Genomic DNA, 57,671 nt, shown 5'->3' on the forward strand with positions numbered 1-57,671 from the left:
GCCCCGAACCCACCCTCGCCACGGATGGATCAGAGCCCTTCCATGTCGCCTTCGACCGGGAACTGGCCCGACACCATGAGCGCACCATGGCGCTTTGCCGGGAGCTGGCGGCGGCCGGCCTCCCCGTCGAGGCGTCGACGCTGCGCATGTGGCGCATCGGCCAGAAGGCGCCGGTGTACGCCGACAGTCTCGCCGTGTTGGCCTTCCTCGAGCGCCGATGGGGACTCGAGCCCGGATACTTCCGCCGCCGCCTGCCGCACCCGGCCCGGGCGACAAAGGGCCAAGCGATGCCGGGGATCAGCTCGGCCGAGCGCCGTCGCCTGGCCTGGCACCTGCCCGACGACTTCGACCGGCTCCCACCAAAGGACCAGGAGGAGATCCTGGAGTGGGTCCGACGGGTCGTCGTGACCGGCGCGACCGACTATCGCCGCTACCAGGCCAACGCCGCCCAGCACCGCTTCGCCGTCCGGTTCCCGGACCTGCAGGGCGTGAGGAAGGCCTCGGACGAGGGCGGCCTCACGGAGCGTCGATCCGGCGGAACGATCGTCGCCCCGCCCCGGCTGGCGCAGGAAATGGCGGACCTGCTGGCCTTCAAGACGGCGACCCTGAGCCCCGCCGGCTACCGGCGCAGGGGCACCTGGGGCGCCGAAACCGCCTCGCAGAAGGTCGAGCACTTCGGCCTGCTCTTCGGCGCCTTGGCTGCGCCGGCGGACGGTCCCGTCCGCGGCTTCGGCGCGCCGGTATCCTCGCTCACCTTCGGGCTCCTGACGGCCCCCGCGGTCTGGGACTGGTACCTGCAATGGCGCGAACGGCGGCGCGGCTTCTACACGGCCTGGGAGGTCGACATGCTCTCGATCGCCGTCGCCCTGACAGGCGAGGAGGCTGGCTGGATCGCCCAGACGCCGGCGCTCGCCGACCGCCTCACGACCATCCCCGGGCTCGTCTCGGAGGAGGACGTCCGGCGCATCCAGGGCGACTGGGCGACCGCCTGTGCGAACCTGCACCGCTTCGCCCTGGCGCGCGCCAAGGAGATCGCACGGGTCGCGCAGGTGCACCACGATCCGTTCGAACCCATCCTCGCCGTGCTCGAGGCGGACAGCCCGGTCGGGGAGTACCGCAAGATCGCCGACGAGATTCTCGCGCTGCGTCCCTGCCCTCGCCGCTACCCGCTGGCCGCCGCGGAGAGCGCCCGCGCCTTCCTGGTGATCCGGCTGGGCCTGCACCTGGGCTTCCGCCAGAAGAACCTGCGCCAGCTTCTCGTCTGCCCGCGGGCGCAGGCGCCGCGAACGGAGCGGCGCCTCCGCGACCACGCGCGCGGCGAACTGCGCTGGAGCGATCGCGACGGCGGCTGGGAGGTGTTCGTGCCGGCCAGCGCCTTCAAGAACGCGACCTCGTCGTTCTTCAACGGCCGCCCCTTCCGCCTGCTCCTGCCGGACATCGGCGGCCTCTACCGCGAGATCGACGACTACGTCGGAGTCCACCGCGCGCGCCTACTCGGCCGCGCGCCTGACCCCGGGACGTTCTTCGTGAAGACCGTGAAGGCCAGCCGGTCCGAGGCGGCCTACGACCAGAACACCTTCTACGAGGCCTGGCGTTGGATCATCCGGCGCTACGGGATCTACAATCCCTACACGGGGCGAGGCGCCATCGCGGGTCTACTTCCGCACGGCCCGCACAGCATCCGCGACGTGCTCGCCACCCACATCCTCAAGCAGACCGGCTCGTACGAGCAGGCGAGCTACGCGATCCAGGACACGCCGGAAACCGTCGCCCAGCACTACGGCCGCTTTCTGCCGCAGGACAAGGCGGCGATCGCGGCCGAGGTGCTCAACCGCGCGTGGGCGGCGGAATGACCGGAGACGAACCCCAAGGCCCCTATGCCTTTTCGGGCGTGCCGTACGACGAGGGCCTGCGGCTGGCGGCCCTGCGCCTGCAGCATGATCGCCTGGTCGAGGCGCAGGAGGAGTTCCTGGAGGACGCCGCGCGGCGGTGGCGGCGGGTGCAGCGGCTGCGTGAATTTCTCGACGCCGTCGACGAACGCTGCGCTGGATGCGATGTCACGGCCGAGCTGCAGAGCTGGTTGGCCTGGGCGCACAGGCGCTGCGACCGCCTCGATCCACTGTCGCCGATGGCGATGGCCGAGCTTCGGGCCTACGCCGCGGCGCTTCGATCGCCACCCGATCTGCCGCCGCAACACCCGGAGGAGGAGATCTGGCGCGATATGGGTCTGCTCGACGACCTGCTCGTTGAGGAGGCCGTCGAACCATAGGCAAGGGTTTGACCATCTCGAAATCTGCACAGTCTGGCTGAGCAATATCGGCCAGTTTCAAACCGCCTACTCATTCGGGGCGCTGGCCGGCTCCCGGGCGCCATCCGGCGCCCGCGCAGGTCTTGGTTATGGTTGGGGCAACGTGCTTCAAGGAAGTTACAGTCTTATGTTTTGAACTTTAATCCCCATAAGGTTCATTATATAAGACCTTATCATGCGTTCCACCGTCCAAGACACCCTGCCACCTAAGGTCCGCCGCGCCCTCGCCAAGCTGGGACGCGACCTGGCGCTTGCGCGCCGTCGTCGGCGGCTCACGACCGCGATGATGGCCGAACGACTCGGCGTCGCGAAAGGCACCTACATCAAGGTGGAGAAGGGCGACCCCTCTGTCTCCATGGGGGTCTACGCCATGGCCCTCTTCGTCCTGGGCTTCCCGGAGGCCCTGGGCGACATCGCCGACGCCCGTCGTGATGACCAGGGCCTCCTGCTCGAGGCCGAGCAGCTTCCGCAACGAGTTCGCCCGCGCACGGCGCCGAGGCCGCTATGAACCGCAGCATCGGCATCTTCCTGGGCGACAACGCCCGCCCCGTCGGCGTGCTGCGCTACGACCAGCAAGGCGCCCGGGAGAGCGCCGCGTTCGAATATACCGCCGAGTGGCTCCAGGCCGTTGACGGCTTCGACCTGGAGCCCGGCTTGCGCCGGGTCACGGGTCCGCAATTCCATCGCAAGGCGAAGGATGGGTCTGTCTTCCACGGCGCGCTCGCCGACACCGAACCGGACGGCTGGGGCAAGCGCGTCATCCGCCGAGATCACGCCAAGCGCCGTCAGGCGCAGATCGACGCAGGCGAGAAGGTCGAGCCTCGGCCGCTCAACAGCCTCGACTTCCTCCTGGCCGTCGACGACGTGAGCCGCGTCGGCGCTTTGCGCCTGCGGGACGAGAATGGGACCTTCCAGCGCGCGCCCGAGGACGGGAAGCGCACGACCCCGCCCTTAATCGAGCTGGCACAGTTGCTCGCCGCCACCCGCGCTGTCGAGACCAACCAGGACACCGTCGCGGATCTGGCCTACCTGCGCGGGCGCGGAACCTCGCTCGGCGGCCTGCGCCCTAAGTGCACCGTACGCGACGCCGACGGCACGCTATGCATCGGCAAGTTTCCGAGCGTCCAGGACGGCCATACCGTCACCAAGGGCGAGGTGCTGGCGCTCCACCTGGCCCGACGCGCGGGCATCGACGCCGCCGACGCGCGCATCGTCATGAGCGACGATGCGCCTGTGGCGCTGATCCGCCGCTTCGACCGTCCTCCCGGCGGCGGCCGTCTGATGTACGTCTCGGCGGCAACGATGTTGGGGGCCGAGACGGCGGACGATCACGCCTACACCGAGATCGTCGACGCCCTGCGCCAGCATGGCGCTAGGCCCGAGGCCGACGCCGAGGAGCTTTGGCGCCGGATCGTGTTCTCGGTTCTGATCTCGAACGTCGACGATCATTTGATGAACCACGGCTTCCTGCACGAGGACCAGGGCCGCTGGCGGCTCTCACCCGCCTTCGACATCAACCCCTTCCCGGATCGCGCGCGAGAGCTGAAGACCTGGGTCTCGGAGGATACCGGACCTGAGGCCACCGTCCGCGCGGCCATGAGCGTCCTGCCCTACTTCCGCATCCCCGCCGAGCGGGGACGCACCATCCTCGGCGAGGTCGAGGCCGCCGTCGCCGGCTGGCGGGAGACGGCTCGCAACCTCGGCCTCACCAAGGACGAGCTCGACGGTCTCGCGGCCGCCTTCGAGCACGAAGAGCGCGAGGCTGCCCGCCAGGCGCTCTAAGACGACCGCCGGCGCGCGGGCCACAGCTCCCATCCGCAATCACATCCAGCGCCGGCGCTTGCGGAGATTAGAGGCATCATTCTCCGCATGATTTGCGGAGAATATCCGTGCCGCTGAGCGCGCGCGATCCTGAGGTGATCGTACCCAGTTTTCGACACGCATTTCCCAGTCGGTCCAGTTCTGGAACTACCGACTGAGTGCGAACAAACCCGAAATTCTACGCGAACGTTCGCGAACGAGAGTGTGCAAATTTTGCACTCTTCATGTTGTAAGTTACTGATTTTACATAATAATCAGTCCAGTCCATCATAGGCGCCACGGACAATCTATGAGCTTGAGACTGCTGCATCTTCTTCATTCTCAAAAGCGGTGGATCGCGGCGCACGCGCTCGATCCTACAACGCTCCAGGATCCGCCTCCCCGAACGTTTGCTGCGCCCGTCGATAAATGGCCTCCGCCTGCCAGCAAAAGTCCGGCCAGCGGCAGGCGTGGGTTCACCGGTAGCGCAGATCCCCGACGAAGGCCTTAGTCAACCGCGACGACGCCGAGAACTGGGATCTCCAGGCCGAAAAGCAAGGACATCGGCTTCGCCGGGCGCGTTGCGCCTCGCCGGCGACCACTCCGAGCGTCAGCCGTTCGGAGTTCAGCCCACATCAGGACGGCCGTCTTCCCGGAACGGTCAGCAGCTGACCTTAGCTTCGGTCCGCCGAGCAGGTTTGAACGGCGGCTATCGGTCGGGCCTCGTCATCGTCGCGCGGCTGTATTCGGAATTGAGCCGGCAGATGTTGGGCGGCGGCTGTGAGAGCGGTCTCGCCACATGGATCCGCCATTCGTCCGCCCACAGGGTCTTCATGCGCTGCAGGACCTCCGGCCGCGCGCCCGCGAGGTCATGCGCCTCGGTGAAGTCCTGGGCGGTGTTGAAGAGCTGCCAGGTGTCCTGCTCGTAGCTTTTGTCGCAGTCATGGATGGCCACGGCCCGCCAGGGTCCGTCGGTGATGGCCCGGTGACCGCGCACCTCGAGGTACTGACGCGAGCGGGTTTCCGCATGGCGATCCGACAGCGCCGCCAGGAATGACCGCCCGGCCACCGGCAACTGCGCGACGCCGTTCACCGTGGACTCGAAACGCAGGCCGGCCGCGTCGAGCAGCGTCGGCCCGACATCGACCACGTCGACATACTGCCCCCGCACGGCGCCGCCGTCCTTAATCCGCGCCGGCCAGGAGACGATCAGCGGGGTCCGCACGCCGCCCAGGTAGGGCCACAGCTTGTAGCGCCGGAACGGCGCCGAGCCGGCGATCGCCCAGGGCCGCGGGTACTCCGCCTGGGTCAAGCCGGTCCCAAGCTCCGCCAGGCGCCGGCGCTGTTCGGACACGGGGATGGTATTGGGCCGGTAGAGCTCGGCGAAGAAGCCGGCTTGGCCCGCCTCGGAAGCGGCGCCGTTGTCCGACAGGACCACGATCAATGTGTTGTCGAGGAGCTTTGCGGCCTCAAGCTTGGCCAGCAACCGGCCGATCTGCTCATCGGCGTGCTCGATGAAGCCCGCATAGACCTCCATGTAGCGCGCGAAGACGGCGCGCTCGTCATCGCTGAGGTCCGACCACGCGCGGTCGTCGTCGGTGCGGTCGGGCAGTGCGCAGTCGGCGGGGATCACGCCGAGCTGTTTCATGCGCTGGAAGCGCGCCTGGCGGATGGCGTCCCAGCCGCCGTCGTAGGCGCCCTTGTACCGGTCGGAATAGGATGCCGGGACCTGGATAGGCGAATGGGCGACGCCTAGGCCGAGATGCAGAAAGAAGGGCCGCCCGCCGCCCTCCCCGCGATGGGTCTCGATCAGCGAGATCGACCGATCGATCAGGTCCGCGGAGAGATGATAGCCCTCGGGGAGCTTGGGCTGGATATAGCCGTCGTTCTCGACCAGCGTCGGGCGGTACTGGTCGGTCCAGCCGCGCGGGAACCCATAGAAGTAGTCGAAGCCCCGCTGAAGCGGCCAGTTCTCCTTTGAGGCCTCCGCATCGAGCTGGCCCATCGGGATCAGATGCCACTTGCCTACGATCCAGGTGGCGTAGCCGGCGCCCCGCAGCACCTGGGCCGTGGTCTGCACGTTGGCGGGCATGTGGAACGAGCCGGGGGGCCAGTTCGCCGCCCCCGCGCCCGCCGCGGCGTCCGGCACGTCGGGCATGTTGACGGTGTGGCTGTTGCGGCCGGTCAGCAAGGCCGCGCGCGTCGGAGAGCATACGGCCTTCGTGTCGAAACGGTTGAACCGCAGACCCGCCGCCGCGAGTCGGTCGAGGTTGGGCGTGCGGATCTCGGCGCCGAAACAGCCGAGATCCGAGAAGCCCACGTCGTCCAGGACGATCGTGATGATGTTGGGGCGCGCGGTGTGCGCTGCAGCCGGCAAAGCGGCGGCGAGCGCGGTGGACGACAACAGCGCGGCCGCGAAGCGGCGTCTCGAAAGCATCAGTGCGCTCCTGAAGATGCGAGGCGACCGCGGTTCATAACGCGACCCGGACGCCGAGCAGGAGCTGGCGGCCCGGATCGAAGTAGTCCTGCGGCAGGTTCCCCAGGTTGGTCCGCGTCTTGTCGACGTCGTCGAGCATGTTGACACCCTCCGCCACGATCGAGATCCGGTGGTCGAAATTGTAGGTCAGGTTCACCGACAGATCGCCGCGCGACTGGGTCACGATACCCAGGCCGTTGTTGCCGTCCGGTAGCCCCGACGAGACGAACTTGTCGCGCCAGGTATAGGACAGGCGCGCCCCGAACTTCTCGGTCTCGTAGAAAGCGCTGACGTTGAAATTGTGCTTCGACGCCGCCGTCAGCACGTTGCTGTCGGAGTTCGAGATGAAGGTGTAGTTCGCCTGCAGGCCGAGGTTCTCGAGCAGCCCCGGGAGGAAGGTGAAGACCTGCTGGTAGCCGATCTCGAAGCCCTTGAGCGTCACGCCCTTCTGGTTGGTCGGTCGCGTCCGATTGACGTTGGTCTGGCGCACCTCGGTGGTGTTGGTCGAGGCGGTGAAGAAGGTCACCGGCAGCTGGACGATGTCCTGCTGCGGCCGCACCAGCGTCTGCAGATCCTTCGCGAACACGGCGACCGTGACCGAGGTGTCCGGGTCCGGGTACCACTCGACGCTGGCGTCGAAATTGTTCGAGATGAAGGGCTTCAAGTCGGGGTTGTTGGCGGTGAGGTTACAGGTCCCGCCGAAGCAGTTGATCGTCGTCGAAGGCGAGAGCTGGACGAGCGCGGGCCGCGCCATGGTGCGCGAGGCGGCGACGCGCAGTTGCAGATCGTCGGTAAGCTCCAGGCGGACGTTCGCGGACGGCAGCACTTCGGTATAGGTGTTCCTCGCCGCGATCGGCGCGGCAGGCGGCACGGTCGTGGTGCCGCCGGCGTCCACCAGCACCCGGATGCCCGTCAGGTCCGGCGACACGCCCCGGCTCGAGAGCTCGGTCCGGACCACCCGCACGCCGAAATTCCCGGACACGCGGTCGTCTTCCGTGGCGAAGTTCGCCTGGACGTAGAACGCCGCGATCTCCTCCTTCACGTCGATGACCGTGTTGAGGTTCTCCTGGACGGCGCCGGGCACGGCGGCCAGGCGCTCCAGGCCCAGGGTTTCGATCAGCTTCAGCGTGTCGGAGGCGACCCACTGGGTCGGGAACGGCTGGTCGCCGTTGTACGTCCCGAGGAAGCTCCCGTTTCCGGCCTGCACCAGCTGCGTGAATTGCGAGAGATTGAAGCCGTTGGGGTTCACGGTCGAGCGCGACAGCCCGGCCAGAGGCGCCAGCTGCGCCGCTTGGACCACGAGCGTGCGCCCGTCGGCGTTGGTCTTGCGGCGCGAGACCACCGCCCCCGCAGAGACCCGCGTAAGCAGGAAGGCGTCGAACTCGCGGCTGAGATCGGCGCGAAGCTCGTCGACGCGGTCGCTGGTCTTGCGCTTGTAGGCGCCGTTCAGGCTGGCCACGATGCCCTGGTTGGGATCGAGGTAGGCCGTCTGCGACCCGGGCGCGATCGCGATGCCGCAGATCGTCTCCGTGGGCAGGCAGCTGGTGGTCACGCCGAAGCGCGCCGTCTGCGCCAGGTTGAGGTTGTTGCCCACCTGGCGGGAGTCGGAGTGGGCGAGCGAGACAGCGCCGCGCCAGTCCTCGCCTTCATATTCCGCGCCGACCTTGACGTAGCCCGTGCGCGAGACGGAGTCGTTGACCCGGTCGTTGGCGCGCACGTCGGTTGCGCTCTGCCCGAGCACGATCGCATGGGGCTCGCCGAAGGCGAGCTGGCTGGCGTCGACGCCCGGTATGGTGAGCAACTGGGTCGGCGTGATGACGGCGCCCGTCGACGTGGGCGGCAGATTCAGGTTCTCGAGGCTTTCCACCAGCACGTCGAACTTGCTGTAGAAGCCCTCGACCGAGAGAGTCAGCGCCTCGGCGGCCTTGTATTCGGCAACCCCGGCGAACGCCAAACGCGAGCGATTTTCGCGGGCGATCTCGGTGCGGCTCTGGGTCGAGATGTTGAAGACGTCGAGCAGATCGCCATCGCCGTTGTAGTCGACGCGGTTGGTGGCTTCAGGCTGGTTTGTCCACCCCACGTTGTTGATGCCGTGGGTCTCGGGCTTCTCCTTGTTGTAGCCCCCCGCCAGCAGCACCCCGAGCCGGCCGTCCAGGAAGATGTCGGAAACCAGGCCCGACACCCGGAAGGTCTCCTTGCCCGAGTTGGAGTTCTGCACGCCGAAGGCCGAGCCCACCAGCTTGAAGCCGGACAGGTCGAACGGTCGCACGGTCCTGACGTTGATCACCCCCGAAAGTCCGCCCTCCTGCATGTCGGCGGTCGGCGACTTGGTCACCTCCAGCGTGCTGACGAACTCGGTGGGAAGCAGGCGGAAGTCGAAGGCGCGCGTGATGTTGCCCCCGCCGCCGCCGCCCCGCAGATCGACCGTGGCCGATGACAGCGTGCTGTCGTTGAGCTGCACGCGGGTGAAGTCCGTGGGCAGGCCGCGGATGCTCGCGCCCGTGCCTTCGCCGCGCGTGCGGGTGATCTGCACGCCCGTGATGCGCTGCGCCGACTCCGCGACGTTGGTGGTGGGGAACTTGCCGATGTCCTCGGCGGTGACGGAGTCGATGACCTGCTCCGCCGTCCGCTTCTGTTCGGCGGCGCTGCGCAGCGCGGCGCGGACGCCGGTCACCACCACTTCGTCGACGGCGTCGGCGGCGGCTTCCGTCTGCGCGAACGCCGCGTGAGAAACGCTGCACATCAGCGTCGCCAAGGCGGCGCGCCACAGCAAGGTGCGCGGTAGGTTCATCTGTCTCCCCCTTTGGAATTCCCCGCGTGAGGCGGGCTGTTGTGTCGGTCCGCCGCGTCAGCCGTTTGCGCCGCGCCCGGCGCATGGGCGCCGACGAGATCCAGGCGTTCGCGCCAGGGGTCCGGCCCGAACCGGACCTGCCCTTCTGCGGTGAAATCGATTACATCGTGCGCCGACAAATCGGCGGGCGGCCAGGCGACAAGCCCCCTCCCATTGGGATCGCCGGTCCTGGCGAAGTTGGCGATGTAGCGGTGGAAGGCGGTGGCGACGGCGGCGTCACGCGGCGTGACCTTGGCCCCATAGCGCGCGGGCAGCGTGTCGAACGCAAACGCGACGTCCGTCGCATGCGGCGCGCCCGCCGGCGCGTCAGGCCTGCGGCTCTCGGCCACGTAGCTGAAGCGGTAGTGGTACGCGCGGTGGCCGCGCCGGGCCGCCTGCTGGGCGATGTGCCGCGCCGGCTCGACCATCTGGCGGTCGCCTCCGACGGCGCGCGCGACCGATGCGACGCTGAGATCGCCGCTAGGATCATACAGCGCCCGCGCGCGGTCGCGATCCGCGCCGAAGAGCGCGAACACCTCGTCCTTCGTGGCGCCGGGGACGGAACCGAGATCGGCGCTCGTGGCGCCGACCATCACGGGGACGTCCGCTGGGGCGGCGGGAAAGCCGCCGGACGTCAGGGTGTCGCCGTCGACGAACGGGCCGGCATAGGTCGGCAGGCCCGGCTGAGGCCGAAACAGGTCTGCGAACCCCACGCCCTCTGCGACAATCGCGGCCGGAAGCGCCCTAAGCCGCCGCAGCGCCTCAGCGTCCTGGCCTTCGATGCCGTGCCTCGCCGCGAAATTCCGACCGATGGTCTCGGCGGACGGGACACCTGGCTGGTCGCGCCGCAGCTCACGCGCCGGCGTCAGCGCGCGCCCCCCGCCCGACATGATGACGGCGCGATGGAACAACCCGCGCGCGGACGGCGACCCTAGCAGCGCGAGGACCGAGCCGCCCCCGGCCGACTCGCCCATGACCGTCACCTGCGTGGGGTCGCCGCCGAACCGGCCGATGTTGGCCTGCACCCAGCGCAGGGCCGCCTGCTGGTCCATGAAGCCCCAGTTGCCGCTGGGCCCTTCACCCGACGCCGCCAGGGCCGGGTGCGCGAAGAAGCCGAAGCGGCCCAGGCGATAGGCCAGGCTGACCACCACCAGGCCGTCGCGCGCGAAGCCGGCGCCGTCGAAGGCGGCCGGCGATGTGCCCCCATAGACGTAGCCGCCGCCATGGATCCAGACGAGCACCGGCGCAGGCTTGCCCCTTCCGGCCGGCCGCCAGACATTCAGATAGAGGCAGTCCTCGGACGGCGCCGCGCGGAGCGGGGCCTCGCTGCCCGCGAACGGCAGCTGCATGCACGAGGGTCCAAAATCCCGCGCTTCGCGGACACCGATCCAGGAGGGTGGCGGCCCGGGCGCGCGCCACCGCAGGTCGCCGACCGGTGGCGCGGCGTAGGGCAAGCCCCTGAAGAATTCGACCGGTCCTTCGCGGGAACCGCGGACGACACCCTGGGTCAGCGATACGGCCGGAGCGACGCCCTGGGCCAGCGAACCTTGCGGCGTCAGCAAGGCGAAGCCGGCCGTCGCCAACGCCAACCGGCGGAGGCAGCCACGGCTAAGGCCCTGACGCGTCAAGGAAATCACCGCCCTCACGTTTCCCCTGCCTTTCGGCGAACGCCGCTACGGGCGCCTTGGCACGAAGCGTCGGGCTTGCGATCTAATATGTCAACTATGTAGTATCGAAACTATGACCGACCCAAACTCGATCACGACGACGTCTTGGCGGGCGCCGGGCTCAGGAGGGTGCGGATGAGCGTACGCAATTCGTCATCGCTCAGGGGCCAGTCGAGGCCCTCGATGTTCCGGATAACGCCGTTCAAGGCGTGGAGGATCATGTTGGGCGAGAGCGCGGGAGGCTCCGGCAGGCGCTCGAGCGCGCGCCGGAGCGTCGCGGTGTTGCGCGAGCGTCGCTGAAGCGCGGCCGTATTGATGGGCTCGAACAGGATTGGATTGACCGGCCGCTCCGTCTGGACCGCGAGCATGCAGCGGCCCAGGACGGGGTGGGTGTAGAGCCGGATGAGCGTGCGCGCGAAGGCCTCCAGGTCGGCGGCCGGCTCGCCGCGGTCGAGGAACTCGGCCTCGCTCCACAGCTCCACCAGCGCTTCGAGCACGCATTCGGCCGGGCTATTCCAACGGCGGTAGAAGGTCGCCTTGGTCACCCCGGCTTCGGCGCAGACCCGATCCAGCGTAAGGCCCGAAAATCCCATCCTCGCCAGGACTTCGATGGCGGCGTCCTTGATCTGCTGCTGGAGAGCTTCATTGCGGGGACGTCCCGGTCTGCGCCCCGCATCGCCTCGAGCCTGGTTGGCCGCCATCTACCCGCTATCCCTGAAACAAATGGCGATCCGCCCGATCCCGCCACCGGATGGATGGGGAAGCCGGCCCGGAATGCAAGAACTTGCCTGCTCCGCCGACCCGCCCCTCTCATCGGCAGCCGCAGGGCCCCGCCGCTGTGCCCGTCACCAAACGCGTGCAGTTCGGCCGGGTTACCGTGGAGCCACCAACGGACCTCGAGACCAGCGCGAGAAGCGGATTTTGATGCGCGGCCATCAATGATGGCCTAGCCAAGAGCACTGAACACCGCGTCCGCCAGGGCCTTGCCGCGCGGATCGCCCATTAGGTCGGGGCCCATGTGGTTCATGACGTAGCCGATGGCCAGACGCGCGTCGGGATCGGCGCAGCCGTAGCTGCCGCCCCAGCCGGAGTGGCCGAACGCCCGGGGGTTCGGGCCGTAGATGCCGATCAGGTTGTGCAGCACGCCCATGCCCCACTGCGGATTGGCGCCGAACAGCATGTCCTCGCGGTCGGAAACGATCGCGGTCATCTGGGCGAGGGTTTCGACGCTCAGGATGCGGACCCCGTCCAGCGTCCCACCCTCGGCCAGGGCCGCCATCAGGCGCGCGACGCCGCGGGCGCTCGCGTGACCGTTCAGCGCCGGCAGCTCGGCGGCGCGCCAGGCTTGGGTGTTGACCCGCGCCGGATCCTGGGCGGGGCTCGCGAGCGCCAGCTGCACGGGGCGCGGCAGGAGCTCGATCGGCACGACGACCGGGTTGTCCGCGGGGATCAGCTCGGCCACGCGGCCGCCCTCGGACGCCGGGAGACCGATGTGGAAATCCACGCCGAGCGGTTCGAAGACGTCCTCGCGCAGCAGGGTTCCCAGCGTCCGGCCCGCCGCCCTGCGCACGATCTCGCCGGCCAGAAAGCCGTACGTGGTGGCGTGGTAGCAGCTGGCCGTCCCTGGCTCGAACACCGGTTCCTGGGCGGCGAGCCGCGCCGTCGCCAAGTCCCAGTCGTAGAGATCGTCCAGGCTCGTGGGTTCGGCGAATCCCGACAGGCCGGCCGTGTGCGACATCACCTGGGCGATGGTGACCGCGCCCTTCCCGGCCTGCGCGAACTCGGGCCAGATCTCGGCGACCGGCTGGTCGTAGGCGATCAGGCCGGCGTCCACGCAGCGGGCCACCGCCACCGCCGTGGCGCTCTTGGTGGTGGACCAGACGTTGACCAGGGTGTCCCCGGTCCATGCCTCGGTTCGCGCCGCGTCGGCATGCCCTCCCCACAGGTCCGCGACAACCTCGCCCTCACGGTAGACGCTGAGCGCGGCGCCTGCCTCGGCATAGTCGCCCGTACGCCCGAAGTTGGCGGCGAACGCCTCGCGCACGGGCTCGAAGCCCGGCGCCACGAAACCCTGAACCGTCATGCCCGCGCTCCCAGTCCTGCCGCCAGGAGGCGCACATGCTCGGCGATGACCGTCTCGCGCGGCGCCAACTCGGGCCGCCACCACTTGTGCAGCCAGCCGAAGGCGCCGGCCATGGCTTCGGCCACCGCCGTCAGGTCGACATCGCGCACCGAGCCGTCGGCGAGGCCCTCGCGCGCCACCTCAGGATAGCCCTGCTCCAGGGCGCGGACCCGGGCGACGATCTCGTCCCTGGCCTCGGCCGGCAGGGCCTCGACACCGGCCAGCGGCGCGAGCGGGCAGAATTCGTCGTCGAGGTTCATCTCCACCAGCAGCGCGACACCCGCCAGATTGCGCTGCATGGCCGTACCGCCCGACAGCTCCACGGCGCGCAGGATGCGGTCCGAGAACGAGAACGCCCGGCGGAAGCATTGCGCGATCAGGTCCGGCTTGTCGGCCAGGTAGTGGTAGACCGCCCCTTTTGTCGCCCCGACCTCGGCGGCGATCTCATCGATCGACGTCGCCTCGACCCCCTTCCTGTTGAAGAGCCGCGAGGCGGCGCGCAGCAGCGCCTCCAGCTTCATGGCGGTCGCCGCGTCGCGGTCGAAGACGTTGCCGCGGGCCGGCCGCAGGATGGCGATGTCGAGCGGGGCATACGCCAGCGCGTGCGCGGGATCGGTCGCCACGCCCTCGCGGATGAGGGTCAGCGCCCCCTGGCGCGCGCGCTGGCGGAAGCCGTCCGGGGCCTCGCCGGTCCAACGCGGGACCAGGGGGATCCACGAGACCACCCCAACGACGGCCTGGGCGACGACCAGGGCGTCACAGGCTCGGATCGATCCGTCGGCCCGGCCGGCCTCCACGAGATCCACCAGGCGCGCGACGTTGCCGTTGTGCAGGGCCTCCACGGTTTCCCGTTGCGGTGAGCCGAGGGCGCCCACCTCGGCCAGCGCCGCCGGTTCGGGCCGTTCGGCGTCCAGCGCCCGGTCGACGAAGGCCAGCAGTCGGTCGAGGCCCGAGCCGTCCGCCTTGGCCGCCGCGTCGAGGTCGCGCGCCATGGCCTCGCAGGACCGGCGGTAGCACTGGAAGACCAGGTCGTCGCGGTCTTCCACGTAGTAGTAGAGCGCCGCCCGAGAGACCCCCAGGGTGGCGGCGACTTCGCCCAGCGAGGTGTTGGAGACACCGCGGGCGTTCAGATGCCGCGCAGCGGCGTCCAGCACCGCCTCGCGCCTCCCGCGCCGCCCTGTCCCCGACTGCGCCATCCACGCCTCCTGAAATCCGATTTCGGCAACATACTCAGATGTTAAATTCGTTGACAAGCCATGTTTGACGTGTCGTCCTGAGTGCATACTTGGGCGTAAAATTCGGCGAGACAGCCGGGGCGTCCGAGGGGGAGGACGACATGGGAATCCGCAAAATCGGGCATCTGGCGGCGTTTTCGGGGGCGAGCCTTCTGGCCTTGGCGCTGGCCGCGCCGGGCGCCGCCCAGACCACGATTGAAGAGCTGGTGGTCACCGCGCAAAAGCGCGAGCAGCGCCTGATCGACGTCGGCGCCTCGGTGGCCAGCCTGGACGGCGAAGCGATCCGCGCGGCCCGGATCGAGAGCTCCGCAGATCTCGCCACCCAGATTCCCAACGTCGATGTGAAGCAGAACATCCCGGGCGCCCAGGCGATCGTCACGGTGCGCGGCGTCGGCCTGAACGACTTCTCGTCGACCAACAACTCGACGGTCGGCCTCTACGTCGACGAGGTGTTCCTCTCCTCGTTCGCCCAGATGGACTTCAACTTCTTCGATCTCGACCGGATCGAAGTGTTGAAAGGCCCACAGGGCACGCTCTACGGCCGCAACTCCACGGCCGGAGCGATCAACATCCTCTCGGCCGCGCCGTCTCTGGCCGGGAATTCGGGCTACCTCAGCGCCTCGGCCGGCGCCTACGAACGCTTCGAGGCCGAGGGCGCGGCCAACATCGCCGCCGGCGAGACCCTCGCCTTCCGTCTGTCGGGCAAGGCCGTGAACCAGGGCGAAGGCTTCTGGTATTCCCGCACCCAGCGGCGCGATCTGGGCGAACAGGACATCCTGCTGGGCCGCGCCCAGATGCTGTGGAAGCCCGACGAGCGGCTGTCGGCGCGGCTGAAGTTCGAGGTGGAGAAAAACCGCTCGGAGCTCGGCGTCGGCAAGTTCTTCGGCACGGTCTCGACCAACGCCGCGCCCTGCCCCGACTTCGCCAACCCCGGCCACTGCGTGAATAGCCACGGCTACACCGACACGACGCGCGACAAGTTCGAGGGCGACTGGGGCAGCCCCACGCCCTATCGCGTCAGCCAGTGGAACGGGACGGGCCGGATCGACGCGGACCTGGGCTTCGCCGACCTGGCCGCGGTGACCGGCTATATCAATTTCAAGCGCAGCTTCCATATCGACGCCGACGCCTCCCCCACCGTCGACGCCGAGTTCGACCAGAACGACAAGGTCGAGCAATTCAGCCAGGAGGTCCGTCTCTCGGGCGAGACCGGCCGCGCCACCTGGATCGTCGGCGCCTACTACTCCTGGGACCGCGTGAAGACCTTCGCGCCCGGCCAGTTCAACGACACCTTCAACACCCACGTCCTAATCACCGCCGACCAGGAGACCAGGAGCCAGGCCCTGTTTGGCCAGGCCGATTGGACGATCACCGACCAGCTCACCTTGGTCACCGGCGTCCGCTACACCGACGAGGAGCGCGAGTACGTCGGCGGCACGCGTGACCTGAATCCATTTGGCCTCTCATTCCTATGCCTGGCCGTCGGGGCCTGCGCGCCGGGCACCGGGCAGACCCAGCTGTCGTTCATCGACGCCGAGATCAGCGACAAGAACTGGTCGTGGCGCGCCGGCCTGAACTTCAAGCCCAACGACGACACCCTGCTCTACGCCCTCGTGTCGCGCGGCGTGAAGAGCGGCGGCTTCTTCAACGGGATCACCACGTCCAGCTTCGCGCTCGCGCCCTACGCGCCGGAGAAGCTCACGGACTACGAGGCGGGCTTCAAGGCGCGCCTCTTCGACCGCTCCCTGTCTCTCGAGGCCAGCGCCTTCTGGTACGACTACGAGGACCTGCAGACTCAGACCTTCACGAACGTCGGCGCGGTCTCGCTCATCAAGCTGGGCAACGTCGACAACGCCACCGTGAAGGGCCTCGACATCCAGGCGATCTGGTTGCCCGTCGACGGCCTTTCGCTCAACGCTGGCGTCGGCCTGCTGGACACCAAGCTGGGCGCGTTCCGCACCGCCGGGCCGGCCGGCCCGATCACCGTGCCCAAGGGCAACGAACTGCCCAATGCGCCGGACGTGACTCTCAACCTGAAGGCTCGCTACGAATGGCAAGTGATGGGCGACTGGACGGCGGCCGTCCAGGGCGGCGCCCACTACTCGGACGAGGTGTTCAAGGAAGCGCTGAACACGTCCTACCTCTCGGCCGACGACCACTGGATCTTCGACGCGCGGGCCTCGCTCGCCTCGGCCTCGGGCTGGGAAGTGGCGGTGTGGGCCAAGAACCTCGGCGACAAGGCCTATGTGGCGCAGGTCACCGACAACGGGATCGGCATGGGCTACCGCATCTTCAACGCGCCCCGCACCTACGGCGTCACGCTGACCAGGCGGTTCGACTAGGGAGTCCCTTCTCCTCGGCCGGGAACCCAGTTTCCGGACAGTTTTGTCATCTGGGCGTCAGCCCGGTGACCGACGGCCTCACCTAGGGTGCGAGCCAGCGTTGTCGGGACCTTGCGGCGCGCCGTCGACCAAGTCGCTGCGAGCTGGGCTACGGACAAGCGTCGGGCAGAGGTATCGGGGCCGCCGAACCCTCTGTACCTTGGCGCGGGCGCCGGCGAGGTGGCGCCGTCCGAAGTCCTTGAGCGCCGGACCCGAGAGCCATGAAGATCCTCATCGTCGAAGATGAACCCAAGACCGTGGCGTTCCTCCGCAAGGGGCTGGGCGAACATGGCTATGTCGTCGACTTCGCGAGCGACGGCGAGGACGGCCTGCACATGGCCGAGACGGGCGACTACGACGCCATGGTGCTGGACGTGATGCTGCCGCGGCTCGACGGCGTCACGCTGTTGGAGCGCCTCCGGCGCCACCGCGACACGCCGGTCATCATGCTGACCGCCCGCGACGCCGTCGACGACCGGCTGCGGGGCCTCGGCGCCGGCGCGGACGACTACCTCGTGAAGCCGTTCTCGTTCCTGGAACTGGTGGCCCGCCTGCAGGCCATCATGCGCCGCGGCCGCAACGAGGCCACGCAGATTACGGTTGGAGACCTCCACATCGACCTGCTCGCACGCCGCGCGACGCGGGCCGGCCGTCGGCTCAACCTCACGGCCAAGGAGTTCGCGCTGCTGGCGGCGCTGGCGCGGCGTCGTTCGCAGATCGTCTCGAAGACGGCGATCACCGAGCTGGTGTGGGACATCAACTTCGACACCAACACCAATGTGGTCGAGGTAGCGATCAAGCGCCTGCGCGCCAAGCTCGACGGTCCCGGACAGGCCAAGCTGCTGCACACCGTCCGCGGCATGGGCTACGTCCTGGAAGACCAGGACGAGGAGCGCGCCCGATGATGGCTTCGATCGCCGGGCGCCTGGCGCTCATGTTCGCGGTGACAGCCGGGATCGTCTCGACCTTGGCCGGCATCGCCCTCTTCCTCTTCCAGACCTACGAGCTGCGCCGGCATCAGGCGCAGGAGCTTCGCGCGCGCTTCGAGATCCTGGAGACCTTGGTCGCCCACAGCGACTCGGCCAAGTGGCCGGGGCTGGCGACCAAGCTGAACTCCTTCGCCACCACCGACGGGCGTCTCAAGTACCGGGTCGAGAGCCTCGATCCGCGGTTCCGCCACGAGGGAGCTTTCCCCCGGAACGCTAACATCCAGGTCGGGCGCGACGGGTTCGGCCGCCTGGACATCGGAGAGCGGACCTACATGACCGTGGCGGGGACGGTCGCCGCCTACGGCGACCGCGCACCGGTCCGGCTGATCATCGCCGCCGACATGGCCCCGGTGAACCGCACCAGCCTCATGCTGGGCGTGGCGGTGCTGGTCGTCTCGGTCGTGACGGTGCTGACGGTGAGCCTGCTGGGCTGGTGGATCGCGCGCCGAGGACTGGCGCCCGTCGACCGGCTCTCCCGCCACGCCCGCAACCTCAACCCCGAGGACCTGGACCTGCGGCTGCCCGACGACGCCATGCCGGCTGAGCTCGTGGGGCTGGTGACCGCTTTCAACGACGCCCTGGAGCGGCTGCAGCAGGCCTATGTGCGGCTGTCAGCCTTCAACACCGACGTCGCCCACGAGCTGCGCACGCCCCTCGGCAACCTCATCGGCCAGACCCAGGTGGCGCTCTCCCGCACGCGACGCGCCGGCGAGCTGGAGGAGGTGCTGCAATCGAACCTCGAGGAGCTCGAGCGGCTGCGCAGCATCATCAGCGACATGCTGTTCCTGGCGCGGGCGGACCAGGGCGCCATGGCCGCCAACCTCACGCCCATCTCTCTCGCCGCCGCCACCCGCAAGAGCGCGGAGTTCCTGGACGTCCTGTTCGAAGAGGCGGGAATGGCCCTGGCGATCGAGGGCGACGCCGCCGTCGCGGTGGAGCGGTCGCTCTTCGAGCGAGCGATCACCAACCTGCTCCACAATGCGATCCGCCACGGTCACGGCCCCGGCCGCGTGACGGTCCGCATCGAGGACAGCGGCCCCCTGGTGACGATCGGCGTCCGCAACCCCGGCGGACCGATCCATGAGAGCCGCCTCGCGCGACTGTTCGACCGCTTCTACCGGTTGGACCCGGCGCGGGAGAACAGCGGAGAGAGCCATGGGCTTGGCCTGGCGGTCGTGAAGGCCGTGGCCCTGATGCACGGGGGCGGCGTGTTCGCGCGCTGCGAGGAGGGCGAGATCGTCGTGGGCTTCCAGGTCCGCAAGCGCGACGCCGCCGGGAGCCTGCTTCCCGTCGCGCCCCGAGGCGCGGCCGAGACCGCCGACCCGCAGCTGACCGCCGCGGAATGAGCCGCGGGCCCGGCACGCAATCGTGAGGCCGCGCTGGCTGACTCGATTGTCATTTCGAGGTCAGTCTTGCGACCGGCGCGGCGGCTGAAGATCGCCGCCGTGGTCGAGAGCGGCGCCGAGGCGCCTGACCGATGGGAGACCGACGTGGCGCGATTGACGATCAACGGGAAGGCCCAGGACCTGCAGGTGGAACCGGACACACCGCTGCTCTGGGCTCTGCGGGAACAGGCCGGCCTCACCGGGACGAAGTACGGCTGCGGCGTCGCCCTCTGCGGGGCCTGCACGGTCCACGTCGACGGCGTGGCGGTGCGATCGTGCGCGATGCCCGTCAGCGCCGTGCAGCCGACCCAGAACATCGTCACCATCGAGGGCCTGTCGTCGGACGGCTCGCATCCGGTGCAGCAGGCTTGGCTCGCTCTCGACGTGCCGCAATGCGGCTATTGCCAGACCGGCATGATCATGGCGGCGGCCGCCCTGCTGCGCGACAAGCCGCGCCCCACCGACGCCGACATCGATGCGGCGATGACCAACATCTGCCGCTGCGGCACCTACAACCGCGTACGCGCGGCCATCAAGCGCGCCGCCGGCGTGCGGACCGCTTGAGGAGCTTGGCATGACCGCCCGCACGCTCGTGTCCCGCCGCGGCTTCGTCGTCGGCTCCGCCGCCGTCGGCGGCCTCTCCCTGGGCTTCCACATCCCCTTCGGCCAGGCGGCCGCCCAAGGCGCCGCGGCGCCTGAGGTCAACGCCTGGGTCGTGATCAAGCCCGACGACACCGTGGTGATCCGCATCGCCCGGTCCGAGATGGGGCAAGGCACGCTCACCGGCCTCGCCCAGCTCGTCGCCGAGGAACTGGAGTGCGACTGGTCGAAGGTGACCACCGAGTACCCGACGCCCGGGCAGAACCTCGCCCGCAAGCGCGTGTGGGGCAACTTCTCGACCGGCGGCAGCCGCGGCGTGCGCGAGTCACACGAATACGTCCGCAAGGGCGGTGCGACGGCGCGCGAGATGCTGATCGCCGCCGCGGCGCAGCAGTGGGGCGCGCCAGCGGCCGAATGCCGCGCCGCCAAGAGCGTGATCACCCATCGGCCCAGCGGCCGCACCACCACCTTCGGCAAGGTGGCCGTGGCCGCGGCGAAGATGACGCCGCCCGCCGACGTGGTGCTGAAGGACCCGAAGGACTGGACGATCGCCGGCAAACCGCTGCCGCGTCTGGACACGGCCGACAAGCTCACCGGCAAGCAGGTCTATGGCGTCGACGTGGTGCTCCCGGGGATGCTCAATGCGGCGGTCAAGGCCTGTCCGGTGTTCGGCGGCAAGCTCGCGCGCTTCGACGCCAGCGCGGTGTCGGGTCGTCCCGGCGTGCGGCGGGTCGTGGCCGTCGGCGAGAACGCCGTCGCGGTGGTCGCCGACACCTGGTGGCGGGCGAAGTCGGCGCTCGACGCCCTGCCCATCACCTGGGACGAGGGGCCGAACGGCGCCCTCGACACCGCTGCGATCACGGCGATGCTGACCGAGGGGCTGGACGCGAAGGAGGCCTTCGTCGACACCCGGGCCGGGGATGTGGCGGGCGCGCTCGGCAAGGCGGCCAAGGTGGTGACGGCGACGTACGCCTATCCCTACCAGCACCACGCCACGATGGAGCCGATGAACGCCACGGCCCGCTACACGCCGGACCGGTGCGAGGTGTGGGTGCCGACCCAGAACGGCGAGGCCAGTCTCGCGGCCACGGCGGAGGCCTCGGGCCTGCCGATCGAGAAGTGCGAGGTCTACAAGCTGCATCTCGGCGGCGGCTTCGGCCGGCGCGGCAACTTCCAGGACTACATCCACCAGGCCGTGGCGCTGGCCAAGGAGTTCCCGGGCACGCCGATCAAGCTGATCTGGTCGCGCGAGGAGGATATGCTCCACGGCCAGTATCATCCGACAACCCAATGCAAGTTCACCGGCGCGCTGGATGCGCAGGGGCGCGTGACCGGGTTGCACATGCGGATTTCCGGACAGTCGATCCTGGCGGCGGTCCGCCCGGAAGGCATGGCCCAGGGGAAGGATCCCATCATCTTCCAGGGGCTCACCGTCTCCAGCCCGGAAGGGTCGATCGGCTACGGCATCGACAATCTCCTGATCGATCACGCCATGCGCAATCCTGCCGTCCCCCCGGGCTTCTGGCGTGGCGTGAACCTGAACCAGAACGCCTTCTACCTTGAGTGCTTCATCGACGAGCTCGCCCATGCGGCGGGGCAGGACCCGCTGGCGTTCCGCCGGCAGCTGATGGCCGGCCGGCCCAAGCACCTGGCGGTGCTGGATGCGGTGGCCCGCGGCATCGACTGGGACAGGCCGGCGCCCAAGGGCCGCCACCGCGGCCTGGCCCAGATCATGGGATTCGGCAGCTATGTGGCCGCTGCCGCCGAGGTGTCGGTGACCGACGGTCAGCTCAAGATCCACCGCATCGTGGCCGCCACCGATCCCGGCCATGTGGTCAATCCGGAACAGGTGGCGCGGCAGGTGGAGGGCTCGTTCGTCTACGGCCTCTCGGCGGCGCTGCACGGCGAGTGCACGATCAAGGGCGGCCGCGTCGAGCAAGAGAACTTCGACACCTATCGCGTCATGCTGATGGCCGAGATGCCGGCCGTGGAAACGATCCCCATGCCTTCGGGGGGTTTCTGGGGCGGTGTCGGCGAGCCCACCATCGCGGTGGCCGCGCCCGCGGTGCTCAATGCCGTGTTCGCCGCGACGGGCAAGCGCATCCGCCGCCTGCCGCTACGCGATCAGCTCGCGACATGAGGGCAGCCGTGCGGGCCGGCGTCTGCGTCCTGGCCATGGCGGCGACTTCCCCCGCCGTCGCGGCCGCGCCCGCCGGCGCCAGCTCGTGCACCGGCTGCCACGGCGGCGGAGGGGTGGTGGCAGCGCTCGACGGCCGTCCCGCCGCGGAGCTGGTCGCGGCCATGGCCGCGTTCCGCGCGGGGGGGCGGACCGCCACGGTGATGGGCCGCATCGCCAAGGGCTTCAGCGACGCCGAGGCCCGGGCGATCGCCGACTGGTTCGCGGCGCAACCCGGCAGGGCGCGCCGTGCCCAGCCGTAGGCGCGTCCTCGCCGGCTTGGCGGCCGGCGCCGCGACACTGTCCTCGGGACGCGCCGCCGCCCAAGCAGGGGGACGCGTCGTGGTCGTCGGCGGCGGCTTTGCGGGGGCGACCTGCGCCCGCGCGCTCAAGACCGAGGCCCCCCGGCTCACCGTCACCATCGTGGAGCCGAACGCCCGCTTCCTGGCCTGTCCCCTTAGCAACGGGGTGGTCGCGGGTTTGCGGCCGCTGGAGGCTCAGAGCTTCGCGTACGGCGGGATCGAAGGCGCAGGCGTGCGGATTGCGCGCCAGGCCGCGGTGGCTGTCGATCCGACGCGCCGGCGGGTCCGCCTCGCCGACGGATCCGACATCGCCTACGACCGCCTGGTGATCGCCCCCGGCGTCGACCTCGATTTCACGGCCCTGCCCGGATACGACGCAGCCGCGGCCGAGGTCCTGCCACACGCCTGGAAGGCCGGCGAGCAGACCCTGCTGCTGCGCCGGCAGCTGGAGGCCATGGACGACGGCGGCCTCTTCGTCATGGCGATCCCGGCCAATCCCTTCCGTTGCCCGCCCGGACCCTACGAGCGGGCGAGCCTGGTCGCCCACTACCTGAAGACCCGCAAGCCACGCTCCAAGCTGTTGCTGCTCGACGCCAAGGACAACTTCTCGAAGCAGCGGCTGTTCGAGGCGGCCTGGCGGGAGCTCTACCCCGGCATGATCGAGTGGGTCTCCCTCTCGTTCGGCGGACGTGTCACGGCGGTGGACACATCCACCCGGACACTGCGGACGGAGTTCGGGGAGCATCGCGCCGCGGTGGCCAATGTCATCCCGCCGCAGCGCGCCGGGGCCATCGCCCAGGCCGCCGGCGTGGCCGACGCCACCGGCTGGTGTCCGGTCGACCCGGTCACCTTCGAGTCCCCGCTGCAGCCTGGCGTCCACGTGATCGGCGATGCCGCGATCGGAGGCGCCATGCCCAAATCGGCCTTCACCGCCAACGCCCAGGCCAAGGTTTGCGCCAGCGCGATCGTGGCCCTGCTGGCAGGCGCCGCGCCGGCGACCCCGAAGCTCATCAACACCTGCTACAGCCTGGTCGCGCCCGACTACGGGATTTCGATCGCCGGGGTGTACGAACCGCGGGGTGGCCTGCTCGCCGAGGTCCCGGGCTCCGGCGGCGTCAGCCCCCTGGACGCGCCCAGGGAGGTCCGCGCCCTGGAGGCGAGCTACGCGGAGGGCTGGTTCCGGACGATCACCTCCGAGGTGTTCGGATGACGCGGGCGGCCGGCGCCCTGGCGCTCGCCCTGCTGGCCGGCCCGGCCTCGGGCGCCGAGCCGCTGCAGCGCTTCGAGGTGCGCGGCGACGCCATCCCCGCCAGCCTCACCGGCCGGCCGGGCGATCCCGAGCGGGGCCGCGAAATCGTCGGCGATCGGCGGCGCGGGCTCTGCCTGCTGTGCCATACGGGCCCGTTCCCGGACGCGCATCTGCAGGGCGACCTTGCGCCCGATCTGCGCGGCGCCGGCGCACGGCTCACCGAAGGCCAGCTCCGCTTGCGCATCGTCGACATGAAGGCGTTGAATCCCGCGAGCCTGATGCCGGCCTACTATCGGGTCGATGGGCTGCAGCGTGTCGGACCGGCCTGGCGCGGCCGGCCGGTGCTGAGCGCCGAGGAGATCGAGGACGTGGTCGCCTATCTCGTCACCCTGAGGTCCTGAGCGATGGGCCGCCTGTCGCCTGCCGACGGCCGCGTCGACCGCCGCGCCGCGCTCGTCCTCGCGACGGGCGGTGTGGCGGTCATGCTGCTGCCCGGCGCCGCCCTGGCGCGCGAGCCGCTCCACGCGGTGATGCGCCGCTTCGCCGACGGCGCCCGCATCCAGCCTGGGCGCGTGCGCCTGGAGGTTCCGCCGCTGGTCGAGAACGGCAACGCCGTGGGCGTCACGGTCCGGGTCGACAGCCCCATGACGGCGGCCGACCACGTCCGCCGCATCGCCCTTTTCAACGACAAGAACCCCCAGCCGGACATGGCCGTGTTCCACCTGGGTCCCCGGGCAGGACGCGCCCACGTTTCCACCCGCGTCCGCCTGGCCACCAGCCAGGCCATCGCCGCCGTCGCCGAGCTCAGCGACGGAAGCTTCTGGTCGGCGGAAGCCAACGTGATCGTGACCCTCGCCGCCTGCATCGAGGAGCTGTGATGGCCCGCACGCTCGTCAACGTCCCCAAGACCGCGCGGCCGGGTGAGGTGATCGAGATCAAGGCCATGATCGCCCACCCGATGGAGACCGGCTATCGGCAGGACGCCCAGGGGCGGCCGCGACCGCGCCACATCATCCGGCGCTTCGCCTGCGTCTACGACGGCGCCGAGGTCTTCGCGGCCGACTTCTACCCGGCGGTATCGGCGAATCCCTTCGTCGCCTTCACCACCGTGGCGACCCGCAGCGGTGTGCTCACCTTCTCCTGGACCGACGACAAGGGCGTGACCGAAACGGCCACGGCCGAGATCGCCGTGGGCTGATGCGGGCGGGCGCTCCTCTCGTCGTGGGCCTGGCGGCGGTCGGCTTCTGCGGCGCGGTCGCCCTCGCGGCCCAGGAGAGGGCCGACGGGCCGCGGTCCGGCCTCGACTTCATCTCACCGGAGACCCGGGCGATGCAGGCGGACGACACCGCCAACCCCGGAATGCTGTGGGTCGAGGACGGCAAGCGGCTCTGGGCGGCGACCGACGGACCGTCCGGGCAGTCCTGCGCGTCTTGCCACGGCGACGCGGCGAGGAGCATGCGCGGCGTGGCGACGCGATATCCCGCCTTCGATCCGCGCCGGAAGCGGCCGGTGGACCTGCAGGGACGCGTCAACGGCTGCCGGCAGGAGAAGCAGGGCGCCGCGCCGCTGCCGGCCGAGAGCGAGGAGCTTCTGGCCTTGACCGCCTATGTCGCCCACCAGTCCCGCGGCCTGCCGATCGCGCCGCCGGGCGACCCGCGGCTTACGCCGCATATCGAGAACGGACGCCGCCTTTACGAACGGCGCCTCGGGCAGCTCGACCTCTCCTGCGCCGCCTGTCACGACGCGCTGGCCGGGAAGCGCCTCAGCGGCAGCCTTGTCCCGCAGGCGCATCCGACTGCCTATCCGCTATACCGGCTCGAGTGGCAGACCGTGGGCTCGCTGCAGCGGCGCTTCCGCAACTGCATGATCGGCGTGCGGGCGGAGCCGTTCGACTACGGGTCGGCAGAGTTCGTCGATCTCGAACTCTACCTCATGTCCCGGGCTCGCGGCCTCCCGATCGAGACACCGGGCGTTCGGCCCTGACGCACGTACCGGGAAGGCGTTCCCCAGCGCCTGGACCGCGCTCCAAGCGGCGCTCTGCGCCGCCGTGCTTCTCGGCCGCCGCAATGACATTGAACAGAACGACAGACTCCGGACGGCGGCGCTGCAGCTGAGACAAATCTGCCCCCGCTGAAGCGCCAAACGGGCAAACACCCCTGACCGTCCAACCTTCGCCGCGCGCGACAAAAGCGATCCATTGCGATTGACTCGCAAATGCAAATAGAGCACCTGCGAATGGTTCGCAAATAGGGGGTTCTGTTGCGCAGTTCACTGTTCGGGGCGGTCAGCCTGTTCGCCATCGCCCTTCCGGCCGCGGCCCTGGCGGCGGACGGAGCAGCCGTCGCGGACGCGCCGCCCCCGCTGGAGGAGGTGGTCGTCACCGGTGAGAAGGCCGGCCGCAGCCTGCAGGATACGCCCGCCAGCGTCGCCGTGATCACGGCCAGGCGCATCGACGAGGAGAAGATCGTCGGCCTGTTCGACGTTCTCGACCGCACCGCCAACGTTTCGCAGACCTACGGCCCTTCCGGCTTCACGATCCGGGGGATCAACAGCACCGGCGTGTCCGGAGGGGGCTCGGGCGCCCTCGCCACCGTCTACGTCGACGGCCCGCCGCTGCCGGAGCGCCACCTCAACGTCGCGCCCATCGATATGTGGGACGTCGCCCAGGTCGAGGTGTTGCGCGGGCCGCAATCGACGCTGCAGGGCCGCAACGCCCTGGCCGGCGCCATCGTCATCCGCACCCAGGACCCGACCTTCCAGTGGACCGGGCGCGCACGCGTCCAGCTGACCGACGCCGACGAGCGGATCGTCTCGGCGGCTGGCGGCGGGGCCATCATCGCGGATCAGCTCGCCTTCCGCCTGTCGGTGGAGGACCGCAAGTCCGACGGCTTCATCTACAACACCACCCGCCAGGCCGACGAGGCGCCGCTGGACGCCACCACCTTCCGCGGCAAGCTGCTGCTGACGCCCGATGCCATCCCTGGCCTGCGCTCGCGCTTGGTCTGGACCCACGACGAGCGCGACGGCGGCTACATCTTCACCTACGGCCGCACCGACATCCCCGATCCCTATGATCGCCTGTCGAACGGCGACACGCCCAACACCAGCAAGGGCAAGACCGACATCGTCGCGCTGGAGAACGACTACAGGCTCGGCCAGCGCCTGACCCTGACCGCGGTGACGTCGTGGAGCCGCGTGGACACCCAGCGCACCTACGACGGCGACAACGAGCCGGCCAACATCTCGTACGGCTTCCAGGACGAGTACGACCGCACCTTCTCGCAGGAGGTCCGGGTGAACTACGCCGGCGAGCGGCTGAGCGGGCTGGTCGGCGGCTACTACGCCAAGCGCAAGCGCGACTACGCCACCGCCAGCGTCACCAACGTCCCGACCCCGGTCTCCACCTTGGCGGCCGTGCTCCAGGGCGCGCCCTTCGGCCTGCCGGCCGTCACGGCCCAGTCGATCGCGGCGATCTACGCGGGGGCATTGCCCAACATCTCGGTCGACTATGACGCCGCGACCGACGAGACGGTGACCACCTACGCCCTCTTCGCCGACGGCCGGTTCCAGATCACGCCGCAGCTCTCGCTGATGGCCGGCTTCCGCTACGACCGCGAGACCAACGACCAGTTCAACACCCAGACCGCCGCCTTCGCAGGGACCTATCCGAACCCGGCCGCGTTCGGCGCCACCCTTGCCCCCGTTATCGGCGGCCTGAACCAGGTCGTCGGCCTCTTCGTGGCGCAGGCCGGCGGCACGGCTCCGCCCTCCAAGCGGACCTTCAACGCCTTCCTGCCCAAAGTCGGCCTGAAGTACGACTTCAACGGTGACGCCTCGCTGAGCTTCGTCGTCCAGCGCGGGTATCGCTCGGGCGGCTCGAGCGTGAACATCGCCCGCTCGTCGGTCGTGCCATACGACCCCGAGTACACCTGGAACTACGAACTGGCTCTGCGCTCGGAGTGGCTGGACGACACGCTCGTCTTCAACGCCAACGCCTACTACGTGAAGTGGACCGACCAGCAGGTGAACGTGAACCTGGGTCTCAACCTCTACGACTACCAGACCGAGAATGCCGGCCGTTCTCACCTCTATGGGTTCGAGATCGAGAGCCAGTACCGTCCGACGTCGAACTTCGACGCCTACGCCTCGCTGGGCTACAGCCGCACCGAGTTCGACGATTTCGAGATCGACACCGGCTCGGCCACCCTCGATCTGGCCGGCACGGAGTTCGCCTACGCCCCGCACTGGACCTGGGCGGTCGGGGCGAACTATCACTGGGACAACGGCGTCTCGGCCAACGTCAACGCCAACTATCGCGACAACGCCTTCGCCGACACGGGCGCCAACCAGGCGCTCTACGCGATCAAGTCCCGGATCGTCGTGAACGCCAAGCTCGCCTACGCCTATGACGCCTGGGAAGTGGCGGTGTTCGGCCGCAATCTCTTCGACGAAGAGTACTTCCAGTACAACAACGTGTCCGCCGACCGCGCTATCATCGGCGATCCGCGGGTGATTGGCGTCAGCCTGGAGGCGCGGTGGTGACGCTGGCGCAATCCTCCGTAATGGCCGCCGTCCTGGTCGCCGCGGGCCTCGGCGGGGCGCTTCTGCTGCAGCAGGCCTGGAGGCGGCGGGACGCCGTCCGCCCCTGGCTCATCGCCGGCGGCTGGGCCCTGGTCATCGCCGCGATCGTGCTCGCCGGCCCCGCGCTCGGCCCGGCCCTGGGCCCCGCCATCGCCCTGGCCATCATGCCGCTGGCGGCCCTGGGCCTGATCGCCGCGACCGTCCAGATCCGCGACGCCCGACGCAAGCCGCCGCGCGAGCTTGCGCTCGAGCCTTCGGAGCGGGCGTCGAAGGCCTGGCGCGGCTGGCTGCGCGGTTTCCTGGCCGGTCCCATCGGGGGTGTCGCTGCCCTCGGCGTCGGCCTCCTCATCGCCGTCTGGGCGCCCGGCGCGCCGCAGACCCGCATGGTGATCGGCGGCCTGATGGCGCCGTTCCTCTGGGGCGGCGCCATGGCCTGGACCCTCGCCGACGACAAGATCCTGCGCGCCACCGCGGTGCTCGTCGGCGTGGCCGTCGTGACCTTCGGCGCCTCGGCCATGAAAGGCGCCTTATGACCGCCGGCCGCCCCATCTGGCCAAAGATCCCGAGCGGCTTCGTGCGCGCGGTCCTGGCCGGCCACTCGGCGCTGGGCCTGGCCTTCGCGGCCCTCATATATCTCGTCTGCTTCTCGGGCTCCGTCGCGGTCCTCGTCGACGAGTTCCATCGCTGGGAGCGGCCCGACGTGACGCCGGTCGTCTCGCTCACCGGCGCCGAGGTCGCCCGCGCGGCCGACGAGATCGTCGCCGCACACGGCAAGGCCGAGCACCTCTTCATGACCCTGCCTTCGCCGTCCTCGCCGCGCCTGTCGGTCTATGTGGACAAGGAGGAGGGCGAGGACCCGCGGGTGCTCGCCGGCGCCGGCGGTCGCTATCTCGGCGACGCCGGGACCCCGTGGTCCGAGTTCATGTCCCGCCTGCACATCAACCTGCACCTGCCGCAGACCTGGGGGATCTTCGTGGTCGGCCTCACGGGCGTGGCGCTGCTGTCCTCGCTGATCTCGGGGGTCCTCGCCCATCCGCGCATCTTCAAGGACGCGTTCCATCTCCGCTGGGGCGGCTCCAAGCGGCTGCAGGAAGCGGACCTGCACAATCGGATCGGCGTGTGGGGCTTGCCCTTCCACATCATGATCTCGCTCACCGGGGCGTTCCTGGGCTTGACCACCGTCATCGTCGGCGTCCTGGCCCTGATCGTCTTCAAGGGCGACACCGAAAAGGCCTACGCCCTCTTCCTGCCCCCCGAGCCCATCGACGACCCGCGGCCGGCGCCGATGCCCGACATCGCCACGGCCTTCGCGAACCTGGCCCGCGTCGCGCCCGGCGCGACACCCACCTTCGTCGGTCTAGAGCACCCCGGCGAGCAGGGCGCGGCGATCCTGATCGTCGCCAGCCGGCCGCGCGAACTGGCCCGGGGTGAGAACCACACCTTCGACCGCCGCGGCGAGCCGTCGGCGAACCAGGATCCCGCCCGAGGGACGCTCGGCGCGGCCATCCTGCAGATCACCAACCAGCTGCACTTCGGCTGGTTCGGCGGCTGGGCCGTGAAGGTGGCTTACGTGCTCCTGGGCGCCGGCATCACCGTCGTCACCGCTAGCGGCGTCGCCATCTGGCTGGCCCGCCGCCGCGCCAAAGGCCGGCCCGCACCGCGCTGGGAGCGGGTCTGGATCGCGACGGCCTGGAGCCAGCCCATCGCCTACCCGGCCGCCGCCCTCGCCTCGATGCTGGCCGGCGTCTCGCCGCTGGCGGCGTGGGGCGCAGCCACCGGCGCCGCGCTGCTCGCCGCCCTCGCCTTCCCGCCCGAGGCCCTCTCGCGCAACCTCCGCCTCGCGGGCGGCGGCCTCCTGGGTCTGCTGGGTACGGCGCACGTCGCCAACTGGTGGGGACGGATCGCCGACCCGGTCGCCTGGATCGTCGACGCCGCCCTCATCGTCCTGGCGCTGGCCATGCTGGTCTCGGCCTCGAGCGCCCGGCAGCCGCCGGCGGGTGCGGGCGCCTAAGGCGGCGCGACCTGGTGAGGAACGCGACGAGGCGCGGCATCTCAGTGGCGGGGGCCTGCCTGCCGCCGGGAGCGCCATGCATATCATCTGCAATATCGACGGAGCGATCGCCATCAACGGAGCGATCGTGCGGCCCGGGGCGGTGTCCGCGAACGGGGAAGGCCGACGTACGTCGGAGCTCCGCCCGCCGCGGGAAATCTGCTTCGACCTCGCGCCCGCCTTCATCGACTTCCTCCACGCCTGCGCCGCCTGGCCGGTCGCCCTCAGTCTCGTCAGCGAGGAGCCGGAGCACATCGTCCAGGCCCTGCTGGATCGGCACCGCTTCGGCCACCTGCCGGTCTTCGCCCGCCGGCGCGTGGGGTCTACCCTCGAGAGCCCCTTCGGCCGGGGCGACTGCCCCGCCAGGGCCGGCGTCTGCAAATGCGCGATCGCCGGCTTCCGGTCCCAACCGCGCTGGCCTGTGACCGTCTACGTTGGCCACGCGCGTTCCGACGCCTGCGTGGCGCGCCATGCGGACCTCCTCTTCGCCAGCGGCGAGCTGGCGGCGCTGGCCCGCGCGAGCGCCCGGCCCTTCGTGCCTTACGAGACGTTCGATGACGTGCGGCGCGGGCTAGAGCGCCGCGTCGCGCCGATGGCGTCGTCCCGGTGAAATCCTACGCGCCGATGTCCCAGTCCCCGAGCCAGCACTATTTCGATGACGGTCGGGACGAGCTGCCGCATAGACGCGCGAAGATGGAGCCGGAGCAGCCGCATTGCGGGCGCAATTCGATCGGAAACCTGAGCCGCCGGCCCGGGGCGACCCCGGGGGACCCGGCGTCCCTCGCCGTGCTCACCATATCCCGCAGGCCTGACGTGCCCACCGGCGGACTCCTCGCCCTCTTCGCCGAGATGCGCCCCGCGCTGCTCCGCTATCTGGCGTCTCGCGGCGCCGGCGCCGACGAAGCGGAAGACGTCCTGCAGGATGTTCAGGTGAAGCTGCTGGCCGATGCCATCGGGCCGGTGGACCAGCCACGGGCCTACCTCTACCGGATGACAAACAACCACTTCCTCGTGGCGCGCCGCACAGCGGGCCGCCGGGTGCGTCGGGAGGAGGACTGGCTGAGCGCCCAGGGCGCGGACGGCGGCGAGGCCGACCAGAAGCCGTCGGCGGAGACCGAACTCATCGCCCGCCAGCAGTTGGCCATCCTACAGCGGGTGCTGGACGAGTTGCCCGAACGGACGCGGAAGATCTTCCGGCGCTTCCGCATCGACGGCGAGCCGCAACGCTTGATCGCCGATGAGATGGGGATCAGCGTCAGCGCGGTGGAGAAGCATCTCGCCAAGGCCTATCAGGCGATTTCCGACGTGAAGCTGCGGCTGGATGAGGATCGCGCAACCGCGCGGCGTCCAACGGCCGGGATATTCCGCCATGCGCGCTGACGGCGACCGCAACATCGAAGCACGCGCCATCGAGTGGCACGTCCGCCTGCGCGATGGCGACGACGCGACCTGGGAGGCGTTCGCCGAGTGGCTGACGGCGGACGAGCGGCACGCTCAGGCCTACGATGCGATCGAACAGACGGATCTGGCCCTGGAGCCGCTGTTGCCGCACGTCACCATCGCGGAGGCCGCCAACGACGCCGGCGCCTCCCAGGCGCCGCGACGGCCCACCCGGCGCTGGTGGCTGGCGGGCGGCGCGGTAGCGGCGGCGGCCGCCGCGGCCGTCGTCGTGGCGCCCCAGCTGGCGCCCAGCCGCTACGAGGTCGTCACGCCACCGGGCGAGCGGCAGGTGGTCCAACTGGATCCCGGCACGCGGGTGACGCTCAACGGCGGCACGCGCATGACCTTCGACCGACGCAATCCCCGCTTCGCGGCGCTGAGCGGCGGCGAGGCGCTGTTCCATGTCCGGCACGACGCGGCCAAGCCGTTCCGGCTGACGGTGGGCGGCCGGATCGTCGAAGACGCGGGCACGATCTTCAACGTCGTCCACGCGGACGGCGAGGTCCGCGTGGCGGTGGCCGAGGGCAAGGTGATCTACGACGCTGGGCGCAAGGTCGCGCCCCTGGACGCCGGCCAGCAGCTGGCCGAGCGGGACGGCCAGCGGCTCGTGACCGATGTGGCGCCGCAGGTCGTCGGGACCTGGGCGGAGGGGTCGTTGGTGTACGCCGCCGCGCCGCTGACCCAGGTGGCGGCCGACCTGTCGCGGGCGCTCGGCGTGCGGATCGCCGTCGCGCCGGCGATCGCCGGCCGGCCGTTCTCGGGCGCAATCACGCTGAATGGCAACGATCCCAGCCAGTTGAAGCGCCTGGAGCCCGCGCTCAACGTCCGCCTGGCCAAGACAGCCGAGGGCCGCTGGCGGATGGAACCGGTCGAACGTGCCGGCCCGTAGGTGGGCGGTCGCCACGGTCGCCGTCGCGTGTGGCGTTGCGCCGGCGGCCCATGCGGCGGCGTTCCGGATTCCGCCCGGGTCAGTGGGTGAGGTCGTCGCGGCCCTGGGCGTGCAGGCGCGGATCACCATCGCCGTGACCGACGTCGAGCTCGCCTCGCGGCGCTCGCCCGGCGTGCGGGGCGAGATGTCGGTGCGCGAGGCCCTGGCCCAGGCGCTGCAGGGCACCGGCGCAGAAGCCGTCTTCTATGACGCGGCCACCGCGCGGATCGTGCGCAAGCCACCCCCTGCTCCCCCGACCCGCCCGCCGCCGCCCCCGGGCCCGGCCGCGCCGGCGGACCTCGGCGAGATCGTGGTCACGGCCAGCAAGCAGACCATGCTGCTCGACCGCTATCCGGGATCGGCGACGATCATCGATTTCGCGGCCGACCGGTTGGCCCGCGACGCCCGCCAGGGCACCGCGGCGATCACCGAGACCCTCCCGACGCTGAGCGCGACCAACCTCGGGCGCGGGCGGAACAAGCTCTACGTCCGCGGCGTGTCGGACAGCAGCTTTAACGGCCCCAGCCCGGCGACAGTCGGACAGTACCTGGGCGACGTGCGCCTGAACTACAGCGCGCCGGATCCGGACCTGAACCTCTACGACCTCGCCCGCGTCGAGGTGCTGGCGGGGCCGCAAGGGACACTTTACGGCGCAAGCTCCCTGGGCGGCATCGTGCGCCTCGTGCCGAACGCGCCGGAGACCACGGCCATTTCCGCGACCGCCTCGGCCGGCGTGAGCACGACCCATCTCGGGGGGATCGGGCGCGACGCGGCGGCGATGCTCAACCTGCCGCTGGCCGGCGGGCGCTCGGCGGCGCGGCTCGTCATCTATGGGACCCGCGACGCCGGCTACATCGACGACCCGTCACGGGACCTGCGGGACATCAATGCGGGGCGAAGCGTAGGCGGCCGCCTGGCCTGGCGGATCGACGACCTGGACGGCTGGCAGGTCGACGTCGGCGGCGTTCTGCAGAATGTGAGCAGCGACGACGGGCAGTACACCCTGCGCGGCGCCCCGCCGCTGACCCGCGCCAGCACGCTGGCCCAGCCGTTCCGCAGCGAGTACCGGCTGGGACACCTCACCGCCCGGCGGGCGGCCTGGAGCGGCGAACTGTTGAGCACCACGTCGGTGGTGGAGCACGATCTGGCCACCGTCTTCGATGCGACCGGCGCGGACGGCGCGCCGCGCCGGTTCCAGGAGAGTAACGACATCCTGCTCGTGTCGCATGAGACGCGGCTCTCGGGCGGGGATACGCGCACGCCGTGGGTGGCCGGCCTGGCCGGCGTCTACAGCGTCAACCGCCTCACGCGGACGCTCGGGCCGCCGGACGCGCCCGAGCAGATCGCCGGCGTGCTCAATCGACAGATCGAGGTCGCGGTCTTCGGCCAGGTGTCGCGGCGGATCGGATCGCGCCTGACGGCGACGGCGGGGGGGGCGGCTGACCGGCGCCGGGACCACGGGCCGTCTGCTCGACGCCGACGAGGAACTGGAGGACGAGTACAACGGGCAGGTGCGGCTCACCCCCATGGTCGGCGTGAACTGGCGCATCCGCCCCTCCCTGTCGGCGTTCGCGCAGTACCAGCTGGGGTTCCGCGCAGGCGGCTTCGCGGTCGCACCCGCCGGCTCCAGTGACACGGGCGAGGAGTTCAAGGCCGACGACCTGGGCCAGCTTGAAATCGGCCTCCGCTGGCGCAACCCGCAGCGGAGCCGGCTGTCCGGACGCCTCGCGCTGTTCTTCGTCGACTGGGATCACATCCAGGCCGATCTCGTGGACGACTCCGGCCTCCCCTATACCGACAACATCGGCAGCGGCCGGATCTATGGCGCCGATATCGAGGCGACGTGGCGGCCCACGCCGGACCTTCGCCTGGCGGCCTCGGCCTTCCTCAACGACACCTACCTCTTCGATGCGCCGCCGGAGCTGGTGACGACCGGCAAGCATACCCTGCCCAACATCCCGCGCGACGGCGTGCGGGGTGAGGTCGCCTGGCGGCGGGAACTGGGCGGCGGCGCGGTCCTGACGGCCCACGCCAACCTGCGCTACGTCGGCAAGTCGTTCCTGGCGATGGGTTCGAGCTACGACGTCGCGCAAGGCGACTACTTCGTGGGCGGCGCTGGCGCCCGGATCGACTTCGGGCGCTTCGCCGTCTCGCTCGACGTGGCCAACGTCGGCGACGCTCGTGGCAACACCTTCGCGTTCGGCAACCCCTTCGGACTGGCGGATCGAAACCAGGTGACGCCGCTGCGCCCCCGGACGATCCGGTTCGGGCTCGACACGCGGTTCTGACCGCACGCACGACGGAAGACTTTCTGGTGAGGGTCCTGCGGCCCGGTGGTGTCTCAGGGTCGAGGGCGGGGGCGCGCCTCACTACGGAGACCCACCTATGAACCTGCCTTCCGTTGCACGCCGCGGGCGCACACGCGCCGCCGCCTCCGCAGCGCAGGTCTTCATGATGGCGGGGCTGGCGGCGAGCGTCGCCGCATGCCAGTCCACGCCCGCCGCCCATTCGGGCTTCCTGTCCAGCTATGCTGGCCTGAGCGACCAGGAGGGCGCCCGAAAAACCTCCGCGAAGCGGCGCGACGACGCGCTCAGCGGCGCGATCACTCGCGTCTACATCGAACCTTCCGTCCTCCGCCTCCGGGCCGACAGCCCGATCAAGCCGGATCAGCAGGCGATGGTGCAAAGCGAGGTCGACCGCCAGATCTGCTTCGAGCTCAGCAAGCACTTCGACCTTGCCATCGCCCCCGAGCCCGGCGCCGGGCGGATCCGCACCGCGATCGTGGGCATCGATCCCACCAGTCGGGCCGGTTCGGCCGCCACCGCCGCCGCGGACTTCTTCAATCCCATCCCCATGCCATTCGTCAGCATCCGCGCCCCGATGACGACGGGCGGCCTTTCCGCGGAGTCCGAGCTGCTGACGCCGGACGGCCAGCAGGCGGCGGCGCTGACCTGGTCGTACAACGCCGAGGTCATCAGCCGCAGCGACGCCTCGCTCTCGCCGGTCGGGGATGCGCTGCAGATGGCCGAGCCGTTTGGCGACGCGGTCGCCAAGACCTTCGCGGTCAAGGCTGGCGGCGACAAGAAGGCCCAGAAGAAGAAGATCGCCGACCCCGATCCATGCGCCCGCTACGGCCCGCGCCGGAACGTCACACGCTTCGTCGGCAAGATGGCGATGGGCGCCGCGACGGGACTCTACTCCCCGACGATCGCCGGCGCAGGGCGACCCGCCGAAGTTGCGCCAGACGAAACGCATGAAGCGCCAAAGCGCTGAGGCCGCCGGCCGGTGCGATGGCGCCGGCCCCTTCCCGACGTTTCGACGAGCCGCCTTTGCCCTTCGCAAAACCTGCCGCCAGCATCGCGCTGGCGCCTCTTCTGCTGCTGAGCGCCTGCGCGCTCCAGCCGCCCTACAAGCGCCCGCCCCTGGACGTCGCCAACGCATGGGACAACGCCGTCGCGGCGACGCCTGCGATCCCGCTGGACGATCGCTGGTGGACGCAGCTCGGCGATCCCGCGGTCGACCATCTGGTCGCGGCAGGCCTGGCCGACAGCCCCACGCTCGCGGAGGCCGCCGCGCGTGTGGACCAGGCGCGCGCCGCGCGGGTTGTCCAGCACGCCCGGCGCCTTCCCGCCGTGGCCGCGACCGGCAGCGCCCAACGGTCACGCGACGGCGCAGCTCCCGGGCAAGCCGCGGCGGATCAGACGAGCGCCGGGATCGGGGCCAGCCTGTCGTGGGAGCTTGACCCGTGGGGCCGGGTCCGCGAAGGCCGGGCCGCTGCGGAGAGCCGCGTGACGGCGTCCACCGCAGACGCCGAGGCCGTCCGGCTGGCGCTGATCGGCGATATCGCCGACACGACGCTGGCGCTCCGGGCCTGCCACCTCACCCTTGACCTTCGCGACCGGGATATCGCCTCGCGGCGGACCGAACTGCAGGTCACCCGCGCGCGCCTTGCGCTGGGCGGCATCGCGCCGGTCGCGGTCGCCACCGCCGCCAGCAACCTGGCCACTGCACAGACGGACCGGATCGCCCAGGAGGAGGCCTGCCGCCGCCTGGTGGACGCCCTTGTGGCGCTGACCGGGGAGGACGGCGCTGCGATCCGCGCCGCGGCTGCGCAGGGCGCGAGCGCCGGGTCCCTGCCCAGCCCTCCCGCCTTCACGCCGCAGGTCCCCGCCGCTGTGCTGATCCGCCATCCGGCCGTCTTGAGCGCAGAGCGCGAGGCGGCCGCGCGGTGGTCCGAGATCGCCGAAGCGCGCGCCGATCGCCTGCCGCGCATCGATCTGACCGCCGCGTTCAGCCAGCAGTGGATTCGGGCGCTGGGGGCGACCGACGGCTTCCTCACCCGGTCGCTCGGCGCAGGTCTGACCGGCCCCCTGTTCGACGGCGGGGCCGGCGCCGCGAACGTGCGCGGCGCGGACGCACGCTACCGTGAGGCGGTCGCCCGGCTCGACGGCGTGGTCCGCGTCGTGGTCCGCGACATCGAGGACGGGCTGGCGGCCCAGCAATCCGCCGCCGACCGGACCGACACGTCACAGGCCGCGCTGGAGTCGGCGCGCATGACGCTGGACGCCAACTCCGCCCGCTGGCGGGCCGGCGCCATCGCCCAGGTGGAGCTCGAGGAGTCCCGCCGCCAGTTCAACCGCGCCCAGGAGAGCGTCATCGCCGCCACCGCCGACCGGGCGCGCGCCTGGGTGGCGTTGGTCCGGCGCAGCGGCGGCGCCTGGACGGCGCCGCCGAGCTCCCAACACGAAGAGGGCCGCCCATGAGCGAGACCACGGCCATCGCCGAGAACGACCGCGCCCGGACGCTGGACCGCGTCCGCGCGCCGGGCCGGCCGACGCGGCGCGCCTGGATCATCGCCGGCGTCGCGGTGCTCGCGGCCGCCGCCGGCGGCTACCTGCTTGTGCAGGTCGGCGCCAGGCCGCCCGCCGCGACGGCTGAACCCATCCCTGTGCTGACGGTCACGACCGCGACGCCGCAGCGCGTCACGTGGCCGGTGACCCTGGTCGCATCCGGGACGATCGCGCCCTGGCAGGAGGCGAGCGTCGGGGCGCAAATCGGCAGCTACCAGTTGGTCGAAGTCCGGGCGGACGTAGGCGACCACGTGCGCCGGGGCCAGGTTCTGGCGCGTCTCAATCCCGCGTTGCTGCGTGCGGAGGAGGCCCAGCTGCTCGCCCGCCACGACCAGGCCGTCGCCAACCAGCACCGCGCCGCCGGCCTGCAGGCCAACGGCGCGATCAGCGACCAGGAGCTGCTGCAGGCCGCCACGGAGGCCAAGCAGGCGGCCGCCTTGCTGGCCGCCAAGCGGCTGGAGCTTCGTTACACCGAGATCCTGGCGCCCGACGACGGCGTCGTCACGGCGCGCACCGCCACCCTCGGCGCGGTGGCGCCCGAAGGCCAGGAACTGTTCCGGATGATCCGCCGGAACCGGCTGGAGTGGCGCGGCGAAGTCACAGCCGCACAGCTGCGGTCCGTCGCCATCGGTCAGACGATCTCGCTTGCGCTGCCTGACGGGAGCGCCGCCGAGGCCATGGTGCGGCAGACTTCGCCGTCCCTCGACGGCGCGTCACGGCTCGCCCTCGTCTATGCCGACCTGGCTCCCGGCAGCCGGGCGAGAGCCGGCATGTACGCCGAGGGCCGCATTGTCGCCGGAGTCGCGTCCGCGCTGACGATACCGGCCGACTGCGTGGTGCTGCGCGACGGGCGCAGCCACGTCATGGTCCTGGACGACGCCTCGGCGCCGCCCACCGTGCGGCGGCGAGTGGTCACTATCGGCCGCCGCAGCGGCGGGGCTGTCGAGATCCTGAACGGGCTGACGGGCCGCGAACGGCTAGTCCAGCGCGGCGCGGGCTTCCTGGACGATGGCGACGCCGTACGGGTAGCCGGTAGGACGGAGGCCCGCCGATGAACTTCGCCTCCTGGTCCATCCGCAATCCCATCCCCTCGATCCTGCTCTTTGCGCTGCTGACGCTCGCGGGTCTGCGGGCGTTCGGCCTGCTGGCCATCCAGGATCTGCCCGACCTTTCCTTCCCAACGGTTTCGGTGGCCGCGACCCTGCCCGGCGCGACGCCCGCCCAGATGGAGACCGAGATCGCGCGGCCGATCGAGGATGCGCTCGCCACCGTCGACGGGATGCGCCACCTCAGCACCTCGATAACCGACGGGGTCGTGCGGATCGAGGCGGCTTTCGACCTGCAGAAGTCGCTGTCCGACGCGCTGATCCAGACCAAGGACGCCGTGGACGGCGTCCGTTCGGACCTGCCGGCTGACATGCTCCAGCCGACGGTGGAGGCCGCCACCTTCGCCGCCGCGCCAGTGCTGGTCTATGCCGTCGCCTCGTCGCGTCTCAGCGAGACGGAGCTCTCATGGCTGGTCGACGACACCCTCACGAAGGCCGTCCGCTCGGCCCCTGGCGTCGGCCGGGTCGAGCGGGTCGGCGGCGTTCAGCGGGAGGTGCGCGTGACCGTCGACCCAGCGCGTCTCGCGGCCACGGGCGTCACGGCCGGCGACGTCTCCCGCGCCCTACGTGAGGTCCAGCAACAATCGTCCGGCGGCCGCGGGCGACTGGGCGGGGCCGAACAGTCGCTGCGCACGGTCGCGCTCGCCGCTCAGGCGTCCGACCTGGCGGCGCTGCCGATCGTGCTGGCCGGTGGCCGCCAGGTTCGCCTCGACCAGGTGGCGACGGTGCGTGACACGGCCGCGGACCGGACCCAGGCCGCCTTCCTGGACGGCACGGCCGTGATCGGCCTGCGCGTGTTCCGGGCCCGGGGGGCGGACGAGACGAAGGTCGCCGAGGGCGTGAAGGCGGCGCTCGACCAGGTGAAGGCGCGCACGCCTGGCCTGACGCTCACGGAGGTCGGCGGTTCGGTGGACTATACGGTCGAGCAGTACCATGGCTCGATGGACATGCTGTACGAGGGCGCGTTCCTGGCCGTCGTCGTCGTCTGGCTGTTCCTGCGCGACTGGCGCGCGACCGTGATCGTCGCCACGGCCCTGCCGCTGTCGATCCTGCCGACCTTCGCGGCGATGGCGTACTTCGGCTTCACGCTCAACACCCTGACCTTGCTGGCGCTCGCCGTGGTGGTCGGGATCCTGGTCGACGACGCCATCGTCGAGGTGGAGAACATCGAGCGGCACCGGCGGCTGGGAAAGCCTATCCTCGCGGCGACCGAAGAGGCGGTCACCGAGATCGCCAAACCCGTAATCGCCACGACCATGAGCCTGGTGGCGGTGTTCCTGCCGACGGCCATGATGCCGGGCTTCGCCGGCCTGATCTTCAGGCCGCTCGGCTGGACGGCGGTGATCGCGGTGCTGGCCTCGCTGCTCGTCGCGCGCCTGCTGACGCCGATGATGGCCGCTTACTTCCTCAAGGACACGGTCGCGCCCGAGACCGAGAACGAGCGGATGATGGGCCGCTATCTCGGCGCCGTCCGCTGGTGCCTGGAGCATCGCAAGGCGACCATGGCGGCGACAACGACCTTCCTGGTCCTGTCCCTGGCGCTTCTGCCGCTGATTCCCGTCGGCTTCCTGCCGCCCGACGACCGCAGCCTGACGGAAGTCTCGCTCGAACTGCCGCCCGGCGCCGCGCTGGCGACGACGGCGACGATCGCCGAGGAAGCTCGGGTCGCGCTGAAAGCGATTCCCGGCGTCGAGCACATATTCACGGCGGTCGGCCAGGCCGAGGCGGACGGTGACGCCTCGGACGCGGGCGCCGCGCGGACGGCGTCGCTGACGGTGCTGCTGGCTCCCCGCGGTGAGCGGCCGTCGAAGTCGCGGATCGAGGGTCAGGCGCGCGAGGCGCTCAAAGCCGTCCCCGGCGCGCGGTTCGCCATCGGCGACGGCGGGACGACGCGGCTGGAGCTGATCCTGGCAAGTGACGATCCTCTCGCGTTGGACGCGACGGTGCGGCAGCTGGTGCGTGAGTTGCGGAGCGTCGGCAGCCTGTCGAACATCAGTTCGACCGCCAGCCTGGAGCAGCCCGAGATCGTCATCCGGCCCGACCGCCAGCGCGCCGCGGAGCGTGGCGTCACCGCCGAGGCGATCGGCGAGACGGTGCGGATCGCCACCCGCGGCGACTTCGACGCCCAAACCCCGCGCCTCAACCTCGACAGCCGCCAGGTCTTCATCCGCACGCGGATCTCGGACGATGCGCGCGCCGACCTCGACGCCATCGCCAACCTGCGGGTCCCCGGCCGCGACGGCCTCGTACCGCTCGGCGCCGTGGCCGAACTGTCGCTGGCCAGCGGCCCTTCGCAGATCGACCGCTACGACCGCAAGCGCAACATCATGATCACCGCGGACCTCAACGGCATGCCGCTGGGCGCGGCGCTGGCCCGGGTGGACGCCCTGCCCTCCATCCGCGCCCTGCCGGCCAGCGTAGCGCTGGTCCCGGCGGGCGGCGCGGAGATGGGCGAGGAACTCGGCGTGGGGTTCGTCACGGCCCTGATCGCCGGCGTGCTGTGCATCTATTGCGTGCTGGTGCTGCTGTTCGGAGACTTCCTGCAGCCGGTGACGATCCTGTCGGCCATCCGCTCGCGGCCGGCGGCGCCTTCGTGGCGCTGTTGCTGGGCGGCAGCGCGCTCAGCATGCCCGCCATGATCGGCCTCGTCATGCTGATGGGCATCGTCACCAAGAACTCGATCCTGCTGGTCGAGTACGCGATCGTGGGCATGAAGGAGCGCGGGCTGACGCGCCGCGAGGCGCTGCTGGACGCCTGCCGCAAGCGGGCGCGGCCGATCCTCATGACGACGGTCGCCATGGTCGCCGGCATGGCCCCGATCGCGCTCGGCCTCGGCGCCGACGCCAGCTTCCGCCAGCCGATGGCGGTGGCCGTGATCGGCGGGCTGCTGACCTCGACCTTCCTCAGCCTTGTCGTGGTGCCGGTGGTCTTCACACTGGTGGATGACGTCGAACATCGGATCCGCCGCGCGGCGGGCCGTGGCCGGACCGGCCAGGCGGCGGCCTGAGCCGTGCCGCGCCGCATGGACATCTGGCGAGTCGGCGTCGTCGCCGCTCCGATCGGCGAGGTCGCGGCGCCGGGCAGCCTGGCCCGACTGCCGATCCACTGGCTGCCGGTAGAGCCCCCGTTCAGGTTCCTGGCCGACCCGTTTGGGATCCGGCGGGATGGCGGGCTGTTCGTCTTTGCCGAGGCCTACGACTACCGAACCCGCCATGGCGTGATCGACCTCCTGGAGCTGGACGAGGCCTTGCAGGTTGTCACGCGACGGACCGTGCTGCAGGAGCCCTGGCATCTCTCCTATCCATATGTGTTCGAAGCCGAGGGCGCGGTCTGGATGACACCCGAGGCCCACCGCGCCGGCGCCGTCACCTTCTATCGGGCCGAGCGGTTCCCCGACCTCTGGACGCCGGTCCGCCGCTTCGAGCTCGACACGCCCGCTGTCGATCCGACGGCCTTCCGCCATGGCGGCCTGTGGTGGCTGGCCTATACGCCGGCCGGCCCCCAGGCCGCGAAGCAGGGTCGGCTGCACCTTGCCTGGGCCGAGGCGCTGACCGGCCCCTGGCGGCCGCACCCGGGCAATCCCGTCCGCATTTCGCGCGCCAGCAGTCGGCCCGGCGGCACGCCGTTCGAGGTCGACGGCCAGCTGATGCTACCGGTCCAGGACTGTGTCGCGACCTACGGCCACGCGATTCGCCTGCTTCGGATCGACGTCCTGACGCCGGACCGGTTCGAGGCCGACGCCGGCCCGCCGATCATCTCGCCAGGCGTCGCCGCACCCTACCGCGAGGGCCTACATACCCTTTCGGCGTGCGGCGACTTCACGCTGATCGACGTCAAGCGGATCGACCGCTCGCCCGCGGGACTGACGATCGACGTCGGGCGGGCCTCGGCCGCTGGCGGAGATAGGCAGGCGCGCCATCACCGCCGCCCCGGCGCGGGCGAACGCCTCGGGACCATAGCGCTCCAGCGTCCGCTCGCGGGCCGCCCGGCCCATGGCGACCAACTGTTCGGGCCGGGCGAGCAGATCGCGCAATGCAAGCGCCAGGGCGGTCGGGTCGCCGGGCGGGACGACGCGACCGGTGACCCCGTCCACGACGCTGTGCGGCAGCTCGCCCACGCCGGAGACGATCGCCGGCAGGCCGGCCTGCATGGCCTCGTGCGCGGCGACGCAGAGCCCCTCGGATCGCGACGGCTGCACGTACAGATGCAGACCGGCCAGGAAGGCGTCGGGCGGGCTGACGAAGCCGGCCAGCCGGACGTTGTCCAGCCCCGCCGCGGCGATCTGCGCGGCGAGCGCAGATCGCCCGGCGCCGTCGCCGCCGATCAGCACCTCGAAGGGCGTCCGCGCCGCGAGCGCCCGCATCCGGCGGACCGCCTCGATGAGGACATCGTATCCCTTCAACGGATGCAGGCGGCCGAGCGATCCGATGCGGACCACCTCACCCGGCCGCCACGGTTGCGCCGCCGCGGCTGTGGGATTCGCGCCGAAGATCGGCCAGACCATCAGGCGATCCGCCGTCACGCCGAGACGTTCCGCCGTGAGGAGGCCGACGCTCGTGGAATCCGCCACCCACAGCGCCGTGCGCCGCTGCAGTGCGCGCAACAGCATGCGGTTAGCGGGCTTGAGGTAGGCGGCGTGTTGCCAGCTCACGACCGGAACGGCGAGCCACCGGCCCACTTGCTGGCCGATCAGGGTCGCGCGGGTGAGCGAGGTCCAGATGAGGTCCGGCGGATCCGTTTTCAGCCGCCGGCCCAGCCAGTAGCCGGCCGCCAGATGATCCGCCTCCGCCCCTTCGCGCACCTCCACCCGCAGGCCCGCCGCGAGCATTGGGGCGAGCGCCCGTCGATCGCGGGGTGTCAGGGCATACACCGTCACGTCGGCCCCGTGGTCGCGCATGACTCGGGTCACGGCCGGCACCGGAAGGGCTGCGCCGCCGCCTTCGAGTGAGTTGATCACATACGCGACCCGCATCGCGCCCGCCTCGCCCTCAGGCATGGGCCGCCAGCCGCCCGTCGCCAGGAGCCGCCGCGAGCCCCGGCGCGGGCAGGCCCGCGAAGTTCGCGATGGCGCGCGCCGCACGCGCCGACGAGGGCTCGTCGGTCAGCTCGATCCGCTCGGCGAACATCGCCACCTGCCGAGGGCGATAGATCCGCTCGTGGTCGTCCGCCGCCTCGGCCAGGGCCGGTCCGAGCTCGCGAGCGCTGCCGATCACCCGCCCGGCGTGCCAGTGGGCGAAGGAAGGATCGCGCCGCCAAGCCAGCGCCCGCGGGTTGAGGAATACGCAAGGTCGCGGTCGCAGCAGGAACTCGTAGACCTGGCTCGACACGTCGCCCAGATAGACGTCCGCCCGCCGGGTGTAGGCCATGGTCGTCGCCGCGCGGCTACCCAGGTCGATGTGGATGTTGGGCGCGCGCAGATAGCGGTCGTCGATGCGGCCCGGCCGATCGATCCGCAGCTTGTCGATACTGAGGACCAGGGGCCGCTCGAACAGCATGACGTGCGGCGCGAAGATCAGGTGGTGGTCGTCGTGCTCCACGAACCAGTCGAGCACCTGGCGGCCGACCGTGCGCCATGACGACAGGTGCGGCGAGACGTGGGGATTGTAGAGCACCACCGGCCGGCCGTCCTCGACCAGCGGATGGACGCCGCTGCCGATCCCCGCGGCGACGTCGAACTTCGGATAGCCGACGACCGCGATCCGGTCGGGCGGGACGCCGGCCTCGGCGATGAGCCGCTGGCGCAGGGCCGGGCCCGCGCAGAGCACGAAGTCGAACCCGGCGCTGGCGGGATCGAAGCCGATGGCGCGATCGCCGGCCCCGTGGCGGGTGTGGACGATCCGCAGATCCTTCAGCCCGTAGCGCGTCTTGAGGATCAGCGACGTCTTCTCGGCCACCACCAGCAGGTCGAGGCTGCGGAAGAACTCGAGGTTGTCGCGATAAACCAGGAGCTTGGCGGCGGGTATCATCGCTTCGAAGCTCGCCGCCGCCAGGCGGCTCGACAATCGACACAACCCCAGCTCGACCAGGCGGATCCTCGGCCCGATCAGGCCTTCCCCCAGCCTGACCACCTCCGCGGTGAGCCGGGCGTTGGTGGTCGCCACCACGACATCGACGTCCGGCGCGCCCCGCGCGAGCGCCAGGGCGATCGGCAGGCTGTGCGCGACCTGATGGACCTGATCATGGTTGAAGAGGAATCCGACCTGCATGCCGATGAGACACCGGCGCAGCGCCATCTCCTCACGAAAAAGTCGCTCGCCTCAGACGACCGGCAGCATTGACATGCGTATTCATTATAATGATCCTCATGAATATAGAATAGTGGCTGCAAAGCCCGGGGAGGAACGAGCGTGACCCCACGGCGTCTGGAAGGACGGGCCGCGATCGTAACCGGCGCGGCCCGCGGCATCGGATTGGCCACCGCGGAGCGGCTCAGGGCCGAGGGCGCGCGCGTCCTCATGAGCGACATCGATCCGGGCGTGGCCGAGGTCGCCGACCGGCTGGGCCTGTCACACGCCGTGACCGACGTGGGCGACGCGGCGCAGATCGAGGCCCTCTTCGAGGCCTCCGACCGGGAATTGGGGCCGCTCGACATCCTGGTGAACAACGCCGGCGTAATCGGCCGGGCGACCAAGCTCGTCGACCTCGACCCCGCCGAGTTCGAGCGGGTGATGTCGATCAACGTGCGCGCCGGCCTCATCGCCACGCAGGCGGCGGCCCGCCGGATGACGCCCCGCCGCTCGGGCGCCATCGTCAACCTGGCCTCCGTGGCCGCCATCATGGCCGGCGGCGACCAGATCCCCTATGCGGTCTCCAAGGCGGCGGTGAAGCAGCTCACGGCCATGACCGCCCTGTCGCTCGCGCCCTACGGCGTCCGCGTGAACGCCGTGGGCCCCGGCCCGGTGGAGACGCCGATGGTCGCGGCCGTGACGGGCGGCGGCAAGGCGCTGGACGCGGTGCTCTCGCGCATCCCGATGGGCCGCATGGGCCGGCCCGAGGAGATCGCCGCCATCGTCGCGTTCCTGGCCAGTGACGATGCGTCGTACGTGACCGGCCAGACGATCTTCGCCGACGGCGGCCGCCTGGCGCTGGGCTACTTCGCCGAGCCGTTGGCGCCCGCCGGGACGTAGGCACCGCGCGCCAGCGCGCGCTGGCGGTACGGCGCGCGGCCGACACGCCGCGGCGGCAGGATGAAGCGGTCGTCGCGCGCGTGGCCGATGCGCTCCAGGATCCCGCCGGACGTGTTCCGCGCATGGTCGGCCATGCGACGGTAGGCCTCCTGAGCGTCGCCGTTCAGGATCGCCTCGGCGATGCCGTGGTGGTCATGCCGGATCAGCCGCGCGGGCGCGGCGACGTCGGTGGCGGCCCAGTAGAGGTCGGCGACCACATACGACAGCACCTGCGCCACCAGCCCCAGCGCTGGGTTGCCGGCGGCGCGGGCCACGGCGTCGTGGAAATCGATCGCGTGGGTGGGACTCACCGGCTCATCGCTCTCCGCCGCGGCCTCGGCCTCGGCAAGTTCGGCCCGCACGCGCTCGCGGTCGGGATTGGCCGCGGCGGCGGCGGCCAACAGCGGCTCGGTCGCCGCCCAGGCGTCCAGCACCTGGCCGTAGGTGACACCCGCCAGGCCCAGGAAGGCCGCGACCAGGGCCGCCAGGTGCTCTGCGTTCGCAGCCTCGATCACGGCGCCGGCCGAAGGGCCGGGCCGCACGGAGAGCAGGCCGGCCAGCTCCAGCATGCGCAGGGCCTCTCGCAGCGGCGTCGCGCCGGCGCCGTAGCGGCGCATCATGTGGGCCTGCGACGGCAGCCTGTCGCCCGGCCGCAGACCCTCGGCGCCGATGTCGCGCACGATCTCGAAGAGCAGGCCCTGAGCCTTCTTGTCGGCCGCCGTCATTCGAAGCCCCGCGCCCGGCGATCCTGGGCGCGCCCCCCTGTTGCTCGTCGCGAGCGTACGATATTCATGATGATGATCAATACGAACACTTCGGGAGGAATGAATTGCGCTATCGCAAACTGGGCTCCAGCGACCTGATGGCGCCGGAAATCACCCTGGGGACCTGGCTGAGCTATGGCGAGGGCGAGGTTCGCGCGCGCCACATCGCCTGTGTCCGTCGCGCCCTGGACCTGGGGATCAACCTGTTCGACACGGCCAACGTCTATGGCTGGGGCGAGGCCGAGCGGCTGCTGGCCGAGGCGCTGGCGGGCGTGCCGCGCGACCGCTACCTGCTGGCCACCAAGGTCTGGGGACCGATGAACGACACCGACCGCGGCCTCTCGCGCGCCCAGGTGTTCAAGCAGATCGACGGCTCGCTCACCCGGCTGAAAACGGACTACGTCGACCTCTACCAGTGCCATCGCTACGACGAGGACACCCCGCTCGAGGAGACCATGGCGGCGCTGAGCGAGGTGGTCCGCCAGGGCAAGGTCCGCTTCCTGGGCTTCAGCGAGTGGCCGCTGGACAAGGTGCAGGAGGCCGCGGCCATGGCCGGCGTGGAACGGTTCGTGTCCAGCCAGCCGCAGTATTCGATGCTCTGGCGCGAGCCCGAGACGGGGATCTTCCCTCTGGGCGAAAAGCTGGGCCTGGGCCAGCTGGTCTGGGCGCCCCTGGCGCAGGGTGTGCTGGCGGGTCGCTATCCGCCCGGCGCGGCCTTCCCGGAGGGCTGGCGCGCCGAAAGCCCCGCGATGAGCGTCCACCTGCGCCGCTGGTTCAGCGCGCCGGTTCTGGCCGCCGCACAGCAGCTGAAAGCCATCGCCGCGGAGGCCGGCCTGACGCAGGCGCAATTCGCGGTGGCCTGGGCGCTGAAGCATCCGGATGTGACCTCGGCGGTCGTGGGCGCCTCGCGGCCCGAGCAGCTGGACGATACGGCGGCGGCCAGCGGAGCGGTCGTGGATCCGGCCCTTTTCCACGGCGCCGAGGCCCTGATGGACGCGGCCCTGGCGGAAGCCCGGCGGCTGGAGACCGCCGATGCCTGATGACCGCCTCGACATCCTGCTGAGCCGCGCGGAGATCACCGAGGTGGTCGTCCGCTATGCCCGCGCCATCGACCGCCTGGACGAGGCGATGCTGCGCGGCTGCTTCCATCCCGACGCGCGCCACCGGCACGGCGATTTCGAAGGTCTCTCCAGCGACTTCTGCACGCGCGCCCTGGAGATCTGCCGCGCCGTCGTCGCCACTCATCACCAGCTGGGGCCGGTCTCGATCGACCTCGATGGCGACGTGGCCCACGTCGAGACCTACTTCACTTCCCACCACCGCTTCGGCGAGGCGCCGCCGCCCGGCGGGCGCCCGCACGAGGACCGCGTGGCGACCGGCCGCTACGTGGACCGGTTCGAGCAGCGGGACGGAGCGTGGAAGATCGCCGAAAGGATCGGGGTCATGGAGTTCCTCCGCTACGACCCGCCCTCGGACCGGGGCTTCTGGGAGGGCCCGCCGGAGCAGCGCGGGCGGCGCGACCGCGGCGACCCGGTCTATCGCCGCTGAGGCCGTCAGGCCTGCGGTGTCAGCTCGGGGGCGGCGAACTCGGCCTTCAGCACCCGGCGCAGGAGCTTGCCGGTGTCGTTGTAGGGCAGCTCGTCGCGGAAGACCCAGGTCTCGGGAGTCTTGGTCGAGCGCAGGCGAGCCTTCACCCATTCGCCCAGTTGGTCCGCCGAGGGCCGTTCGCCGCGCGGCACGACGAAGGCCGCGACGCGCTCGCCCCACCGCTCGTCCGGGGCGCCCACGACGGCGACGTCGGCCACGGCGGGATGGCCGCGCAACACGTCCTCGATTTCGCCCGGCGAGATGTTCTCGCCGCCGCGCACGATCACGTCGTCGAGCCGTCCTTCCAGGAACAGGTAACCCGCCTCGTCGATCCAGCCCGCGTCCTTGGTGGCGAACCACCCGGAGGCGTCGGTGACGCTGCGACCGAGATACTCGCCAGCCACCTGCTCGCCGCGCACGTGGACCTCACCCGACCGCCCCGGCGGCAGCGGGGCGCCCGCGGGGTCGCGGATCTCGATCTCGACGGTGGGCAGCGGTCGCCCGACCGACCCCAGCCGCTCGCGAACCGCCGGGTCGTCCGAGGCGACGGCTGCGCGGTGGTCCTCCGGCCCCAGCACCGAGATGGTCGAGGAGGTTTCGGTCAGGCCGTAGGCGTTCACGAAGTCCACGTGCGGCAGCAGTTCGAGCGCACGCCGGATCACGTTCACCGGCATCCGGCCCCCGCCGTAGCTGAGCGCCCGCAGGGTCGGCAGCCGCTCGCCCGTCTGCTCCAGCACGTCCAGCACGCGGCCCAGCATCGTCGGCACCAGCATGGCGTGGGTGATGGCCTCGGCCGCGGCCGTCTCGACCCAGGCCTCCGGTGTGAACGCCTCCAGATGCACGATGCGGCGTCCGCCGTAGATGCCGGTCAGGACCGCCGACACGCCGGCGATGTGATAGGGCGGCACGCTGACCAGCGCCGCCTCGCCCTCCTCCGCGCCCAGGAACTCCACGGTGGAGATCACGTACGAGGCCAGGTTGGAGTGACGTAGCACCGCGGCCTTGGGCTCGCCCGTCGTGCCGCTGGTGAAGAGCAGGACGGCGATGTCGCGCTCCGGGGTCTCCAGGGCCGGCGGCGCCGGCGCGGGGCCGCGGCAGGCCGCCTCGAAGGCGCTTCGGGCTACCAGGGCGACCCCGGCGACGCCTGCGACACGCGCCAGCATGTCGTCGTCGACAACCGCCACGGAGGGCGCGGTGCGCGCCAGCAGCCGACGCAGGTCGTCGTCCGGCAGCCGGTAGTTCAGCGGCGCGAAGGGCCGACCCAGAATTCCGGCGGCGAAGACGCTGGTCGGCAGCGCGGGCCCGTTCAGGCCCAGGAAGACGACCGCGCCCTCACCCCGGCCCGCGAGCCAGGCGGCGCCGGCCTGCGCCCAGGCCTGCAGGATCTCGAACGTCACGCCGTCGGCCCGCCGGCCCAGCGCCAGCCGGTGAGGCGCGGCGCCGGCCGCCATTTCCAGCAGGAGTGCAGTGTCCATCAGTCGGAGGCCGGCAGCTTCTTGGAATCCTTGAGCGTCATCGGGCGCCCCTCGAACGCGAGTTCACCCGCGCCGCCCTTGGAGCAGAGAACCTCCAGGCTGCTCTCGGCGTCGTGATATCGCTTGCCGGCCTGCGTCTCGCCCTCCGGCGCGGCGGCGTCGCCGGCGGGCGTTCCGTGTGGAACCACCGCAGCCCCGCCGCAGGCCAGGACGCCCGCCGTGGCTGGCGGACGCACGACGACGATTTCCACGCCGCTGATGGCGCTCTTCCAGCGCGATCCAGGCTTCAGCTCCATCACGCCGGCTCCGCCACGCGGGCCGAGACGCCCAGCTCTCGGGCCGTGGCCTCCAGCTTCGCCACCTTCGCCTCGAGGGGCGCGCCAGGGTCGTTCGACCAGACATCCGGCCCCCAGAGCACCAGGTTGTCGAAACCTTCCCGCACGAACCCCGGGACGGTCTCGGCGAACGGCGCATAGGGCCGCAGATAATAGGTGAAGGGACGATCCTGCGTGCCCTGCGCCTTGCGGGCAGCCTCGATGGTGTCGCGCAGGGTGAGCGCCTCGTCCAACGTCACCTGCGCCGAGTTCAGCCAGGCATCCGCGACGCGGGCCACGCGCCGCAGGGCGGGTCCCGAATTGCCGCCGCAGACCAGCGGCACGGGAGTCGCGTGCGGCGTGATCTGCAGCTCGCCGAACCGGAAGTGCTCGCCCTCGAAGCTGAAGAAGCCGCCGGCCCAGGCGCGCCGCAGGATCTCGATCGCCTCGTCCAGCCGCGCGCCGCGGGTCTCGAAGGGGACGCCGACCGCGTCGAACTCCTCTTTCAGCCATCCGGCGCCCGCGCCCAGCAGGAACCGCCCGCCCGATACATCGTGCGCGGTCGCCGTGGCCCGCGCCAGCAACAGCGGATGCATCATCGGCACGATGCAGATCGCCGTCCCCAGCTTCAGGCGGGAGGTCGCCCCGGCGACGGCGCCGAGCAGGAACCACGGGTCGTGGATCTTCACGTCCTCGCCCAGGATCTTCTTGTCGCGGTCGTCGTTCTTGTCCGCCGGCGTCTCCTTCCGCGAGGGATGGTGGCCAACATAGGTCTTCGGGATGACGTAGTGCTCGCCAAACCAAAGGCTGTCGAAGCCCAGACGCTCAGCGTGGCGCGCCAGGTTCAGCAGATCGGCCGGCTCGTAGTTGTAGGTGGTGATGCCGAAACTGGTCATGTGGCGGGCTTCCATTGCGGCAGGGTGGGACCATCGCCCAGCGTCTCGAACCAGACTTCCATCGGCTGGCCGGCCGTGAGGTCGGGCTCGCCGTCGAGACGTCCGACCAGGCGAACCTCGGGCGCTTCATCCAGCTCGACGACGACCAGGGTGTAGGGCGCCGGATAGTCCGGGTGGATCTGGTGCATCACCGCGGTCCAGGTGTGCAGCTTCCCCGTCCCCCTGGCGTCGCGCCAGGCGGTGTTCCAGCCGCCGCAGTGCGGGCAGTGGTCGGTGGGCGGATGCAGGGCGTGCTGGCAGTCGTCGCAGGCCTTGTAGACCAGACGCCCCTGCGCCGCGGCCTCGAAGAACGCGCCGGTCTCGCGGTCGCTGGCGTAGGGGATGATCGAGGGGGCGCCCATCACGCAGCCCTCCGAAAGACGACGCTTGAACCCACCGGCAACGGGCCGCCGGTGCACATGGCGAGCTCGGCGCCCGGCACCTGCATGTCGGCCTCGCCGCGCAGTTGGCGGACCGCCTGGACGATGTGGTTCATGCCGTGGACGTAGCCTTCCGACAGGTGCCCGCCGCCGGTATTGATCGGCAGACTGCCGCCGAGTTTCAGCGCGCCCGACGCAGCCAGCGGCCCGCCCTCGCCTTTGGCGCAGAAGCCGTAGGCCTCAAGCTGCAGGATCACGCTGATCGTGAAGCAGTCATAGATCTGGGCGCAGTCCATCTCGTGCGGCCCGACCCCCGCGCGGCGCCAAAGCTCGGCGCCCGCCTGGCGGCCGCCCAGTTCGGTGATGTCGTCACGGGTGACGGCCGGGAACATCATGCCCGCCCGGTGGTCGCGTGGTGCGCCGCCCGCCACGGCGCGGATCAGCACCGGCGGCTTGGGCAGGTCCTTGGCGCGCTCGGCCGTCGTGATCACGACAGCGCAAGCGCCGTCGCTCTCCAGGCAGTAGTCGAAGAGCCGCAGCGGCGAGGAAATCATCCGCGAGGCCAGATAGTCGTCCAGGCTCAGCGGACGGCCCGCCATCTGCGCGTGCGGCGTCCTGTTGGCGTGCTCGCGGCAGGTCATGGCCACGGCCGCGAGTTGCTCGGGCGTGGTGCCGTAGTCCAGCATGTGCCGCCGGGCCATCAGCGCAAAGGTCTGCCCCGCCGTCTGCAGGCCGTAGGGCAGGAAGAACTCGTCGTAGCTGCCGAAGCCGCCGACCACTTCCGAGCTCATGCGGCTCGTGCCGGCGCCCAGGCGCGACTCCGAGCGGCCGTTCAGCGACCGGAAGGCCAGGACGGCTTTGGCCTGGCCCGAGAGCACCGCGCCCATGGCCACGCCCATCATCATGCAGGGCGCCACGCCGCCGGGCCCGGTGTCGGCCCAGTAGTGCAGATCCTTCATGCCCAGTGAGGCGGCCAGGCTGTAGGGCCGCACCGTGTCCTGTTCGCAGCGCACGATGCCGTCGATGTCGTCGACGGTCAGGCCGGCGTCCGCGATGGCCTTCAGCGACGCCTCCGTCGCCAGCGACAGCACCCCGCGACCAGAGTCGCGGCTGAACTCGGTCTGGCCGATTCCGACCACCGCGGCCTTGTCCCGACCCGCAAAGCTGAGCTCGTCGTCGATCATTCGGCGGCCTCCCTGGCGAACACCTCGGAATTGTGCTGGCCCAGGTTCGGCGCTGCGGTGCGCGCCACCTCGCCGAAGGACGAGAAGCGATAGATCGCCCCCGGATAGGCCACCTTCCCCAGTCCCTCGTGCTCGACGTCGACGAAGAAGCCGCGCGCCTGCAGATGCTCGTCGTCGAACAGGTCCTCGGGCGCATTCAGCACGCCGATCGGCAAGCCGGCTGCCTGGCCGTCGCGATAGGCCTCGTGACTGTCCTGGACGAGGAAGAAGCACTCGACCAGTTCCTGCACCTCGTGGAAGTGCGCCTGCCGGTAGGCGACGTCGCTGAACTCCGGCTCGGTGAGCTGCACGGCCATGTCCTTCGAGGCCATCCAGTCCACCAGGGCGTTCCACGCCTTGGGCTCGGACAGGATCAGGGCGAAATAGACGTAGCGTCCGTCGGCGCAGCGGAAGAGCGCCGGCTGCGTCGGCGACGGCTGGGCGTGGCGGCAGGTCTGCCGGTGCACATGCACCCGCGGATAGAACCAGTATGGATTCGCCAGCTCGACGTTGACGGCGCAGGCCTCGTGCATCGAGACGTCCAGGAGTTGGCCGCGGCCGGTCTTCTGGCGCTCCAGAAGCGCGAGCATCAGCCCGATCTGCGCGAAACTGGCGGCCGAGTGATAACCCTGGTTGCCGCCGGGCCGGATCGGCGGGATCGAATGGTCGTCGTAGCCGCAGCTGTTCAGCGGCCCGCCCGCCGCCAGCGCGACCAGATCGGACGACTTGTAGTCCACCCAGGGGCCCGTCAGGCCGAACGGTGTCACCGACAGCACGATCAGCTTCGGATGCGCGTCGCTGATGGCCTGCAGGTCCAGTCCCGCCGCCTTCAGCGCGGCTGGCTGCAGCGTCGAGACGAAGACGTCGGCGTCGGCCAGCAGCCGCCACAGCGCCGCCCGACCGTCGGGCGTGGCCAGGTCGGCCGTCACGCTCTTCTTGTTCGAGTTGTAGAACCAGAAGCTCAGGCTGGTGTCCGGCCCGGCCCGGCCCTTGGCGAACGGACCGACGCGGCGGGTCGGCGCCCCTTCCGGCGGCTCAAGCTTGACCACCTCGGCGCCCATCTGGGCCATCAGCAGTCCGGTGAATTCGCCGCCGATGTCGTTGGCGACCTCGACGACTTTCAGACCGGACAGGGGATGCGGCGTCTGGGCCATGATCAGATCGCTCCCTCGGCGGCTAGGTCCTGGTATTCGTCCTCCGAAAGGCCCAGGAGGCCCTTGAAGACGTGGGCGTTGTCCTCGCCAAGCAGCGGCCCCGAGCGCCAATTCTCCTGCACCGTCTGGGAGAACTTGATCGGCGTGCCCTCGAACCGCGCCTCGCCGATCACCGGGTGATCCATTTCGAAGAACAGGCCGCGGCTGGCGATCTGCGGGTCGTGGTCGTTGGTGTCCTCCGCGGACTGCACGGCTCCCGCAGGCACACCGACGGCCTGCAACCGATGCATCAACTCGTGGCGGTCCTGGTTCGCCGTCCAGCCGCCGACCAGCGCGTCCAGCGCGTCCTGGTTGGCGAATCGCGCCGCCTGCGTCGCAAACCGCGCCTCGGCGGCCCAGGCCGGCCCGCCCATCACCGAGACCAGCCCGCGCCATTCGTCGTCGTCGAACACCGCGATGGCGATCCAGCGATCGTCGCCGCGGCATGGATAAACCCCGTGCGGCGCGGCGTCGGGATGCTCGAGCCGGTTGCCCGTCGGAAAGGTCCCATCCCTCGTGGAGCGGCCGTTCACCGACACGTCCAGCAGGATCGGGCCCAGCAGGTTGATGCCGGCCTCCACGGCCGAGACATCGATCTCGGCGCCCTGGCCGGTGTTGTTGCGATGATAGATCGCCGTCAGCAGGGCCGAGGCGTTGAAGAAGGCCGCCTCGTTGTCCATGTACGACAGCCCCCAGCCGGAGGGCTCCTCGCCCGGCAGGCCCGAGACGTACGAGAGTCCGCAGACCGCCTGCACGACGGGGCCGTAGCTCTTGTACTCGGCGTGCGGCCCGCTGTGCCCGAAGCCGCTCATGCGGGCGTAGATCACGTTGGGCGACAGCGCGTTCAGCCGCTCGTAGGTGAGCCCCCAGCGCTCCATCACGCCCGGCGCGAAGTTCTCGGTCACGACGCTGGAGGACGCGATCAGCCGTTCGGCCAGCGCCTTGCCCTTCGGGCTGCGCATATTGATCGTCACGCCCAGCTTGTTGCGGTTGTAGTTGTTGAACAGGCCGCCCTTGTTCGGGTCGGGATTGGCGTCCTCCTCGCCGTAGGTCCGCGCCTCGCCCTTGTAGATCGGCAGGCGCCTCGGCATGTCGAGCCGGTTGCGGTCCTCGATCCGGATCACCTCGGCGCCGAAGTCGGCCAGCAGGCGCGTCGCGCAGGCGCCCACGCCCATCCAACAGAAGTCGGCCACACGGACGCCCGCCAGAGGGCCGCGCCGCACGCCCGGCGTGCGGCTTGCGGCCGAGCCGGCCAACTCGGGACGCACGGTGCTCAGCATGCAAACTCAGCGCCTATCGGCGCGCTCCCTGCCGATCGGTTCTCAAGGCCGATCTGTGATAATCATCATTATGATCTCCTGTTGATGCATGTCAAACGCGATCGCACGCATCCATGTTGATGATCATTATGGACCTTCGGGGGGACGTGATGGCATCGCAGGGTTGCTTTGTGCCGGCGGGACTGCGAGCAAGACGGAATCCGCTGAATATCCGGTCCGCTGCAGGCGGTGGGGGAAGGTCATCGATGAGTTCGCGCCGTAAGGCCGCCGACGTCGCCAACGAGACACCGGATCTGCGCGGCGCGCGGCCGGTGTCGTACGAGCTGACGCGCCGTACGCTGAAAACCTCCGAGGTCGTGGCCCTGGAGATCGTCCGGGACATCGTCGCCAACAAGATGCAGCCCGGCGATCGCCTGCCGCTGGAATCCGAGATGCTGGTCCAGTACCGCGTCAGCCGTTCGTCCCTGCGAGAGGCGCTGCGGCTGCTCGAGGTGCAGGGGCTCATCGGCATCCGGCCCGGCCCGGGCGCCGGCACCGTGGTCGGCCGCGTGCTGCCCGGCAACCTGGCGCGCACGCTCACGCTGCACCTTCACATGCTGGGCGCCAACTACGACGAGCTGCTCGAGGCCTGGGTCGAGTCCGAACCTTTGCTGGCGCGGCTCGCCGCCCTCAATCCCGACCGGGAGAAGGTGAAGGCGGCGCTCAGCCCCTTCCTGGACGAAGGCCACGGCTGGGCGGTTCGCCAGGGCCTGCAGTTCCACGACATCGTCTCGGAGCTGGCCGAGAACCAGGTGCTGTCGCTGGCGCTGCGCTCCATCGGCTTCATCGTCACCGAGCAGGTGCTGACCAGCGCCGAACGGGGCGAGCTCGAACCGCAGATCGTTCACGACCACCGCGAGGTGGCCGAGGCGATCATGGCCGGCGACGGCGACCTCGCCGCCAACCGCATGCGCGAGCACATCCGGCATGCGGTCGAGGACTTCAAGGCGTACTGGCCCATGAAGGTCGGCGAGAAGGTGCAGTGGCGCTGAGCTAGGCCCGCGCCGGTTCGCCCACAGCTGACGCCTCCCCGGCGCCCAGCTCGCGGACGAGGTGCTGGCCCGAGCGGAAGAAGCAGGCGCCGGCGACCATGCACATCCCCATGCTCGAGAGGATGGCGTAGCGCAGCGCGTCGACCCCGAAGCTGGGCTGCAGCGCGTCGCTGATCATCCCGGTCATCAGGGGGCCCAGGCTCAGGCCCAGGACGTTCACGATCAGCACCAGCATGGCCGACGTGAACGCGCGCATCCGAGCCGTCACGAGCATCTGGGCCGTGGCCACGATGGGCGCGAACCAGACGTTCAGCAGGACGGCCTGCAAGACCCCCAGGGCCATGGACGTCGCCGTGTCATCCACCAGGTAGACCCCGATCGACACCGGCAGCAGCAAGGCCGAGCACAGCGCCGGCAACCACATGTACCAGCGCCGGTCGGCGCGCCCAAGCCGGTCGGCCAGCCAGCCGCCGACGAACTGCCCCAGCCCGCCGCCGAGGCCGATGGCCAGCGCCAGGAACAGGGCGACCTGCCCGATCGGCATCTGGTGCACCCGCCCAAAAAACGGCGCGTTCCAGTTGTGGGCGGCGAACACGACGAAGGCGTGCGCCGCGCCGCCGGCGGCCAGGAACCGGAAGGCCCGGCTGCCCCACAGGATGCTCAGCGCTTCGCGGAGCGGCACCTGGACGCGGCCGTCCCCGGGCTCGTCGAAGCGGCCGCGCTCAGGCTCCTTCATCGTCAGAACCAGGGGCGCCAGGGCGACGCCGGCGATCCCGAACAGCAGGAACGCCTCACGCCAGCTCAGCGCCTGGGTGATCCAGCCGCCGGCCGCGAAACCCAGCATGGTGCCGAAGGGATTGGACAGCCCCCAGAGCGCGAGGGCCGTCGCCCGCTGCCGAAGCGGATAGTAGTCGGCGATCATGGAGTGGCTCGCGGGCACGCAGCCGGCCTCGCCGAACGCCACGCCCATGCGCAGCGTCACCAGGGTCGCGAAGTTGTTGGCCAAGCCACAGGCCGCCGTGGCCGCGCTCCAGATGGCGAGCGCCGCGGCGATCAGCTTCTTGCGGTTCCAGACGTCGGCCAAGCGCGCGATCGGCAGGGCCATAGTCGTGTAGAGGATGGCGAACGACAGCCCCGTCAACGCGCCCAACTGCGTGTCGGACAGCCCCAGGTCCGCCTTCAGCGGCTCCTGGAGGATCGAGATGATCGAGCGATCGATGTAGTTGAACAGGGCCACGACGAAGAGCATGGCCAGGCCGTAGCGGCTGGCGAAGACGTCGCGGCGGGGATCGGCCTGGGCCATGGGCTACCTGGAAAGGCCCGGCGCCATGGGGCGCCGGGGCCGAAGCGAGACTATTCGAACCGGTAGGTGAAGGTCATGCCGATCTGGCGCGGTGGATTGATCACGCCGCGGTCGACCTCCAGCGCGGCGTTCTCCTGCGGCGTCAGGAAGTAGAAGCCGTAGTTGGCCGGGGCCGGCATGCTCCAGCGGTTGAGCACGTTGCGCGCCCACACCTGCAGCTTCCAGGAGCCTTCGGCCGGCGTATAGGTGGCCGACAGGTTGATGAAGTCCTTGCGCGCGGTGTGGCGCACGCCGATCGGCTGGGCGCGCAGCGGCGAAACCTGGAACGAGCTCGCCCACTGGTCGTCGGCGTGCAGGTTGAGCGTGCCCATCTCACCGAGGTCCAGCTCGTAGTTGACGTAGATCTTCAGGTCGTTCTTGGGCGTGAACGGCACGGGGTTCCCCGAGCAGTCGACGCCCGTGGCGGTGCAGCCGCGGAACGACGAGTAGGTGGCGTCGGTGTAGGCGTAGTTGATCCCGATCTGCAGGTTCTCGATCGGCGAGGC

At 70.4% G+C, this 57,671-nt stretch carries 48 protein-coding genes and 1 pseudogene (1 of these 49 running past the window's edge); 31 read left to right on the forward strand and 18 right to left on the reverse strand.

Going from position 1 to position 57,671, the window contains the following annotated elements; genetic code table 11:
• The 4 genes from AX721_RS28355 to AX721_RS15050 all read left to right on the forward strand — a co-directional run.
• Positions 1-1,853 (forward strand): hypothetical protein (locus AX721_RS28355; RefSeq protein WP_068876804.1); only part of this gene is annotated, 1,853 nt, incomplete at its 5' end.
• Complete coding sequence (locus tag AX721_RS15040; RefSeq protein WP_068876805.1) at positions 1,850-2,269, forward strand: hypothetical protein; 420 nt, start codon at positions 1,850-1,852, stop codon at positions 2,267-2,269. The genes AX721_RS28355 and AX721_RS15040, both read left to right, overlap by 4 nt.
• Positions 2,270-2,483: 214 nt before the next feature.
• Complete coding sequence (locus tag AX721_RS15045; protein WP_068876806.1) at positions 2,484-2,816, forward strand: helix-turn-helix domain-containing protein; 333 nt, start codon at positions 2,484-2,486, stop codon at positions 2,814-2,816.
• On the forward strand, positions 2,813-4,090 hold the full coding sequence (locus tag AX721_RS15050; protein WP_068876807.1) for a type II toxin-antitoxin system HipA family toxin: 1,278 nt from the start codon (positions 2,813-2,815) through the stop codon (positions 4,088-4,090). The genes AX721_RS15045 and AX721_RS15050 overlap by 4 nt, the downstream gene beginning before the upstream one ends.
• Before the next feature lie 727 nt (positions 4,091-4,817).
• Here AX721_RS15050 and AX721_RS15055 read toward each other — a convergent pair.
• From AX721_RS15055 to AX721_RS15080, 6 genes are all read right to left on the reverse strand, one after another.
• Positions 4,818-6,545: an arylsulfatase gene (locus AX721_RS15055; RefSeq protein WP_197422593.1), complete on the reverse strand. Its 1,728-nt coding sequence runs from the start codon at positions 6,543-6,545 to the stop codon at positions 4,818-4,820.
• 34 nt (positions 6,546-6,579) lie between these two features.
• Positions 6,580-9,375 carry a TonB-dependent receptor gene (locus AX721_RS15060; RefSeq protein ID WP_068876808.1) on the reverse strand — a complete coding sequence of 932 codons (2,796 nt, stop codon included), beginning with the start codon at positions 9,373-9,375 and terminating at the stop codon, positions 6,580-6,582.
• The gene (locus AX721_RS15065; RefSeq protein WP_369807904.1) at positions 9,372-11,060 is read right to left on the reverse strand and encodes a carboxylesterase/lipase family protein; all 1,689 of its coding nucleotides are present in this window, start codon (positions 11,058-11,060) and stop codon (positions 9,372-9,374) included. Before AX721_RS15065 ends, AX721_RS15060 begins: the two co-directional genes overlap by 4 nt.
• A gap of 113 nt (positions 11,061-11,173) precedes the next feature.
• Positions 11,174-11,782: a TetR/AcrR family transcriptional regulator gene (locus AX721_RS15070; protein ID WP_068876809.1), complete on the reverse strand. Its 609-nt coding sequence runs from the start codon at positions 11,780-11,782 to the stop codon at positions 11,174-11,176.
• A 245-nt stretch (positions 11,783-12,027) separates the two neighbouring features.
• On the reverse strand, positions 12,028-13,164 hold the full coding sequence (locus AX721_RS15075; RefSeq protein WP_068876810.1) for a serine hydrolase: 1,137 nt from the start codon (positions 13,162-13,164) through the stop codon (positions 12,028-12,030).
• Positions 13,161-14,399, reverse strand: a complete 1,239-nt coding sequence (locus AX721_RS15080) for a TetR/AcrR family transcriptional regulator (protein WP_068876811.1) — start codon at positions 14,397-14,399, stop codon at positions 13,161-13,163. The genes AX721_RS15075 and AX721_RS15080 overlap by 4 nt, the downstream gene beginning before the upstream one ends.
• A gap of 140 nt (positions 14,400-14,539) precedes the next feature.
• Here AX721_RS15080 and AX721_RS15085 point away from each other — a divergent pair, with 140 nt between their 5' ends.
• From AX721_RS15085 to AX721_RS15195, 23 genes and pseudogenes are all read left to right on the forward strand, one after another.
• The gene (locus AX721_RS15085) at positions 14,540-16,780 is read left to right on the forward strand and encodes a TonB-dependent receptor (RefSeq protein ID WP_068876812.1); all 2,241 of its coding nucleotides are present in this window, start codon (positions 14,540-14,542) and stop codon (positions 16,778-16,780) included.
• 260 nt (positions 16,781-17,040) lie between these two features.
• Positions 17,041-17,724, forward strand: coding sequence for a heavy metal response regulator transcription factor (locus AX721_RS15090; protein WP_068876813.1), 684 nt, complete (start codon positions 17,041-17,043; stop codon positions 17,722-17,724).
• Positions 17,721-19,154 (forward strand): heavy metal sensor histidine kinase, encoded by a 1,434-nt coding sequence (locus AX721_RS15095; RefSeq protein ID WP_068876814.1) that lies wholly within the window; start codon positions 17,721-17,723, stop codon positions 19,152-19,154. Before AX721_RS15090 ends, AX721_RS15095 begins: the two co-directional genes overlap by 4 nt.
• A 144-nt stretch (positions 19,155-19,298) precedes the next feature.
• On the forward strand, positions 19,299-19,757 hold the full coding sequence (locus AX721_RS15100; RefSeq protein ID WP_068876872.1) for a (2Fe-2S)-binding protein: 459 nt from the start codon (positions 19,299-19,301) through the stop codon (positions 19,755-19,757).
• Between the two features lie 10 nt (positions 19,758-19,767).
• Entirely contained in the window at positions 19,768-21,933 is a 2,166-nt protein-coding gene (locus AX721_RS15105; protein ID WP_068876815.1) for a molybdopterin cofactor-binding domain-containing protein, read from the forward strand.
• On the forward strand, positions 21,930-22,232 hold the full coding sequence (locus AX721_RS15110) for a c-type cytochrome (RefSeq protein ID WP_068876816.1): 303 nt from the start codon (positions 21,930-21,932) through the stop codon (positions 22,230-22,232). Before AX721_RS15105 ends, AX721_RS15110 begins: the two co-directional genes overlap by 4 nt.
• Entirely contained in the window at positions 22,219-23,481 is a 1,263-nt protein-coding gene (locus tag AX721_RS15115; RefSeq protein ID WP_068876817.1) for an NAD(P)/FAD-dependent oxidoreductase, read from the forward strand. Before AX721_RS15110 ends, AX721_RS15115 begins: the two co-directional genes overlap by 14 nt.
• Positions 23,478-23,921 (forward strand): sulfur oxidation c-type cytochrome SoxX, encoded by a 444-nt coding sequence (soxX, locus tag AX721_RS15120; protein ID WP_068876818.1) that lies wholly within the window; start codon positions 23,478-23,480, stop codon positions 23,919-23,921. Before AX721_RS15115 ends, soxX begins: the two co-directional genes overlap by 4 nt.
• Positions 23,922-23,924: 3 nt before the next feature.
• Positions 23,925-24,398 (forward strand): SoxY-related AACIE arm protein, encoded by a 474-nt coding sequence (locus AX721_RS15125; protein ID WP_068876819.1) that lies wholly within the window; start codon positions 23,925-23,927, stop codon positions 24,396-24,398.
• Positions 24,398-24,718, forward strand: a complete 321-nt coding sequence (gene soxZ / locus AX721_RS15130) for a thiosulfate oxidation carrier complex protein SoxZ (protein WP_068876820.1) — start codon at positions 24,398-24,400, stop codon at positions 24,716-24,718. Before AX721_RS15125 ends, soxZ begins: the two co-directional genes overlap by 1 nt.
• The gene (soxA, locus tag AX721_RS15135; RefSeq protein ID WP_082765593.1) at positions 24,718-25,503 is read left to right on the forward strand and encodes a sulfur oxidation c-type cytochrome SoxA; all 786 of its coding nucleotides are present in this window, start codon (positions 24,718-24,720) and stop codon (positions 25,501-25,503) included. The genes soxZ and soxA overlap by 1 nt, the downstream gene beginning before the upstream one ends.
• A gap of 276 nt (positions 25,504-25,779) precedes the next feature.
• Positions 25,780-28,062: a TonB-dependent receptor gene (locus tag AX721_RS15140; protein ID WP_068876821.1), complete on the forward strand. Its 2,283-nt coding sequence runs from the start codon at positions 25,780-25,782 to the stop codon at positions 28,060-28,062.
• Positions 28,059-28,634, forward strand: coding sequence for a hypothetical protein (locus tag AX721_RS15145; protein WP_231733349.1), 576 nt, complete (start codon positions 28,059-28,061; stop codon positions 28,632-28,634). Before AX721_RS15140 ends, AX721_RS15145 begins: the two co-directional genes overlap by 4 nt.
• Complete coding sequence (locus tag AX721_RS15150; RefSeq protein ID WP_068876823.1) at positions 28,631-30,112, forward strand: PepSY domain-containing protein; 1,482 nt, start codon at positions 28,631-28,633, stop codon at positions 30,110-30,112. The genes AX721_RS15145 and AX721_RS15150 overlap by 4 nt, the downstream gene beginning before the upstream one ends.
• A 76-nt stretch (positions 30,113-30,188) precedes the next feature.
• A complete protein-coding gene (locus AX721_RS15155; protein ID WP_068876824.1) occupies positions 30,189-30,761 on the forward strand; it encodes a hypothetical protein in 573 nt (190 codons plus the stop codon).
• Entirely contained in the window at positions 30,758-31,531 is a 774-nt protein-coding gene (locus AX721_RS15160) for an RNA polymerase sigma factor (protein ID WP_197422595.1), read from the forward strand. Before AX721_RS15155 ends, AX721_RS15160 begins: the two co-directional genes overlap by 4 nt.
• A complete protein-coding gene (locus tag AX721_RS15165) occupies positions 31,521-32,480 on the forward strand; it encodes a FecR domain-containing protein (RefSeq protein ID WP_068876825.1) in 960 nt (319 codons plus the stop codon). The genes AX721_RS15160 and AX721_RS15165 overlap by 11 nt, the downstream gene beginning before the upstream one ends.
• Complete coding sequence (locus AX721_RS15170) at positions 32,467-34,152, forward strand: TonB-dependent receptor (RefSeq protein ID WP_156467184.1); 1,686 nt, start codon at positions 32,467-32,469, stop codon at positions 34,150-34,152. Before AX721_RS15165 ends, AX721_RS15170 begins: the two co-directional genes overlap by 14 nt.
• Complete coding sequence (locus AX721_RS15175) at positions 34,046-34,807, forward strand: TonB-dependent receptor domain-containing protein (protein WP_068876827.1); 762 nt, start codon at positions 34,046-34,048, stop codon at positions 34,805-34,807. The genes AX721_RS15170 and AX721_RS15175 overlap by 107 nt, the downstream gene beginning before the upstream one ends.
• A 97-nt stretch (positions 34,808-34,904) precedes the next feature.
• Positions 34,905-35,792: a DUF3313 family protein gene (locus tag AX721_RS15180; protein ID WP_068876828.1), complete on the forward strand. Its 888-nt coding sequence runs from the start codon at positions 34,905-34,907 to the stop codon at positions 35,790-35,792.
• 56 nt (positions 35,793-35,848) lie between these two features.
• A complete protein-coding gene (locus AX721_RS15185; RefSeq protein ID WP_068879332.1) occupies positions 35,849-37,282 on the forward strand; it encodes an efflux transporter outer membrane subunit in 1,434 nt (477 codons plus the stop codon).
• Complete coding sequence (locus AX721_RS15190) at positions 37,279-38,424, forward strand: efflux RND transporter periplasmic adaptor subunit (RefSeq protein WP_082765709.1); 1,146 nt, start codon at positions 37,279-37,281, stop codon at positions 38,422-38,424. Before AX721_RS15185 ends, AX721_RS15190 begins: the two co-directional genes overlap by 4 nt.
• A pseudogene (locus tag AX721_RS15195) lies at positions 38,421-41,482 on the forward strand (efflux RND transporter permease subunit). The gene AX721_RS15190 and the pseudogene AX721_RS15195 overlap by 4 nt, the downstream one beginning before the upstream one ends.
• Before the next feature lie 783 nt (positions 41,483-42,265).
• Here the strand turns inward: AX721_RS15195 and AX721_RS15200 are convergent.
• Together AX721_RS15200 and AX721_RS15205 are read right to left on the reverse strand one after the other, a co-directional pair.
• Entirely contained in the window at positions 42,266-43,471 is a 1,206-nt protein-coding gene (locus tag AX721_RS15200; protein WP_231733401.1) for a glycosyltransferase, read from the reverse strand.
• Entirely contained in the window at positions 43,464-44,708 is a 1,245-nt protein-coding gene (locus AX721_RS15205) for a hypothetical protein (protein WP_231733400.1), read from the reverse strand. Before AX721_RS15205 ends, AX721_RS15200 begins: the two co-directional genes overlap by 8 nt.
• A 114-nt stretch (positions 44,709-44,822) precedes the next feature.
• On the opposite strand from AX721_RS15205, the gene AX721_RS15210 reads away from it, so the two are divergent.
• A complete protein-coding gene (locus tag AX721_RS15210; RefSeq protein WP_068876830.1) occupies positions 44,823-45,602 on the forward strand; it encodes an SDR family NAD(P)-dependent oxidoreductase in 780 nt (259 codons plus the stop codon).
• On the opposite strand, the gene AX721_RS15215 is transcribed toward AX721_RS15210, so the two are convergent.
• On the reverse strand, positions 45,566-46,366 hold the full coding sequence (locus AX721_RS15215; protein ID WP_068876831.1) for a FadR/GntR family transcriptional regulator: 801 nt from the start codon (positions 46,364-46,366) through the stop codon (positions 45,566-45,568). The two genes, AX721_RS15210 and AX721_RS15215, sit on opposite strands and share 37 nt — an antisense overlap.
• A 104-nt stretch (positions 46,367-46,470) precedes the next feature.
• On the opposite strand from AX721_RS15215, the gene AX721_RS15220 reads away from it, so the two are divergent.
• The gene (locus tag AX721_RS15220) at positions 46,471-47,445 is read left to right on the forward strand and encodes an aldo/keto reductase (protein WP_068876832.1); all 975 of its coding nucleotides are present in this window, start codon (positions 46,471-46,473) and stop codon (positions 47,443-47,445) included.
• Positions 47,438-47,953 (forward strand): nuclear transport factor 2 family protein, encoded by a 516-nt coding sequence (locus AX721_RS15225; RefSeq protein WP_068876833.1) that lies wholly within the window; start codon positions 47,438-47,440, stop codon positions 47,951-47,953. Before AX721_RS15220 ends, AX721_RS15225 begins: the two co-directional genes overlap by 8 nt.
• A gap of 5 nt (positions 47,954-47,958) precedes the next feature.
• Here AX721_RS15225 and AX721_RS15230 read toward each other — a convergent pair whose 3' ends face one another.
• Genes AX721_RS15230 through AX721_RS15260 form a run of 7 tightly spaced genes read right to left on the reverse strand, consistent with a single transcriptional unit; the run spans position 47,959 to position 54,792 of the window.
• The gene (locus tag AX721_RS15230) at positions 47,959-49,467 is read right to left on the reverse strand and encodes a class I adenylate-forming enzyme family protein (protein WP_068876834.1); all 1,509 of its coding nucleotides are present in this window, start codon (positions 49,465-49,467) and stop codon (positions 47,959-47,961) included.
• Positions 49,467-49,763: a hypothetical protein gene (locus tag AX721_RS15235; protein WP_068876835.1), complete on the reverse strand. Its 297-nt coding sequence runs from the start codon at positions 49,761-49,763 to the stop codon at positions 49,467-49,469. Before AX721_RS15235 ends, AX721_RS15230 begins: the two co-directional genes overlap by 1 nt.
• Positions 49,763-50,677, reverse strand: coding sequence for a TIGR03619 family F420-dependent LLM class oxidoreductase (locus AX721_RS15240; RefSeq protein WP_068876837.1), 915 nt, complete (start codon positions 50,675-50,677; stop codon positions 49,763-49,765). Before AX721_RS15240 ends, AX721_RS15235 begins: the two co-directional genes overlap by 1 nt.
• Positions 50,674-51,078, reverse strand: coding sequence for a Zn-ribbon domain-containing OB-fold protein (locus tag AX721_RS15245; RefSeq protein ID WP_082765707.1), 405 nt, complete (start codon positions 51,076-51,078; stop codon positions 50,674-50,676). The genes AX721_RS15240 and AX721_RS15245 overlap by 4 nt, the downstream gene beginning before the upstream one ends.
• Positions 51,078-52,280: a lipid-transfer protein gene (locus tag AX721_RS15250; protein ID WP_068876839.1), complete on the reverse strand. Its 1,203-nt coding sequence runs from the start codon at positions 52,278-52,280 to the stop codon at positions 51,078-51,080. Before AX721_RS15250 ends, AX721_RS15245 begins: the two co-directional genes overlap by 1 nt.
• A complete protein-coding gene (locus AX721_RS15255) occupies positions 52,277-53,473 on the reverse strand; it encodes a CaiB/BaiF CoA-transferase family protein (RefSeq protein ID WP_068876840.1) in 1,197 nt (398 codons plus the stop codon). The genes AX721_RS15250 and AX721_RS15255 overlap by 4 nt, the downstream gene beginning before the upstream one ends.
• Positions 53,474-53,475: 2 nt before the next feature.
• Positions 53,476-54,792 (reverse strand): CaiB/BaiF CoA-transferase family protein, encoded by a 1,317-nt coding sequence (locus tag AX721_RS15260; RefSeq protein ID WP_068876842.1) that lies wholly within the window; start codon positions 54,790-54,792, stop codon positions 53,476-53,478.
• A gap of 245 nt (positions 54,793-55,037) precedes the next feature.
• Between AX721_RS15260 and AX721_RS15265 the strand changes: the two genes are divergently transcribed.
• Positions 55,038-55,823 carry a FadR/GntR family transcriptional regulator gene (locus AX721_RS15265; protein ID WP_068876844.1) on the forward strand — a complete coding sequence of 262 codons (786 nt, stop codon included), beginning with the start codon at positions 55,038-55,040 and terminating at the stop codon, positions 55,821-55,823.
• A gap of 1 nt (position 55,824) precedes the next feature.
• Here the strand turns inward: AX721_RS15265 and AX721_RS15270 are convergent, their stop codons facing one another.
• Both AX721_RS15270 and AX721_RS15275 read right to left on the reverse strand, forming a co-directional pair.
• Entirely contained in the window at positions 55,825-57,126 is a 1,302-nt protein-coding gene (locus AX721_RS15270) for an MFS transporter (RefSeq protein ID WP_068876846.1), read from the reverse strand.
• A gap of 50 nt (positions 57,127-57,176) precedes the next feature.
• Positions 57,177-57,671, reverse strand: the end of a protein-coding gene (locus AX721_RS15275) for a TonB-dependent receptor (protein ID WP_082765705.1). 1,770 nt of this gene lie beyond the right edge of the window; the window shows 495 of its 2,265 coding nt (coding positions 1,771-2,265); the start codon falls outside the window, past its right edge; its stop codon occupies positions 57,177-57,179.

This window comes from Phenylobacterium sp. CCH9-H3, assembly GCF_001557235.1.
Taxonomy (GTDB): Bacteria; Pseudomonadota; Alphaproteobacteria; order Caulobacterales; family Caulobacteraceae; genus Phenylobacterium.

Bases quoted from the DNA above. Each gene is read 5' to 3' on its own strand.
- AX721_RS15260 (WP_068876842.1), bottom strand. From the start codon at position 54,792: ATGCTGAGCACCGTGCGTCCCGAGTTGGCCGGCTCGGCCGCAAGCCGC.
- AX721_RS15090 (WP_068876813.1), top strand. From the start codon at position 17,041: ATGAAGATCCTCATCGTCGAAGATGAACCCAAGACCGTGGCGTTCCTC.
- AX721_RS15265 (WP_068876844.1), top strand. From the start codon at position 55,038: ATGAGTTCGCGCCGTAAGGCCGCCGACGTCGCCAACGAGACACCGGAT.
- AX721_RS15150 (WP_068876823.1), top strand. From the start codon at position 28,631: ATGACCGCCGGCCGCCCCATCTGGCCAAAGATCCCGAGCGGCTTCGTG.
- AX721_RS15085 (WP_068876812.1), top strand. From the start codon at position 14,540: ATGGGAATCCGCAAAATCGGGCATCTGGCGGCGTTTTCGGGGGCGAGC.
- AX721_RS15045 (WP_068876806.1), top strand. From the start codon at position 2,484: ATGCGTTCCACCGTCCAAGACACCCTGCCACCTAAGGTCCGCCGCGCC.
- AX721_RS15155 (WP_068876824.1), top strand. From the start codon at position 30,189: ATGCATATCATCTGCAATATCGACGGAGCGATCGCCATCAACGGAGCG.
- AX721_RS15245 (WP_082765707.1), bottom strand. From the start codon at position 51,078: ATGGGCGCCCCCTCGATCATCCCCTACGCCAGCGACCGCGAGACCGGC.
- AX721_RS15205 (WP_231733400.1), bottom strand. From the start codon at position 44,708: ATGGCGCTGCGCCGGTGTCTCATCGGCATGCAGGTCGGATTCCTCTTC.
- AX721_RS15180 (WP_068876828.1), top strand. From the start codon at position 34,905: ATGAACCTGCCTTCCGTTGCACGCCGCGGGCGCACACGCGCCGCCGCC.
- AX721_RS15075 (WP_068876810.1), bottom strand. From the start codon at position 13,164: ATGACGGTTCAGGGTTTCGTGGCGCCGGGCTTCGAGCCCGTGCGCGAG.
- soxZ (WP_068876820.1), top strand. From the start codon at position 24,398: ATGGCCCGCACGCTCGTCAACGTCCCCAAGACCGCGCGGCCGGGTGAG.
- AX721_RS15050 (WP_068876807.1), top strand. From the start codon at position 2,813: ATGAACCGCAGCATCGGCATCTTCCTGGGCGACAACGCCCGCCCCGTC.
- AX721_RS15255 (WP_068876840.1), bottom strand. From the start codon at position 53,473: ATGGCCCAGACGCCGCATCCCCTGTCCGGTCTGAAAGTCGTCGAGGTC.
- AX721_RS15110 (WP_068876816.1), top strand. From the start codon at position 21,930: ATGAGGGCAGCCGTGCGGGCCGGCGTCTGCGTCCTGGCCATGGCGGCG.
- AX721_RS15080 (WP_068876811.1), bottom strand. From the start codon at position 14,399: ATGGCGCAGTCGGGGACAGGGCGGCGCGGGAGGCGCGAGGCGGTGCTG.
- AX721_RS15270 (WP_068876846.1), bottom strand. From the start codon at position 57,126: ATGGCCCAGGCCGATCCCCGCCGCGACGTCTTCGCCAGCCGCTACGGC.
- AX721_RS15095 (WP_068876814.1), top strand. From the start codon at position 17,721: ATGATGGCTTCGATCGCCGGGCGCCTGGCGCTCATGTTCGCGGTGACA.
- AX721_RS15175 (WP_068876827.1), top strand. From the start codon at position 34,046: ATGGTCGGCGTGAACTGGCGCATCCGCCCCTCCCTGTCGGCGTTCGCG.
- AX721_RS15225 (WP_068876833.1), top strand. From the start codon at position 47,438: ATGCCTGATGACCGCCTCGACATCCTGCTGAGCCGCGCGGAGATCACC.
- AX721_RS15105 (WP_068876815.1), top strand. From the start codon at position 19,768: ATGACCGCCCGCACGCTCGTGTCCCGCCGCGGCTTCGTCGTCGGCTCC.
- AX721_RS15060 (WP_068876808.1), bottom strand. From the start codon at position 9,375: ATGAACCTACCGCGCACCTTGCTGTGGCGCGCCGCCTTGGCGACGCTG.
- AX721_RS15040 (WP_068876805.1), top strand. From the start codon at position 1,850: ATGACCGGAGACGAACCCCAAGGCCCCTATGCCTTTTCGGGCGTGCCG.
- AX721_RS15235 (WP_068876835.1), bottom strand. From the start codon at position 49,763: ATGGAGCTGAAGCCTGGATCGCGCTGGAAGAGCGCCATCAGCGGCGTG.
- AX721_RS15200 (WP_231733401.1), bottom strand. From the start codon at position 43,471: ATGCCTGAGGGCGAGGCGGGCGCGATGCGGGTCGCGTATGTGATCAAC.
- AX721_RS15165 (WP_068876825.1), top strand. From the start codon at position 31,521: ATGCGCGCTGACGGCGACCGCAACATCGAAGCACGCGCCATCGAGTGG.
- AX721_RS15215 (WP_068876831.1), bottom strand. From the start codon at position 46,366: ATGACGGCGGCCGACAAGAAGGCTCAGGGCCTGCTCTTCGAGATCGTG.
- soxA (WP_082765593.1), top strand. From the start codon at position 24,718: ATGCGGGCGGGCGCTCCTCTCGTCGTGGGCCTGGCGGCGGTCGGCTTC.
- AX721_RS15230 (WP_068876834.1), bottom strand. From the start codon at position 49,467: ATGGACACTGCACTCCTGCTGGAAATGGCGGCCGGCGCCGCGCCTCAC.
- AX721_RS15055 (WP_197422593.1), bottom strand. From the start codon at position 6,545: ATGCTTTCGAGACGCCGCTTCGCGGCCGCGCTGTTGTCGTCCACCGCG.
- AX721_RS15125 (WP_068876819.1), top strand. From the start codon at position 23,925: ATGGGCCGCCTGTCGCCTGCCGACGGCCGCGTCGACCGCCGCGCCGCG.
- AX721_RS15240 (WP_068876837.1), bottom strand. From the start codon at position 50,677: ATGACCAGTTTCGGCATCACCACCTACAACTACGAGCCGGCCGATCTG.
- AX721_RS15070 (WP_068876809.1), bottom strand. From the start codon at position 11,782: ATGGCGGCCAACCAGGCTCGAGGCGATGCGGGGCGCAGACCGGGACGT.
- soxX (WP_068876818.1), top strand. From the start codon at position 23,478: ATGACGCGGGCGGCCGGCGCCCTGGCGCTCGCCCTGCTGGCCGGCCCG.
- AX721_RS15250 (WP_068876839.1), bottom strand. From the start codon at position 52,280: ATGATCGACGACGAGCTCAGCTTTGCGGGTCGGGACAAGGCCGCGGTG.
- AX721_RS15190 (WP_082765709.1), top strand. From the start codon at position 37,279: ATGAGCGAGACCACGGCCATCGCCGAGAACGACCGCGCCCGGACGCTG.